The organism is Alteromonas sp. B31-7 (assembly GCF_015767655.1).
Lineage (GTDB): Bacteria > Pseudomonadota > Gammaproteobacteria > Enterobacterales > Alteromonadaceae > Alteromonas > Alteromonas australica.
Window position 1 is genome coordinate 2,537,541 of record NZ_CP065233.1, and the last position, 57,671, is coordinate 2,595,211.

Genomic DNA, 57,671 nt, shown 5'->3' on the forward strand with positions numbered 1-57,671 from the left:
AAGGCGGATAACTACCGGCGGCCTGTTGTCTCGAAATCGCGTTCCAACGCAGCTATTTAACGGCTACAGCGAGGTTGCTCCCTTGTATAAAGATATGAATTTAACTCGTTATTATTGAAGCACTCATTTAATGAAACCTCGCAGTAAAAAGCCTTGGCGCTTTTCCCATTTTCAAAGACGGGCGCTAAAAGCCGTCATACACCTCATCGCAACCGGCTATTTAGTTGCCCTTTTTTACTTAGGCGTAAATGACCGACTTGGGCCCGACCCAGTAGATGCATTGCTCAACGAAACCGGCATTTGGGCTATACACCTATTATTCGTCACCCTATTATTAAGCCCGCTTGCCAAGCGTCTACCCAGTCCAGAACCGATTAAATTCCGGCGAATGCTAGGCATCTATGTTTTTGTTTATGCCTTCGCGCACTTTTTTACGTATGCTTTTTTTGAGCTGCAACTCGATTGGCATTTACTCACCAGTGAATTAGTAAAACGCCCCTATATTGTGGTGGGCATGGTTGCGCTTATCTTGCTTATGGCATTGACGGTAACGTCGTTGTCTGTATTACGAAGAAAGATGGGTAAACAATGGCAACGGCTTCATTACAGTATTTACGCTATTTTACCTTTAGCCTTGCTGCACTTTTCTTGGTCACAAAAAACATTTTGGCAAGCGCCTATTTTCTACTGGCTAATTGGGCTTATTATTATGCGTGGAAGGATAACGCGCACTGCCGCTAAAACAGTGAAACGATTGAAAGCCTATCAGTAAAAATAATACACAATAACGCCATATCTCAGCGTTTTCGTACACGCTACCACACTAAGAAAGAACCAAAACTGTGTTCTGAGTACACCGCCCATCAGGGTTAGGGGATCACCAATAATAGGAACCCAGCAAAGTAACAAACTCCACTTACCCCATTGTTTAAACATCTGCTGCGCACGTAAAAATGTACGGGGCTTAATACCAAGCCATGACAAGACGAATGTCTCTCCATATCGCCAACCTAAAACGTAATTGACGAGCGCCCCCAATACATTGCCTACACTTGCCGCCACCAGCAAGTAGGCCTCATTTGCACCTGTACTGAGTAAAGTCACTAAGACAATTTCTGAACTAAACGGGAGGATGGTAGCGGCCAAAAATGCCGATAAGCACATACCCACATACCCTAAGTTCGCTAAATCAAGCATGCTGTTTGGTCAGTAACCATAAAACGATAATCCTCCAATTTTACTAAAAAACAAAGAGATAGATAGCGTTAACAGCCCAAGAGCGAAAATAAAAACGACAAGGTGTTTGCTGCTGATTGAAAAAAACACAATTTATGCTTGCAATATGATCAAAGCGCAACTACTGTATACACATACACACTGTATATTTAAACATGTTAAATTAAAGCGTCTGACTAACGCAGTAATCTTTATACAGACGTACTTTCTTAACTAGATAGTGAGGCCACAGTATGAATACATCATCAGTAGATAGACTTAACGCCCTTAGAGCTTCCGCTTCTCGTTCCGCCTCTAATGTGGTTCAACTACCCTTGCCTATTGAAGGCTTTCCTGGCGACAATAATAAGAACGAGAATAAAGGTTGGAGTTATCTGCTGTCTCACTCAGTATCTTTTAAGAAAGACGTTGATCATGCTATTCGTATTCAGAAGCCGAAAAAGGAACAAGTTCCAGAATGGATCAGTAAACTGATTACGGGGGGCCAATGTAAAACACTGTATGTGGAAAACCTAGACTTGGATCTACAACCTACTGATAGCGAAATGATACGGAAACTATGTGATTTATATTCTGTATCGCTGATTAATGTAAGAGTAGAAAAAGAAACCACCGCGGTGGCAATGGGGCCATGGTAATTCGTTAAAAATCCCGCTAGCATTGCCATCTCGCCATCTAGTAGGAATATTTTAATATGCGCTGTTACTGTTGTTCATCTCTGGCTTTCGCAGACTGTTGCCACCCCTTTATTACACAAAGCAAGCAACCTGAAACAGCCGAGCAACTTATGCGCAGTCGCTTCACCGCCTATGTATTAGCGAATTTCACCTATGTACTGAATACGTACAGTAGCGAAAAACAAATTGGATTGAGCACTGAAGGGCTAAAAGAAAGTGCTGGAGACGCGGTTTGGTTTGCGTTGAAGGTGGCCAATAGTTCCGCCGATACAGTGGAATTCACCGCCTATTTTTTTGAAAACAAAGGCCTTTACCAACTCCACGAAACCTCAACTTTTGTTAAAGAAGGGTCTTTATGGCGCTATCATGATGGCATTCTGCATGATGATTGCGGCAAATTAAAATACGGAAGAAATTTACCTTGCTTATGTCATAGCGGTAAAAAGTTTAAGCAGTGCTGTGCAAATAAAATGCGTTAACTGATAAAGGGTAACCTAGACAGGCTTTTTAGGCCTCTCTGTGAACTGCTCTTTGCTTTAGGATTAACCCAGCAATAAATCACCTGAAATAGGATGAAAAACACTGGCAGACATTGACAGTGAATCTGCAGTGAGCTGAGGTACGCCATACACTTCCACGACCTTGCCTTTTTCTTTGGCTAACTTATTGACTAATAAATCAAAGTCACCATCTCCAGAGACCAAAACGAACACGTCTGCTTGGTTGATGGCATCCATCATATCGATGGTTATGCCTACGTCCCAGTCGCCTTTTGCTGAGCCATCGGCGCGCTGAATATAAGGTTTGAGTTTAACGGTAAACCCTATTCCCCTGAGTATATTTTGAAAGCTTCGTTGCTTAGCGTCGTTACGGTGAATGGCATACGCGTTTGCAACCACAGGCGTTCGGTTCAGCGTTGCTCTTTGCCAAAACTGATTGTAATCAAAGTGCTTTTGATAGGCTTGACGGGTTGTGTAATAAACATTTTGCACATCAACGAAAATAGCAACTTTTTGCATGCTCACCATAATATACTGTTAAAAACGGCCCGCACTATAGCATGTAACTGATTCAATCACTTGCCCTAAAACCTCGGCACTAGGATTTAATCAACCAGTCTTTCTCTTCAATAATTTCAATAAGCGTAGTGCTAACTTTTACATGCTCAAACGTATCTTGGTTTTGTGTAGCCGTACCTGTCATTTCCAGCCTTTTGTTCATTTGCTGAACCAAGGCATCGCTTAACAACTTTAACTGAGTATGGTTGAGGTCGTGAACAGGCAGGTTTCCGCGCTCGTGAAGCGCCAAAAGTACCTTACTGCAGGTTTCACGTTTTCGTTGGAAGGACGCTTTTTGCCATGCAAGTGCATTAGCGTTATGGAGTAAATCGGCGTCGTCCGCGACAGTGCCCACCGCCACTTGGATAGTATCGGCAACAGTGGCTTGCTTTTGGGAAGAGCCAGTACCGTCGCTGCATGCTGATAACGCGCACACAAAAATCGTCAGCGTTGCCATCGCAATAGGGTTAAGTTTCATTATCTGTCCTTGATAAATGTAAATACAATAAAAGTGTAGATTAAATTTGAATCGAATGCACCTTTAAAACGGCTTAGCCATGCTTATTCATTTAACACGCTGTTACCATTATGCTTTTTAAACATTACCTAACTATGGTGCATTCGAATTTTTCTCAGCGAGCTAATTTCTTCTGCCAAAACACCGCATTACCCGCTTCAGGATCGAGTTCATAACTGGAAAAGCCGAATTTTTCATAGGCCGATTTTGCAGCGGTATTATTGGTTAATACTTCTAGTGTTAACTTACAACAGCCTTTTGCTTGGGCAATCGATTCTACTTTTTCTAATAACCGTTGGCTTAAGCCAAGGCCCCGGTAAGGGGGTAATACACACATATCGTGAATATTCACCAGAGGTTGGCACGCAAAGGTAGAAAACCCTTCAAAGCAATTGGCTAAGCCTGCGGGCTTATCGTCTACATAGGCAATCACACTAAACGCGTGGGGAAGTTCACTTAATCGAGCCACCAGGTTTTCTTTCACGGCCTCGTTGAGCGCTTCTCCCCCACCCATTGGATCGAGCGCATACTCGTTGAGCAAATAGGGAATATGCTGTCGATGCTGTTCATTGAGGTAATCGGCTTGCACTAATTGAATTTTCATCTTTACCTTATTAACGTTGATATGAATGGCTGTCTCCCATTATTCCATAGCTAAAGGCAAGATTACATTAGGCTTTTTTGCTAGCAAGCCCACGCAAACCGCGTTGCATTCGTCCATATATTCTCACCCACTACTTTTGTACGATTTTTGACTAGATGAATTTAGGTTAATGTAGTGCTTCATGCGCCTAGCCGAGCAAATAATGAAGTCGATTATCTCTAGAACATTTCTTATCCTAGCCCTTGTTCTTTTTCCCCATTGTGTATTCTCGCAAGAGATGCCTAGCTCTCTTCCCTTGTTTAAAACCTATGGTTTAAGTGACGGTCTCTCTCAAATTTCAGTTTCAGATGTCACCGAAGACAAACACGGCTATTTGTGGCTAGCCACCCAGGCTGGATTAGACAGATTTGACGGCTATGACTTTAAACACTTCGGTAAGTGGAAAGAAGACCAAAACGATGGGTTGCATGCGATAACGAGTTTTCAAGTTGAGGCCAGCCATGATGGCGAGAACATTTGGGTAGGAACTATCGCGGGAATTAGTCGCTTCCATGTAGATACAGAAACCTTCGAACATTACACACTCCCCAACAACAGCAATATAAAGCCCGGCATCATAAAACGCATTTACATAGACAATAAAGGCGGTGTGTGGGTAGTCAGTGGTAAAAACCTGTACTCGTTTTCTCAGCGCAAAAATGCCCTAGAACCTATAGCTTATCTAACCACCCCAACCAGCACACTCACTGACATTTTTATTGACTCCAATAACACCATATGGCTTGGCGCCACCTCGGGAGTTTACAAGGTAGATGAGGATGCAAACCGTGTTGCCTTGTACAGTCACCGTGGGAAAAACATTTCAGTGCTCTACCCTAGCCCACTGGGTGGTATTTGGGTGGCCAGTGAAGCAAAAGGTGCCTGCTATTATTCTTCCATGACTGACACCAAAAGCGCGCCCCTATATTGTTATAACAAAGCCTCGGGCCTGCCGAGTAATAGTATACTGGCCATTTTGGAGCTTGGTAATGGCGATGTTTGGATTGCCACAGAAGCGCAAACGGCGATAGTTTTTAAGAATAATGCCCAAAACCCAGTACTCTTGTCACCCACCTCCACCCGTATTGCTAACCGAAGAATTAATACCCTATTTCAAAGCGATAGCGGGCTTATTATTGCTGGGTCTAGAGACAACGGCTTCTCAGTGTATAACCCTAAAATCGCCCGTTTTAGTAGCTATGCGATTGCCGACACACCGAATGTGACCGACTTAACCTTGGCCGCTAACAATCAAATGTGGTTTACCAGCGACAGCGGCCTTTGGCGTTATAATCCCCAAACAGGTGACAAACTAGGGCCTATAAAAACGGCATCGCAAAACAACGAATTAGATTCATTAGATATGCTGTTGTCACTTCAATATCATCAATCGACCGGTGATATTTGGCTAGCCACGCGTAAAGGTTTAGGGCATTTCCGGCCGGGTGACTCCCAAGTAGATATTGTCGCTCTTGAAGGTACTTCTGGCTACACAGTAAACGTTGATGACGCGGGGGATGTGTGGTTTGGTGGCTATAGTGATGGTGTATTTGTGTACCGTCCTAGTGAGCAAAATGTAGTGAGACACTGGCCACTTCCCTTGACAACAAAGATACATTTTCAAAATAGTGAAAGTGCGTGGATAGCCACGGTATCGGGGCTATATTTTGCCAACAAACTCACTGGCGATATCACCAACATCGGCGAACTATACGAAGGCTTTCCTTCATCAGCAGTCGTCACATGGATTTCACCTAGCATGCGTGGCGGATTTTGGGTTGCCACCCAAGCCAACGGCATCTATCTGATTTCGATAAACGCGCAAAAGTCGAATGTTGAATTTGTCACTCCGGTAACTCCGCACCCGCATCTAAGTGAAATTTCACTGGGCGCCATTGAAGAAGATGAAAACGGTAGCATTTGGGTATCTCACAGCGAAGGTATTGCTTATATCTCACCAGATTTAGAAAAGGTTTCTTATTTTGGCGTGGAAAATGGCGTGTTTGAAAACGGCTATTACGTAGGAGCCTCTGTGCAATCCGATGATGGCACTATATTCATGGGCGGTCCGAGTGGGATTACCCAGTTTAACCCTAAAAACATTACCCATTCTCCGTGGTTGCCCAACGTTAAGATTACGCAGGTTGAAGTGGTCAACTACAGTGAAGGTAGCGCCAATATCACGCGCATCGATAATGTGGAAAAGTTAACCCTTCAGCCCAACGAAATGTCATTCTCCGTTGAATTTGCTGCGCTAGAGTTTACACGCCCTAACGACGTTAGCTATGCGTACAAGCTGGCTGACTTCGATCCGGCATGGCGATTTACCGACGCTTCACGACGAATTGCCACCTATACGAATTTAGATGCAGGAAGCTACACCCTTATTGTGCATGCCATTAATAAAGAAGGGGTTTGGAGCAATGAGGCAGCCCGAATGGAGGTGATAGTTGTGCCTGCATGGTGGGAAAAAACGCTTTGGCAAAGCATTTTCGTGCTCACTTGCTTTTTACTGGTTGTGCTTATAATGAAGCTACGAATAAGTGCACTGAAAAAACGCTCCGCTCATTTGGCGCGTGTCGTGGAAGAGAAAACCAAGGATTTGGAAGCCGCCGTTACAAAGCTTACCCAGCTGTCTAGCCAAGATCCCCTCACCAATCTTAAAAATAGACGTTACTTTACTCAACGGTCAAAAGAAGCTTGGGATGCGTTCCAACGCTATGGGCAAGCATTTTCTCTCATGCTGATAGACGTTGACCACTTTAAAAACATTAACGATAAATATGGGCATCATGCTGGCGATTTGATTTTAGTCAAAATTGCCGACATTTTACGGGCAAATTTACGCAGTTCTGATGTTATCGCCCGTTGGGGCGGAGAAGAATTTTTAATCTTTCTTCCTGAACTCAATTTACATGAGAGTTACTGGGTGGCTGAAAAAATACGTAAAGCAATTTCTAGCTTTAACTTCTATTGCGAAGGCGTAGATATTTCAGTCACCATTACCGCAGGGATTGCTGATATTAGAGACTGTACCAGCGTTGAGCACTGTATTCACAGTGCAGATAAAAAACTCTATAGAGGGAAAGCGGAAGGACGAAACGCCATAATCAAATAATAACGTCATTATATTTGCACCTCATCCTTATAATACGTGGGTTAAACGAGGGCCGTGATCTTATTTTGTCGGGTAACTTATGAATAGGCACATAGGTAATAAGGAGACAAAATATTATGGCGACAATTCTAGTAATAGGCGCGTCAGGTCAAATAGGAAAACAAGCCACGGGTAAATTGTTGGAAGCTGGGCACAAGGTTATTGCCCCCGTGAGAAGCCCTGAAAAGCTTGAAGACATTCAAAGTGACAACCTCACCGTGAAGAAACAAAACTTAGAAGAGGACTTTTCTGCGCATTTCAATGGCGTAGATTCAGTGGTTTTTACCGCGGGCAGTGGTGGAAACACGGGCGCAGACAAAACGCTGCTTATCGATCTTTGGGCAGCACGTAATGCCGTTAATTATGCAAAAGACGCCAATATAAACCAATTTATTATGGTGAGTTCAATCGGCGCGGGGGACCCAGATGGCGTTGATTCAGCAATTAAGCCTTATCTGGTTGCCAAACACATGGCAGACGAACACCTTAAAAATAGCAACATTCCTCATGTGATATTGCGCCCAGGCACTCTATTAAACGAGCCGGGAACGCATTTAGTAACCACAGACATGCCTGACAATAAAGATGATGCTGTCATTCCAAGAGAAGATGTGGCCACCGCCATCGTTGAGTGCGTTAGCCGCTCAACAAACGATAATCGTGTCACCTACTTGTTTAAAGGTGAAACCCCTATTTCACAACTATTTGCCTAAGAGGCATCAACCCACTTTTAGCAGCCTTTCTCGAAGGCTGCTATTTTCCCCCAGCGCCAAGCACGAAAAGCAAACAAAGACACCCAATAGACACCCATTAAGGGATGATAGATTGGCTTAACCAGTTACCCTGTTCATCGGTGTAATGCAATTCTCGGTATTGAGGAGAGCCTCGTAAGTTGAGGTAATCGACTTTGTGTATAGCCAGTAAAATAACACAAAAGTGTTGGGGAACGGCTGAAAAGTCTCCCGATACGTGAAGCGCACTGCCATCATTTCTAGGCGTACCGGGCTCCCCCCATAAAAACTGCTTTTTACCTGCATCTGACAAGCGCTCCCAATGTGCGCTCACCAAAGGCGTATCCATCTCCAACGACAGCACTTTAGCGGTAACACTGAAACGATATTGCTCTCTTGTTTTGGCGAAATACCAACAACCGTGTGCATGGGGCTGTTGAGCTAACTGATCACACTTATCTGTACGTGTATCAGATATCACTACAAGGCAATTGTCGTCAGTCAACCCTCTATACACAACGGTTCTACAATAAGGTAGCCCCTGCGCATCCGCTGTCGCCAGTTGAAAATATCGACTTTCCGGCACACTACGTGTTTTGTGTAAACTTTTTGTCAGTCCTTGTCGCCACTGAGGCATCGTTTGCTCCTGCTGTTTTAATTAGCTTTACGTGCAGCAAGGGAAAATAGAGTATAAAAGTTTTCAGTAGTAATACGTGCCAACTCAGCAACCGTGATGCCTTTTAATTCAGCGATAAACTCTGCCACTTCCACCACATACCCAGGCTGATTTTGTTTGCCTCTGTGCGGCACAGGGGCTAGCCAAGGTGAATCTGTCTCAATAAGCAATCGCTCTAAAGGAATGGCTTTTACCACTTCGCGCAGCTCTTGCGCTGAATTGAAGGTTACGATGCCAGAGATAGAGATATAGAAATCAAGCTCCATGGCAGCTTCAGCCATTTCTAGCGACTCAGTGAAACAGTGCAAAACACCTTTCGTGTGCGGTGCTTTGTGCGCTTTTAACAGATTTATTGTATCTTCGCGGGCGTCACGGGTATGAATTATTAACGGCTTTTTAGTTTCATTCGCCACTTTGATATGGTCGATAAAAGACTGGAGCTGAACATCTTTGCTCTCGGGGCTATAAAAGTAATCTAAGCCCGTTTCACCAATGGCCACAACTTCATGACGGCTAGCTTTTTCCAGCAATTCATCATAGCTGCAGGCTTCGTCCTGATGCAAAGGGTGCACACCACAAGATACCGATACGTCGTTAAAGTCTTTCACTGTCTCTAACATACTGTCGTAATCATTAACCGATACACAAACACAGAGAAAGTGCTCGACTCCCCGTGTGCGAGCAAAGTTTAAGGTTTCAATTAAGGATTCGGGCGACTGTTTTAGCCTATCTAAGTGACAATGAGAATCTACAAACAAAATGCACCTGTATTCGAGTTAATTTCAATTAAGTTAAGAATTTAGACGTTTCTCTTCACTGCCCGTAGCCCGATTAACAGCCATCGTGCTAGGTTAGTGCTGAAACGCTTGTAATACGCCAACTAAAATCAGCGCTTTGTTCACCCCTGGATGTTGCAAACGTTCTAATGCCTCAATGCAATTTTCGTAACGGGCATAGGCTCTGGGGTCACGATTGGCCAAATAAGCTTGTTGCGCATCGTGTTGACACCACTGGACAACTTGAACCGCGTTGTCTTTCCATTTATTCGCTAAGCTTAATAACTGCTGTTTTTGCCCGCCACCACTGGCACTAGCAAGTAATGCTCCAAACCCTTCTTTGAAGGTGCGGTAAGAAAAGCTATCTTCCTCACTCAACGCTCGCTCTACTCGTAAAGGCGCGTTGCCGTATGCTTGCAGTAAAGCTTCGCTAGCATCCCCAATTCCTTTTTCATGAAGGTAAGCCAAACTTGCTGAAACCGGCGGCAGTGACAGTGTCTGCTTTTCGCAACGGCTTAAAATGGTTGGCATCAGGCGGTTAATGCTATCGCTGATTAATATCAAGTAGGTATTATTTGTGGGCTCTTCGAGTGTTTTCAACAGGGCGTTGGCTGCAGCTTCTGTCATTCCATGTGCATTTGGAATAATCAGCACCTTACTGCCGCCCATTTGCGCGGTTCCACTTAGCTTTGTTATGCCGCCACGAATACTGTCTACCCCTAATTGCTTTTCGCTTTCTAGCACATAGTAATCTGGGTGATTCCCGGCTTCTCTCAAATGACAACTTTGACACTGCCCACAGGCTCCCTTAGAGGAAGGGTGCTTGCACAACATGACGTAGCCTAACTGGGCGGCTAACTCATGCTTACCTATGCCCTGTGGCCCACTTAGCAAAATAGCATGATGCAGCGTTTTATTCACATACCGCTGAATGAGGTGTTCGAATGTATCAAGAAGCCAAGGAAACATTAACCAAGGTACTCCTGTAATATACGGTGTACATCGCGGTGAACCTCTGGCATGTCGTTCATTGCGTTGACCACCACGATAGAGTTGTCGTTTTCAGCCAACGACAAATATCTCGCCCGTGTACGTTCGAAAAACGCAAGACCTGCTTGTTCTATTCTATCAAGCTCCCCCCGACCTTTTGCTCGGGCTAACCCCGTGGCAGGCTCCACATCCAGATAGAGGGTTAAATCAGGCTTAAAGCCACCCAATGCTATCTCGCTAATTGCCTGCATGGTGCTTGCGTCAACACCTCGCCCACCGCCTTGGTATGCTTGAGAAGACAAATCATGTCTATCTCCTACTACCCAACATCCTCGTTCAAGGGCGGGAAGAATGCGGTTTTTAAGGAGTTGAACCCGCGCCGCATACATCAGCAGTAACTCAGTTTCTTCTGCAACGGATTCTTCCCAGTCATGCTTTACACACTCCCTGATAGCTTCGGCCATGGGCGTACCACCGGGTTCTCGGGTTAGCTCTACGCTTATACCTGCATCAATTAAGGTGTTTTTAACAAGCCCAATCACTGAACTTTTACCGGCACCTTCCAGTCCTTCTACAACAATAAATTTTCCGTGCTTCATGTTTTTGGGCTTTTACTTCTGATTAAGTTGGTATTTTCGCACAGCTTGGTTATGCGCTTCCAGCGAAGATGAAAATACGTGACTGCCATCGCCATTGGCCACAAAATACAGTGCGTCGGTTTGCATTGGATTAAGGGCGGCTAAGATGGCCTCTTTCCCTGCCATCGCAATGGGCGTGGGGGGCAAGCCTTTAATTACGTATGTATTGTACGGCGTTGGGGTACGTAAGTGTTTTCTTGTGATATTACCATCGAAGTGTGCACCTATTCCGTAAATAACGGTAGGATCGGTTTGTAACCGCATATTGCGCATTAAGCGATTAACAAACACGCCCGCTATCTTTCCTCTTTCTTCAGGAACGGCCGTTTCTTTTTCTATAATACTGGCAAGAATTAATGCTTCGTAAGGCGATGATAAGGGCAAGTCGGCTTGCCGTTGTTGCCACGCGTTCGACAGAAAATCACGCATTGCATCATGTGCTCGTTGCAATACCACGCTGGCTTTATCGCCGTCATTATAGAAATAGGTGTCCGCCAAAAATAAGCCTTCTCCATGCTGGGGTTCAGGTGCAATTCTGGATGATGCGATAATTTTTGCAACAACACTATCGCTAATATCAAAAACCAGATTTTCTTGCTGTTTGAGGGTTTGAATCCACTGAGAAAGGGTTAGCCCTTCAACGAGACTTACCGGAAAGCTATGTTCCTGACCTAGCGCGAACATGGCGATAAGTGACGCAAAGCTCGCGTCTTTCTCAATAAGATACGTTCCCGATTTTATATGACCAGATGGCGCCAGAAATTTTAACCACAGTTTGGCCACGGTAGGCGATATATCGGTTAGTCCTTCTGCGGTAAGTTTGTAGACAACGCCATAGCCTGACATCCCTTTATCAACAACAAAAAGCCGCTCCTGTTCTATCAATAATGGTGTGTTTGCTTCCTTTTCCACATAAGTAATACCACCGATGACTGCAGAAACCACCACAATAACTAAAACCAATAAACTAACTAAAACGCGCATCTTCTTCTCGGTACTTCGTAAGTAATGCATCTGTTAACACCTGACTGTGACTAATGTCAAAGGTAAGCTTGTTGCCATTTTCCAGGGTAAGCGACTTGACTGGCATAACCCCCATAAGGGCATTCGTCACCACGAGACAATCCGCCCCTATGAGTGCTTCCATGCTGTATCTAGCCTCGGTAATCTCTATGCTGCGGTCATCTCGAAAATGGGACAACAAAAACTGTCGCACCACCCCATTGACGCCACTTCCGTCAAGGATTGGCGTGTGCCACCCTTGGTTATTCTTAAAGAACACATTGCCGGCACTGGCTTCCACAATATGATGTTGAGTGTCTAGCACTAACGCGTCATCAGCATTCGCCGTTTCAATCTCGCGCTTGATCAACACTTGCTCTAAACGATTAAGATGTTTAACCCCAGCCAACAAAGGTTGAATCGACAAAGGGGTCTGCGCACAAATGAGATCTGCGCCTTTCTCCCGTAATGGTTCGTAATGCTGAGGGTAAGGAAAGCACATCAATCGAATTAAAGCTGGGTTAGCCTTGTCGCGCGCATAACCTCGCCCACCTTCTCCGGCCGAAACATGCACCTTAAGTACAAACGATTGACGGGATTCTGCTTTTGCAGTTTTCACCATGGCATCGCTTAACGCTTTCATATCCAGCGCTATATTCAATACGCTAGCGTCATAGGCTAACCGACTTAAGTGAAAATCGAAAAGTTGTATTTTCCCATGTTGAACATGGGTGGTAGTAAAAATCCCATCACCGTAGTTAAACGCGCGATCTTGGGATAAAACTTTACCATCACTAACAAAAATGTTCACAAAGTACTCGCATTGTCTTGTGTAGCGGTAAAGTATACCAAGTTACTGAGGGCAAACAAGAAAGGCAGCCATAGGCTGCCTTTTTTAATCATGCTGAAATTCGTGTTTGAATGAGGCCAAAGATAGGCGCCCCAAAAAAGCGATTTTCTTTTATAACCGTTTGAAAATAAGTGACCCGTTAGTACCACCGAAGCCAAACGAATTACACAGTGCATACTCTGACGTAAACACTTTGGCTTTTTTCGCCACAAAGTCCAGGTCGCACCCTTCTCCTGGTGTGTCCAGATTAATGGTAGGCGGAGCCATTTTGTCTCTAAGTGCTAATAGCGTAAAGATTGCCTCTACAGAACCGGCAGCGCCTAACAAATGCCCTGTCATTGACTTTGTTGAGCTCACCAACAACTCATAAGCGTGATCGTTAAATACGCGCTTAACAGCGGCAACCTCAGCCACATCACCCGCTGGGGTAGACGTGCCGTGTGCATTAATATAACCAATGCTTTCAGGCGTAATACCCGCGTCTCTAATGGCATTTTCCATTGAGGCTGCGGCACCTTCACCGTCTGCAGGCGGAGACGTCATATGATAAGCGTCACCGCTCATGCCAAAGCCTACTAATTCTGCATAAATGGTGGCACCACGTGCCACTGCAGCATCGTACTCTTCCAGCATAACCACGCCCGCGCCTTCGCCCATAACAAAGCCATCTCTGTCTTTGTCCCATGGACGACTTGCCGCTTGCGGATCGTCGTTACGTGCGGAAAGCGCTCTAGCCGCTGCAAAACCGGCAATACCAAGAGGAGTAATAGACGCTTCCGCACCACCAGCTAGCATAGCGTCAGCATCACCATAGGCGATGGTACGCGCAGCAATACCAATGTTGTGCACACCTGTGGTACAGGCTGTCACTACATTGATGTTAGGCCCTTTTAGTCCTTCCATGATAGACAAGAAGCCTGAAATCATGTTGGTGATAGTTGAAGGAACAAAAAACGGAGATACCCGCTTTGGACTGCCGTTAAGTAGCTTAAGGTGATTTTGCTCTATTTGCTCTAGCCCACCGATTCCAGAACCAATTGCAACACCGACTCGATGCGCATTGTCTTCGGTAATCGTTAAGCCTGAATCTGCCATGGCTTGTTTACCCGCTGCAATTCCCAGCTGGATAAACCTGTCCATTTTTTTCGTTTCTTTTTTCTCAATATATTCCAACGGGTCAAAATCATTAATTTGACCAGCGAAACGGGTGGAATAATTACTGCTGTCGAAATGAGTGATTTCACCAATACCGCTTTCGCCTGCAAGCAGACGGCGCCATGTCTCTTCACTGTTGAGACCTAAGGGTGAAAGCATTCCAAGACCAGTAACCACTACGCGACGTTTTGTCACAATAAGTCCTCGCATTGGAACCAAGGGGGGATACAGAAAACGGCTCTAAAAAGAGCCGTTTTGACACTTGTTAAAGACTTATGCGTCTTTATTAGCGTTGATGTAGTCGATTGCTGACTGAACAGTAGTGATTTTTTCTGCTTCTTCGTCAGGAATTTCTGTATCAAATTCTTCTTCTAACGCCATTACCAACTCAACAGTGTCAAGTGAATCAGCGCCTAAGTCGTCAACGAATGAAGCTTCTGGTTTTACTTCTTCTTCTTTTACGCCAAGTTGTTCAACGATGATTTTCTTAACGCGTTCTTCAATGTTACTCATAATTCTAGGTTTCCCTTAAACGTCACTAGATAGTAAAAGTGCCGCTAGTTTATTTTGCAAGGTCCGCCCTTGCAAGTACCAGTTTAAACTAATTTTCTGGTCAAACCAGCGACATCCCAAATTCTTAATACTCTATTTTTACATCCAAGTTCGGGGAAATACTACCCCAAACTTAGCTAAATTCGCAAAAAAGCGAATTATCCCATGTACATGCCACCGTTTACATGGATAGTTTCACCCGTGATATACGCGGCTCCATCGCTCACTAAAAAAGCAACAGTGGCCGCAATTTCCTCAGGTTCACCTAAACGGTTAGCTGGAATATCTTTTGAAATGGCTTCACGCTGATCGTCAGACAGCGCTTTTGTCATGTCTGTATCGATAAATCCAGGCGCAACAACGTTAATTGTTATACCTCGAGAAGCAACTTCTCGCGCCATGGATTTTGAAAAGCCGATAACACCGGCTTTTGCGGCAGCATAATTTGCTTGCCCAGCGTTACCTGAACTCCCTACCACAGAGCCAATATTAACAATTCTGCCAAAACGTTTCTTCATCATACCTCGAAGTACAGCTTTTGACAGCGTAAATATTGCTGTTAGGTTGGTATCCATAATATCTTGCCATTCGCTCTCTTTCATGCGCATGAGCAAGTTATCGCGAGTGATACCCGCATTATTAACCAATATATCAATGCCGCCATAGCTTGCAGCAATTTCTTTTATGGCCGTTTCAACACTGTCTTTATCGGTAACATTCAGCGCAAGTCCTTTCCCGCCTGACGCGGACAAGTAATCAGTAATTGCCGCAGCACCAGTGTCGCTGGTGGCTGTGCCAATAACTGTTGCACCTTGTTCAGCAAGTTGCGTGGCAATAGCTTTACCTATGCCTCTACTTGCGCCCGTAACCAGTGCTATTTTGCCTTCTAAATGACTCATAGCAATTCCCTTATTGTTTCAGCGCTTCTACGCTCTCAGGCGTATTCACTGCTAAAGAGGCAAGCCCCTTGTTAATTCGTTTGTTTAACCCCGTTAATACTTTACCTGGGCCAACTTCAATCACGCGCTCTACACCGGCATCGGCTAAGTATTGCACTGTGCGTGTCCATTGAACAGGGCAATGTAACTGGCGTACCAGCGCATTTTTTATGCTTTGCTCGTCAGTTTCAATGGTCACATCCACATTATTCACAATGTTGATTGCAGGGGTATGAATATTTAGTGATGCTAACGCTTCTTCAAGCTTATCCGCAGCAGGGCGCATTAACTCACAGTGTGAAGGTACACTAACGGCCAGCGGTAACGCACGTTTTGCACCTGCCTCTTTGCACCCTTGTGCTGCTTTTTCAGCGGCACTTTTCTCTCCTGCAATAACTACCTGACCTGGCGAGTTAAAGTTAACAGGAGCCACAACATCGCCAGTAGCGATAGCCGTTTGTTGGCAAATATCCGCAATGGCATTGTCGTCTAGACCGATAATGGCATACATAGCGCCAGCACCCGCAGGTACAGCTTCCTGCATAAACTGGCCTCTCGCTTCTACTAATTTTACCGCGTCAGTAAAGGCGAGCGCGCCACCACACACTAAAGCAGAATATTCACCTAAGCTGTGGCCTGCCAGATAGTCAACATCTAAACCTTGTTCACGTAAAACTCGCCAAGTAGCCACACTGGCGGTGAGTAACGCAGGCTGGGTTATGTGCGTTTCGTTTAGCTTGCCATCGGTATCATTTTGCACAAGATCCCACAAGTCGTAACCAAGCACGTCAGATGCTTCTTTAAAGGTTGCTTCTATTTGTGGGTAGCTATCAGCTAATTCCTTTAGCATGCCCACACTTTGTGAGCCTTGCCCCGGAAAAACACAAGCTGTCTTAGTCATACGTTTTCCTTATTATTTTTCTATTACTAAAACCACTGAAAAAATTCGATAAAGTAGATTAATAGCGTACAAGGGCAGATGCCCAGGCAAAACCACCACCGAAGGCTTCTAGTAATAAATGCTGACCGCGTTGAATACGGCCATCTCTTATAGCAGCATCAAGGGCTGTTGGCACAGTTGCCGCCGAGGTGTTGCCATATTTTTCTAGGGTTAATACCACTTGATCAAGTGACATATCTAATTTTTTCGCCGTTGCTTTTATAATTCTGAAATTAGCTTGATGCGGCACCAACCAATCTAAGTCAGCTTTTTGCATATCGTTTGCAGCTAGCGTTTGCTCCACCACTTCAGATAACTTGTTCACAGCAACTTTAAAGACTTCATTTCCACGCATTACACCCCAATTTTCGTGCACTGACTGTTCGTCACCACGGGTTGGATTGCCTACGTAGAGAAGATCGCCGTATGAACCTGCAGCATGTATATGCGTAGATAAAATACCAGGTTCATCACTGGCTTCGATTATAGTCGCGCCCGCCGCATCACCAAACAAAATCACCATGGTTCTGTCAGAGGGGTCAATAAGGCGGCTTAGACAATCGGTACCAATAACAAGAATGCGCTTGGCCATTCCTGATTTAATATATTGGTCTGCCACACTTAACGCATAACAATAACCCGCACACGCAGCGGCCACATCAAATGCAGGAATGCCATCTAATGATAAAAGTCGCTGAATTTCACATGCGGTACTGGGTAATGCATAGCGGCCACTGGTGGTCGCGCATACAATCATATCGATAGATTTAGGGTCGATACCTGCCATTTCAATGGCTTTTTTACTGGCTTCATACCCCATGGTTGCAGCAGTCTCATCTGCACCAATAATTCTTCTTTCTTTTATTCCTGTGCGGTCGGTGATCCATTCGTCGCTGGTATCTACCATGCCTTCAAGGTCGGCATTGGTACGTACGTCAGTTGGATAATAACTGCCGGTACCAATAAATCGTGAATATTTGCTCAAAGCTGCTCCAACAATACCGTTTCTATCTTGGTTTTTATTTTGTCCGGAACCTGCATTCGCGCCTCTTGCATTGCCTGAACAATGGCGTAATAAAAGGCGTCTTTAGATGCGTTTCCATGACTCTTGATAACAATGCCGCGCAATCCTATCAGACTCGCGCCGTTATACTGGTCGGGGTTCACACTGTTATAGATAGATTTCAGTAACGGAAAAGCAATCTTGGCCATTAAACGTGTATAAATATTCCGCTGAGAGTGTCTTTTAACCTCACTGACCACCAGTTTCGCTAACCCTTCACTAGATTTAAGGGCCACATTACCGGTAAAACCGTCAGTGACTACCACATCGGCATGATCGGTAAAAATATCATCACCTTCCACATAGCCAATATAATTTATCCCCGGCGCATCTTTAAACAACTGATCGGCAGACTTAACCTGGGCATTTCCTTTAATATCTTCTTCGCCCACATTCAATAATGCCACTCTAGGCGACGCAATCCCCGCAACTTGTTGTGCAAGTACCGAACCCATTACCCCATATTGGAATAAGATATCTGGCGTACAGTTAACATTAGCCCCTAAATCGAGAAGAAGGACTTTGTGATGACTGGCGGTCGGCATCATACTGACAAGAGCAGGCCTATCAATACCAGAGAGTGTTTTAAGAAGATAAAAAGACAATGTTAATAAAGCACCCGTATTCCCTGCACTCACGCATGCATGGGCTTCTTTCGCCTGTACCAGCTCAATGGCTTTTCGCATAGACGAACGTTTTTTATGACGCAATGCAGAGGTAGGCGCCTCGCCCATATCAACAACTTGGTCGCAATGAGACACAACAACGCGACGTCGTTCGGCGTCAGAAAGTACTTGAATAGCGGGATTTATAATAGATTCGTCACCGCACAACGTAAAATTAACGTCGGGGTGGTGTTGGATGGCTTTTATAGCCGCAGATAGGATAACAGGGGGACCATGATCGCCCCCCATGATATCTAACGCAATGGTTAGCTTAGACAAAATGTAGTCGCCGACTTAAGCGCCGATTACTTTTTTGCCTTTGTAGTAACCGTCAGCGGTTACGTGGTGACGACGGTGTGTTTCACCCGACGTTGAATCGACAGACAAAGTCGCGCCTGTCAATGCATCGTGTGAACGACGCATACCACGCTTTGAACGCGTTTTACGATTTTGTTGTACTGCCATAACTTACTCCTGGTCTCGCTTAAGTTCTTTCAAAACCGCGAAAGGGTTTTTTCGCTCTTGTTCCGGTTCAATCTTTCCGAACGACATATCATCTCGTTTCACTGCACACGCCGACTCTGCATGAAGGGGCACAATGGGTAAAGATAACAATAGCTCGTCTTCAAAAATCTGAAGCAGACTAACTTCTCCGTGGTCGTTGACCTCTACCGGTTCGTAAGCCTCGGGAATGATGTCTTCACTCTCTTGCTCTCCTCCCTGCACTGGAGTAAAACAAAAGTCCACGTCAAGTGAGTAGTCAAGTTCACCATTACACCTTTGACAGATAAGTGTTACCTGCGTGCCTAAGTGGCCGTGAAATATAGTAAGACCCTGCGCGTCTTTTTCGAACTGTACCTCAACATCCACATCGTCACTGCATCGGACAACTGCCTCGCTCAATCGTTCCATATCTTTAGACGCCATGATGCCCCGATAATCGGAACGTTTCATAGCACTTTTAGTCGGTTCAACCGAATGAGGGAGTTTCACTTTCTGCATAGGGCGCGCATGATATAGTGTGAACCAAGCAGTGTCAAAGCTTTTATCAGCTTTACTGTCGATAAAACGCCCCTTTCGCAAGTGCCATTTCTAATCGTATTCAAACCTTACCCTACTCAACCTGGCACCCAATGTCATAATTATACTTTCGTTGGCGAAAAATGTTCTACAATAAATGTAGGGCTTCGGCTCGAACCTATTTGTTTTCGTACATTTGTGTATCAGTATGACTTGGTTACAGTGAGGCCGTAGTATGACTCAATCAAATATGCCACAACTTGTGCTTGCATCTTCTTCCACCTACCGCAAGCAACTGCTCGCGAATATCGGTATTCACGTAGAAACCTGCGCACCGGATATTGATGAAACCCCCGAAGATGGTGAATCCCCCATAAATCTAGCAAAACGACTTGCTGCGGAAAAAGCGAAAAAAGTGGCGAGGCTAAACCCAAACAAAATCATTATTGGCAGCGACCAGGTTGCCCTCGTTGATACCGGGGACGGTAAAAAAATACTGGGTAAACCGCATACGGTTGAAAATGCCCTTGCACAACTTACCCTCTGCCAAGGAAAAACCGTTTCTTTTTATACAGCGCTAAGTTTGTGCCAACACTTTGGTGATGGGACGGCCAAACAAAGCCCCAAAGATAAAGAAGAAACTTGTGTCACCCGGGTAGAAGAAACATGCGTTTTCTTTCGCCGCCATAGTCAAGCCCAACTACAAGCCTATATTGATGCCGAACAACCCCTCGATTGTGCAGGTAGCTTCAAATGTGAGGGGATGGGTGTTTTACTCTTTGAGCGTATTACCAGTCGCGACCCCAATACGCTCATTGGCCTACCCACCATGTTGCTTCACAATATGCTAGATAGACACTTTAATATTGACTTGCTCGACTTAGCAACTCAACAACGCTGGGCTTGTCAGTAATAGCGGCTGTAGTTCGCTTACAGAATGCACAACAGCTTTAGGCTGCAGTGCTTCTAAATGAACCTGAGCATGGACACCGTAAGACACGCCTATCCTGTCCATGCCAATGGACTTTGCCATTTGCATGTCGTAGGTTGTATCGCCAATCATCACCGCATCGCTGGCTTGAATATCGAGTTCATCAAGAATTTGCAGCAGCATATCGGGTGACGGTTTAGACTCAGCATCATCAGCACACCGTGAAGTGGTAAAATAGTGCCCTGTATTGGTTTGCTGCCAAGCACGAGATAACCCTCTGCGAGCTTTACCTGTGGCTACAGCCAGAATTGCGCCGCTTTCTCTAAGCGATGCTAGTAAAGATTCAACCCCATCAAATAATGGGCAAGGGGTGGTATCTTGCGACACAAATGCCTCTTTATAGGCTAAGACCAGCCTTTCGGCCAAAGCTTCATCATCGGTATTAAACAGTTGTTTGATGGCAGGCTTTAAGCTGATTCCTATGATATGCCCCACCTCTTCAGCACTAGGCACGGTAACACCGCATTGATCGGCAGCCAGTTGCATACAGTTTATAATTTTGGCAGCGGAATCCATTAGCGTGCCATCCCAATCAAAGATAACGAGTTTGTAACGACTTTCTCTCATGAACGACATCAGGCCTTAGGAGTGATTAAGCATGCTTACTAAGCGCATTTAACGTAGCGCTTAATGTGGCATCCAATGGCGCAGTAAACTTCACCCGTTCCTCAGTACCAGGATGGATAAGAGAAATGCTGTGCGCGTGAAGAAATAACCGGCTCAGGCCAATTTTACGCATTTGGTTATCAAATTCAGCATCGCCGTATTTAGGATCGCCGCCAATGGGATGGCCCGCATGTAAACAATGCACGCGGATTTGGTGAGTTCGCCCGGTAATCGGCGACGCCTCAACAAGGGTAGCCCCTTCAAATTGCTGCAAAATGCGGTAGCGGGTTTCAGAAGGCTTACCATCGTCGCCCACACTCACCATGCGCTCACCTGATTGTAGTGTATTTTTACGTAGAGGCGCTTTCACTTTAAACCGTGTTGAAGGCCACTCCCCTGCAACTAAGGCTTGATAGCGCTTATCCATTTTGCCGGTACGTAATTGTTCATGCATGTGTCGCAATGCCGACCGCTTTTTTGCAATCAGAATACAGCCCGAGGTTTCCCTATCCAGGCGGTGCACGAGTTCCATAAATTTCGCATCAGGACGCAATGCCCTTAACCCTTCAATTAAACCAAAGCTTAATCCGCTGCCACCGTGCACCGCAATGCCAGAAGGTTTATTCATAACCAATATACGATCATCTTCAAATAAAATATGGCTCTCAAGGGAGGCGATTTTATCTAATTTTGGCGAAGGCGCAGGTGCACCCTCAGACACCCTCACCGGAGGGATCCGCACCACATCGCCGTCAGCCAATTTGTATTCGGGTTTAATTCTACCTTTATTCACGCGAACTTCGCCTTTACGCAAAATTCGGTAAATCATGCTTTTGGGCACACCCTTAAGTTGAGTGCGCAGAAAATTGTCAATTCGCTGGCCGGCCACATCTGCGTCTACGGTTACAAATTGTACTTTTTGGGGAGTCTGTTCTTTCATGAGGGGGAGTATACCGCATTGCAAAAGGTCTCTGGAACATAAAACACCCATGGCATGAAAAAAATCCGCCATTTGCCTGCAAAAAAATTAGCTTATGGTTGAACATTTAGCGTTGCTTGCAATTAATCATGCTTTATTTCCCTACAAACCTTGCGTAAATACGCCCTTTGGTGCGATAATGAAGGGTGTTTTTTATTCAGTAATTAATTGATAAAAAATAACATCTCGCAGGGTTGGACACACCATACGGTTTAAGAATACCGCTAATACTCCTCTCTGCGAATAAAGGAGTACTGTTCGTTTTCGGTTTGCATTATTCGATGAATAAGCCCCTTGAAGGGCAGTTTTACACCGAAACAACGAATTATAGAGGCAACGACTACACTGCCGTTAGATAATTCAGATAGTACTCGCGAGCACATAATAAGTTCGCCATTTAGCAAACAGAATTGAATTGACGAAATAAGCAGTGCGCATAAAGGCTGCTTATTTACCTGTAAGAAAGAAATAAGGGCGTGTCGCTCCCGACATCCTTTAAAACAGACAATGCGCAATAAGTTGTAATCCAGCCAAATGAATCGGCACAGGCTTATTGCGTTAAGTTTTAAGATCATGTTTTAGGATAATGCGACGTTACAACAAAGTCCCCGTCCAGCCGTGAGGTTGCGCGGTGAGGGTTTGCACATGTCACTTTAATTTTGTGTCTAAATGGCTGTATAAAACAGAGTTAGATACAATGAAAAGAATGTTAATTAATGCAACTCAACAAGAAGAGTTGCGAGTTGCCCTCGTTGATGGGCAACGTTTGTATGATTTAGATATTGAAAGCCCAGGACACGAGCAGAAAAAAGCCAACATTTACAAGGGTAAAATTACTCGCGTAGAACCTAGCTTAGAAGCCGCTTTTGTTGATTATGGTGCTGAGCGCCATGGCTTTCTCCCCCTCAAAGAAATTGCCCGCACTTACTTCCCTAAAGGTTACAGATTCGAAGGTCGTCCTAACATCAAGGACGTTATCAAAGAAGGCCAAGAAGTTATTGTCCAAATTGACAAAGAAGAACGTGGCCAGAAAGGGGCTGCATTAACCACCTTCTTGTCGTTAGCGGGCAGCTACCTAGTATTAATGCCAAATAACCCGAGAGCAGGCGGTATTTCTCGTCGTATCGAAGGTGATGAGCGTACAGAGCTTAAAGAATCATTAAGCAAACTTGATCTTCCTGATGGCATGGGCTTAATCGTTCGTACTGCGGGTGTAGGCAAGTCTTTTGAAGAACTTGAATGGGATCTTAAAGTGCTATTGAAGCACTGGGATGCCATTTCTGGTGTGGCAGCTGAGCGTGAAGCTCCCTTCCTTATTCACCAAGAAAGTAATGTTATTGTCCGTGCTATTCGTGACTACTTACGTCGCGACATTGGCGAAATCCTTATCGACAAAACCAGCATATATGAACAAGCATTACAGCACATTCAATTGGTACGTCCTGACTTCGCAAACCGCGTAAAACTTTACCGTGGCGAAGTTCCATTGTTCAGTCACTACCAAATTGAAAGCCAAATAGAATCGGCATTTCAACGTGAAGTTCGCTTACCGTCAGGTGGCTCAATTGTTATTGATCCTACCGAAGCACTCACCTCAATTGATATCAACTCTGCCCGCGCCACAAAAGGCGGAGATATTGAAGAAACTGCGCTGAATACCAACTTAGAAGCAGCAGACGAAATTGCACGTCAGCTACGCCTACGTGATTTAGGTGGCTTGGTGGTTATCGACTTTATCGATATGACACCGGTAAGACACCAGCGTGAAGTTGAGAACCGGATGAAAGATGCAGTACGAAGTGACCGTGCTCGTGTTCAATTAGGCCGTATCTCTCGCTTTGGCTTATTAGAAATGTCACGCCAACGCTTACGTCCTTCATTGGGCGAGTCGGCACACCATGTGTGTCCTCGTTGCTCAGGTCACGGCACTATTCGTGGTACTGAATCTCTTGCGCTTTCTATCCTACGTATTCTTGAAGAAGAAAGCATCAAAGAAAACACGGGGCAAATTGAAGCGCAGCTTCCGGTCCCTGTTGCCACGTACCTGCTAAACGAAAAGCGTAAGTCTATCCAGTTACTAGAGAAGCGCCACGGTGTAGATTTATTACTTATCCCTAACGCAAATCTAGACACGCCACACTATCAAGTTCAGCGCCGTCGCCCTGATGACGTGGTGTCAGAAGCGAGCTACGAAGTTGATCTTATGCCTGCGGTAGAAGCAGAAACAGAGACCACAACAGCCGCCCCAGTTAAACGAGAAGAGCCTGCCCTTAAAGGTTTAGTTGCCCCCACTGCGGCACCTGTTGTTGCGCCTAAAGAGGCACCATCGAAGCCTGCAGATGTACCTTCTTTGTTCTCTCGTATTGGTAAATGGTTAAGCGACCTCTTTGGTAGCGAAGAAAGCAAAGAGAAAGAAACCAAGGAACAGCAAAAACCGGCAAGCAAAGGGCACCAGTCACGTCAGCGTAATAACGATGACAGACGTCGTAAGCCTCGGAAAAATAACCGTCGTCATGGTCAGCAACCACAAAACAAAGAAGGTGGTGATCAGGAACAACGTAAGCCACGTCAAGATCAAGACGAGAAACGTAACAACCGCAATCGCAAACCGCGTAAGGCGCAGCAGCCCCGTGATGAGCAACAGACCACTAAGCCGGTAAATAAAGCACAAAGCCAAGACAACAGCCAAGAACCGCAAGCGCAGAAAAAGCGTGAAGTTGCTGAACGTCGTAAGCGTCGTGATACACGCCGCAGTGTTCGAGTGAATAAAGACGAAGATACTCAAGTTCAAGCTAAGAACAAGGTGCCCGCTAAAGCGAAGCCTGTGAAAGCAATGGCGGCTGAGGAAGGCAACGAAAAAGCGCCTAAAACAACCAAGCCAAAAGCGAATGAGTCAACCCCTAAGCAAGAACAGACTCAAGCGCCTAAGAAGCCGAAAATAGATGAGACCGACGTTATTGAATCTAAGGCGCAAGAAGAGGTAACGCCTTCTACACCTAGCACACAAGACGAAAATGCTAACCAGACTCAGGATGAAAATGGTCAGAAACGAGAAGGCAGAGGCCGCTCACGTCGTTCACCTCGTCATGTTCGTGCAGCAGGACAACGTCGTAAGAAGGATGCGCAAAACGCATCAGAAGACGGCGCCAATGTAGAGTCTAACGATACCGCGCAAACCCAAGCAGCAATGCCCGGTAAGTTAGAATCAGAGGTTCAGTCTTCAGGAACAGACGCGCCTGTTGAGCCGCAAGTCGCTGTTGAGTCTACGCCAAGCAATGAACAAAGCGAAGCGCAACCTCAAGCCGCTGAAACGCCAGCAGAAGCTACGTCGCCAGCGCCAGAAGCGAAAGACGTAAGCCAAGCGCCAAGTGAAGAAGACTCGACGCAAGCAGATAAGCCCGGTTTGCTAGAGCCTGCAAGCGAAGAAGCCGCTGATGTTGTGCAAGACGAACTTCAGTTCGATCTTACTTCTCCAGATGCTGATGCCAATGCTAAGCCAGCGAAGCCTCGGGTTAAAGTGCCTGTAGAAGCGCAAGCAACGCCACCTAAGCAAGTTGAAATAGATTTGAATCATGATGGCGATAGCGCTGAAGCACCAAGCGCGCAAGAAAGCAGTGCTGATGTGGCCCCAGAGGTGGTTGTGGAAGAAAAAGCTCAAAGCAGTGATGCTGACGTTGCCGACGAAAAGCCGGTAGCCCCTAAGTCGGTGAAGACATCGGTTATCAACACGAGTTTGGCGGCAAGTAGCTTAGGTAAACGTAGGGCATCTCACCCTATGACATTACCGGCTTCGGTTGATGATGCATTTACTGATGTGGCACTAGTGGCAAAAGCTGATGATACACGTCCTGCCATCACGGTATGTGGCAAACAAGCGCTAATGCGTGATGTTGTTGGAAAGGCATCTGCCCCTACCACGTTGCCGGCAAGCGTAGATGTAGCCTCTCAACATGTTGAGTCAGCAGCTGAAAGTGACGAAGAGACTGAGTCTCAAGCCGCTAACAGCTAATTCCGCTGGCCATTCTTTGGCAAAGTGAAATAAAGACAAAAGCCGCTTAATCAGCGGCTTTTTTGTCACTTCTTTCTTAACACCATTGCTAGCCCTCTTGCGGGTATCAGTAAGGCGCTTTAAAGAATAAGGCTGATGATAAAATGGTTGATGAAGTTAACCCTGAATTTATAAAGTGGCTCGCACAGGCTACCCAATGTGAAGTTAAACACGCCACGCTTATACAACCACTTTGGAGTGAGCAAGGAGCTTGTTTTAGAGCCACCTTATCCCCTGTCGGAACAAGTGCGACAAAACGTGTGGTAGCCAAATGTGCACAACCTAGGCTGGGTAGCCATCATCCTAAAGGCTGGAGCGGCAATACCAGCTTTAAACGAAAATGTCGCTCATTCAAGGTAGAAGCCTACTTTTACACTCACCTTCAACCCTTCACAACGCAAGATTGCAAAACCCCAAAGACCATTGCGCTTCTCCCCTCGCCTGCCGGGCAAAACCAAGAGGAACAACACTCAAACGACACGCTTATTGTGATGGAGGATCTTGCAAATCTTTACTATGAGAAAACCACCATGGAATTATCGCCCGATGATGCCGTTGTTGTACTTAAATGGTTGGCGGCATTTCATGGGCAGTTTATGGGGGTTAACGATAAACACCTATGGCAAGAAGGGACTTATTGGCACCTTGGCACACGGCTAGATGAATTTAACGCCATGAAGGCGAGCCCCCTTAAAGATGCAGCTCATGGCCTATCTACCCGCCTGAATAAGGCAAAATACCATACCGTGCTGCATGGTGATGCCAAAGTCGCTAACTTTTGCTTCACCAGTCACTTATCGCACTGCGCCGCTATCGATTTTCAATATACGGGCCATGGCGTTGGGGTAAAGGACGTCGCCTATTTTTTAGGAAGTGCATTAAGTGAATCTGATCAACTTGCCCACAACCAAGACTTACTAGAGGTGTATTTACAAGCCCTGAAACAAGCACTCAATAATAAGGTGACTATAAAGAGGCATTCTGATCGTGAAATTAATGAAATATTGCAAGAATGGCGAAGCCTCTACCCCTTTGCCTGCGCAGATTTCCATCGTTTTTTAGCCGGATGGTCACCAGATCATTGGAAAATAAATGCGGAGTTAACCAAGCAAACACAACTTGCACTGAACGCGCTGGGATAACCACAGCAGTTCGTCGTACCAGTATGTCGATTGAACGAGGGTGAGTTGGCAGGTAAACCAAAGCCACCTAAATTGAACACTCGTTCAAACTACACGATAGGTTTTTTATGAAACGGTTGCTGCTTATACTTTGCTGTTTAGTTTCACTCCCCTCCCTAGCGCATAATCATGAAACCCATGCCGCTTCTGCTGACATGCTCCCTGCCCCCAAAGTGATATTTTTCGACGTCAATGAAACCCTACTAGACTTAACTGCCATGCGCAGTTCTGTGGGCGAAGCGTTAGGCGGACGCAATGATTTACTACCACTATGGTTTTCTACTATGTTGCATCACTCGTTGGTTGACTCTACAACTCAACGGTTTCATACCTTTGGTGAAATTGGCGTAGCGTCTTTACTTATGGTGGCAGAAATAGAAGGTATAACGCTATCAAAAGAAGACGCCAAAAAGGCAATAGTCACGCCACTGAGAAGCCTTCCTCCTCACGGTGATGTGGTTGAAGGGCTTAAAGCACTGAAAGCGAAAGGCTACACTTTGGTAAGTTTAACTAACTCGTCGAACAAAGGGGTTTACACCCAATTCAAGAATGCCGACTTACTGTCCTATTTTGATAAACGTTTAAGTGTAGAGGACATTAATTTATACAAACCTGACTTGCGCGCGTATGCATGGGCAGCTGAACAAATGCAAATTAAACCCGAAGACGCCATGTTAGTCGCCGCTCACGGTTGGGATATTGCGGGCGCAAAGCAAGCGGGTTGGCAAGCTGCATTTATCGCTCGCCCCGGTAAAGTGCTTTACCCTCTTGCGTTAAAGCCAGACACCGTGGTTTCCGGATTAAATGAACTTGTCGCACAATTGCCTGACGTGAAGTAGCAGCTAGAGAAATCAGTCCTCCCCGTTAAACACAAGCACCGCCCCTTACTGGGGCGTTCTTTTCATATCCACATGAGGTATGCCATCTTCCAAATACATGTCTGAGGTAGGCACAAAGCCGAAACTTTCATAAAACGACAACAGATAGGTTTGTGCGCCAATTTCAATTTCGCTGTTTGGCCAGTAAGATTCACAATACTTGATGGCAGTTTCAATGAGCCGCTTACCCCTGCCGTTTCCGCGATAGTCTTGATGTGTGACAACCCTACCTATGCTGGCCGAAGGGTAGCTAACACCGGGGGGTAACAACCTTGCGTAAGCAACCAGTTTGTCCTGCTCAAATCCCATGAGATGGCGCATGTCGCAATGCCTGTCCTTTTCATCTAGATCAGGATATGGGCAATTTTGCTCTACCACGAAGACATCCACACGAAGTTTTAGTAATTCGAATAGTTGATGCGTCGTTAACGCGTCAAATCCAAGGCTTTTCCAATTTATCATTATTATCTGGGGCGTTTTATAGACGTTTAAGATGGTGCTAAGTTTACCCCAATTCTACTGCAATCAGAACCAACCCCTGATAGCCCACCAGGTTAGTTCATTGCCCTTGCCCTATTATGATGCAGCCATGGGACAAAAATTTCGCAAAATGCTCGCTGAGTTCGGGATTGTCCGCTGATTTTCACGCTTTTAACCCAAGTTATCTTAGGCGCAGTTCTTGTATAAATTAAGAGTGAAAGTGAAGCCAAAGACAAAACGTTAAAGGCGAGACCACTAGCAAGGGTTAGCACCGCCGTAACTGTCGTGGCTCAACAAAAACAACTCCAAATAATAAAACCAATGGTGAACAGGCAAATGAAAACATTTATTGAAAACATGCCTAAAGCAGAACTTCATGTTCATATAGAAGGCACACTCGAACCTGAACTAAGCTTTGCTTTGGCACAAAAAAATGGCGTCACCCTTAACGCGAAAACCCCAGAAGAAATGATTGCGGCCTACAACTTTCACGACCTTCCTTCGTTTTTAGACATTTATTACGCAGGTATGAGCGTATTAATAGACGAAGAAGATTTTTACCAGCTTACCATGGCTTATCTCACACGCGCCGCTCAGCAGAATATCGTGTATGTCGAACTTTTCTTCGACCCGCAAGCTCATACCTCAAGGGGCGTAAGTTTCCACACCGTGATAAGTGGAATAGACAGAGCCAGAACTGACGCGGTCACGCAGCTTAACGTAGAATGCCAGCTAATTCTGTGCTTTTTACGTGATATGTCTGCAGAGTCAGCCATGCAGCATTTAATGATGGCTGAGCCTTACATAGATAAACTTGTGGGCGTGGGGTTAGATTCAGATGAGAAAAACAATCCACCAGAGAAATTCAGTGCGGTGTTTGCCAAAGCCAGAGACATGGGGTTAAAACTCACCATGCATTGCGACGTCAATCAAGACAACACTTTAGAACATATACGCCAAGTCATTGAAGAAATTAAGGTTGACCGAATAGACCACGGCGTCAATATACTGGCCTCTACGGAATTATGCGACCTTGCCAAAGCAAAGAAACTGGGGTTAACCGTTTGCCCAGTATCAAATAAGTTTGTGGTTCAATCCCTGACGTCCAAAGAGATAAAAGACATGCTAGCGTTGGGCCTCACCCCTTGCATTAACTCTGATGATCCCTCTTATTTTCGTGCCTATTTGAACGAAAACTTAGTCGCGCTGCAGGAAGAAGGCGGGTTTAGCAAACAAGAATTAGTGACATTGGTAGAAAATAGCTTTAAAGCAAGTTGGTTGTCTGAGGAAGGGAAAGCACATTATTTGGCGCAGTTAGACCATTACGTTGCGGCAAAGTCAGCGGCGTAAGCAGCCACTTCACCGTAAGCAAAAAGGCGGGTATCGGCATTAACATATTGCGATACCCAGCCGCCCTTACTATCCTTTACCACGTTAAATCATCAGGAATTTCATACTCAGCGTACCAATCTTCTTCTTGCTCGTCTTTGCCATCATTGCCACGGGTATCTAAGTCGGCACGATAGACGATATAGCTCTCATCACGCTGGGCGATTTTATCAGCTACCGGGGTGGGTACTAGCTCGTAAGCGTCATCAAGGAGCACCACGGTTAAGCGACCTTTAGTGACTTGCTTGTGAATGTCATTACTGACATACATACGCTTGACCACATTTTCATGGGTGAAATTAAGGACAATATCCCCTTTACGTTCTTGTTTATTTGTGGTGATAAGCTGTTTAACTTGCGCGGCAATTGAACGTTTCTCTCGTTCTTGCTGTTGCTGTTGGTTCAAGGCGCGATCTCGCGCTTTCTTTTCCTCTGCCGCTTTTTGCGCCGCCAGTGCTGTTTCATCAACTGTCGGTTGTTTCTGCTTGTTTTGCTGCTTTTGCTTTTTTCGTTTATCTGCTCGAGCTTGTTTGGCGGAGGCTTTATCCGCTAGCCCAGCTTTTAATAACTGATCTTGTAGTGAAGCCATGATTTCTTCTCTATCTCTTGTCGATATATTCAATCGCAAACAGGCTTAGTTTGAGCCAATTTAGCGTGTAATCGAGTAATGTACATCACATAAATAAGCCCGACAAAATGCGGGCTTATTTGACCTAAACGTTGCGCGCATTAAGCACTATTTTTTCTTAGCTTTCGCTTTAGCAGCTGGCTTTTTCGCAGCCTGCTCTTGCCATTTTCCGTCGTCATACCACGCCGACCAGCCTGTGGCCTTTCCAGCTTCATTTTCCGACATCACATACTGCTGCTTTGTCTTACGGCTGTAACGAACAATGGCCGGATTACCTTCAGGATCCTTTTGTGGCGCATCTGCAAGATAATAGAATTTCGGCGAAATTCTATCCCTAAAGCGAGCCAACTCTTCCACTTTCGGCGCACGTGTCTCTCGCGACTTAGGGAAGTTATGCGCCGCTAAAAAGATACCTGACGCCCCGTCCCGTAACATAAAGTGGGCATCTGATTTCTCGCAAGGAAGCTCAGGTAAATCCACTGGATCTTCCTTCGGTGGCGCAGCTTCGCCATTTCGCAACAGCTTGCGAGTATTTTTACACTCTTCGTTGGTACAGCCAAAATACTTGCCAAACCGGCCGTTTTTAAGCTCCATGTCGCTACCACATTTATCGCACTCGATAATAGGGCCGTCATAGCCTTTAATCTTGAAGGTGCCACTCTCTACCAAGGTGCCATCACAGGTCGGGGTATTGCCGCACACGTGAAGTTTACGAGATTCATCAACGAGGTAGCTGTCCATGGCAGTGCCACATTTTGGACAACGCTTTTTCGAGCGTAGCGCTTCTGTCTCAAGTTCTTCTTCGTCATCAACCTTCACCACTTCATCACCAGCGGTAAGGTTCATGGTGTTTGTACAGCGCTCTTTCGGCGGTAAGTTGTAACCAGAGCATCCAAGGAAAACCCCGGTAGAGGCGGTACGTACGTTCATTTCGCGGCCACATTTATCACATTCAATGCCCGCTGGAACCGCTTGATTAAGGCGCATACCGCCTTCTTCTGGGTCCTTCTCAGCGTTCAGTAACTTGCCGTAAAAACCACTGTAGAAGTCGTTGAGCACGTCTTTCCAGTTTTTATTACCCTCAGCAATATCATCTAATTGCTGCTCCATGTTTGCGGTAAAGTCGTAATTCATTAAATCGTCAAAGTTTTCCATGAGACGATCATTCACAATTTCACCCATTTTCTCGGCATAAAAACGTTTGTTTTCTAAACGCACATAGCCGCGATCTTGAATGGTTGAAATAATACTCGCATAGGTAGATGGGCGACCAATACCACGTTTTTCGAGCTCTTTAACCAGTGATGCTTCATTAAAACGCGCAACAGGCTTGGTAAAGTGCTGCTTAGGATCTAACGCTTTTAACTCGAGTACGTCACCTTTTTGAACGTCTGGCAACATGAGCTCTTCGTCGCCTTTCTTACGCAATTGAGGCTGAACACGGGTCCAACCATCAAACTTAAGTACGCGGCCCTTCGCTGTTAGTTCATAGTCGCCAGCAGACACTCGAATGGTGGTCGCATCGTATTTCGCTGGGGTCATTTGGCAGGCCACAAATTGACGCCAAATTAATTCGTAAAGACGCTGAGCATCACGCTCCATATCGCCTAGGCTGGCAGCTCCTATGCTAACGTTAGAAGGACGGATAGCTTCGTGCGCTTCTTGCGCACCTTCTTTACTGCCATAGCGAATAGGCGAGTCAGGTAAATACTTGTTACCAAAATTATCGGAAATATACGCCCGTGCACTATCAAGGGCTTCTTGGCTCAAATTGGTTGAGTCGGTACGCATATAGGTGATGTAACCCGCTTCATATAAACGCTGGGCCATCATCATGGTTTTCTTCACGCCAAACCCTAAGCGTGTGCTTGCCGCTTGCTGTAATGTAGAAGTTATAAAGGGCGCAGAAGGTCGGCTTTGTGTCGGTTTCGACTCACGGCTTTCAACTTGGTAATTTGCGCCATCTAACTCGGCCAACGCTTTGTCTGTTTCGGCTTTATTTTTGGGCTTAAACGCATTGCCCTGATGTTTTGCCACCAACATGCGCAATGCGGCTTGTTGTTGGCTGGTTAAGTCGGCGTGCACATCCCAAAACTCTTCGGGCACAAAGGCTTTAATTTCACGTTCACGCTCAACAACTAAGCGTACAGCTACCGATTGAACTCGTCCTGCGGACAGGCCACGAGCAATTTTTTTCCATAACAGTGGCGACACCATAAAACCAACAACACGGTCGAGGAATCGACGTGCTTGCTGTGCATTCACCCGGGAAATATTAAGTTCGCCCGGATCAGAAAACGCATCTTGAATCGCGTTTTTAGTAATTTCGTTGAACACGACGCGCTGGTAAGTTTTACCTTTGCTTCCTAGCAACTCTTGCAAGTGCCACGCGATGGCCTCCCCTTCACGGTCCAAATCCGTTGCGAGATAAATCGTATCAGCGTCTTTGGCTAACTTTTTGAGTTCGTTAACCACTTTTTCTTTGCCTTGCAACACTTGATAGTGCGCTTGCCAATCTTTTTCTGGGTCAACACCCATGCGATCGACAAGTTTCAAATATTCGTGACGACGAAGATATTCTAGTCGCTCTTCATCGCTTAAAGTTTTGAGTTCTTTTGCCGGTTTTTTAGGCTCAACTTTGCCTAATGCCTTCGTTGGAAGATCTCGCACGTGGCCAACCGAACTTTTTACGATAAAATCTTTACCGAGATATTTATTTATCGTTTTTGCTTTGGCTGGTGACTCGACTATGACCAGTGATTTTGCCATATAATTGAACTAAACCTATTGATTTTTAATGACTATTTACGTCAAATTCCGAAAATTGGAGTACCTTTGCCTGCTTGATGAGATACCCGCTCTTTTTTAACATATATCTACAAAGTGAATGGAAAACAAGATCTTCTTCATACTTATTCTTTCCACTGCTTTAAACTCACACAAAAACTGTTTAAATAGTAAACAGCACGATTGGCAATGCCCTTAAAAACCGTATAATGCCAGCCATTCGGCATACCCAAGGCGCATTCTTCTTCTAAACGCGCATACCTTGGCGTGCCTATTTGCTGTATTTGAATACCGGCGACTATATAGCCTAGTGTGCAAATGCCTAAACACCAAATAGAGGGAAAGTATGAAGCAGTTTGAAGTTAACTTTGATGGCCTTGTTGGCCCAACCCATAACTATGCCGGTTTGTCTTTCGGAAATGTTGCTTCTCTTAATAACGCTAACGCAATCAGTAGCCCTAAACAAGCAGCCAAACAAGGGTTGGCAAAAGCCAAAGCCCTCTCTGACATGGGCATGGCACAGGGTGTACTCGCCCCACAGGAGCGCCCCGATATTGCAGCCCTGCGTCGTTTAGGCTTTAGCGGTTCAGATGCTCGTGTTCTAGAAAGCGCTGCAAAGCAATCTCGCGAGATTTTCTTAGCATGTTGCTCTGCCAGTAGCATGTGGACGGCAAATGCCGCCACTGTGTCTCCTAGCGCCGATACTGCGGACGGACGGGTACACTTTACCCCAGCAAACCTCACCAACAAGTTCCATCGCTCTCTGGAGCCTCAGGTCACCGGCAATATCCTAAAAGGCACCTTTGCCAACGACAAATACTTCGCCCATCATCAACACCTTCCTGATAACGAACATTTTGGTGACGAGGGTGCTGCCAATCATACTCGGCTTTGCAGCCAGTACGGTGAGTCTGGCGTTGAGCTTTTTGTCTACGGTCGTCATGCATTTGACCCAAGCAAACCAGCACCCACCAAATTCCCTGCACGTCAAACGCTAGAAGCGTGCCAAGCGGTTGCGCGTTTGCATGGCCTCGACGACGACTCGGTGGTGTACATGCAACAAAACCCTGACGTTATTGACCAAGGCGTATTCCACAACGACGTGATTGCCGTAGGTAACCAAAATGTGTTGTTTTTCCACGAGCAAGCGTTTTATAAAAAGGACGCTGGCCTTGCGGAAATTCAAACTAAGTTTGGTGAAAAGCCCCTGCACTTTATTGAAGTACCTACCGATGAAGTATCTGTACAAGATGCCATTAGAACGTACTTATTTAACACGCAAATCATTACCTTACCCAACGGCGAAATGACCATAATTGCGCCTACTGAGTGTCAGGAAAATGAAGCCGTTAGCCGTTATCTAGACAAGCTTGTCACCCTAGGTACACCGATTAAATCTGTCAATTATTTTGATGTTAAACAAAGCATGCGTAATGGCGGCGGCCCAGCATGCTTACGTTTACGGGTGGCCATGAACGACCAAGAGCTAGATGCAGTAAATCAGGCTACCCTGATTAACGATACGCAGTTTACCCGTTTAAACGCGTGGATAGAAAAGCATTACCGTGATGAATTGCGCGAAGATGACCTTCGGGATCCGCAACTATTAATAGAATCTCGTACTGCCCTCGATGAACTCACGCAAATCCTGAAAATTGGCTCAGTTTATCCATTCCAGCAAGTTTAAAGATGGTTTAGGCTCGCCGCAGTGCGCTGCGAGCCTAAGATGACTGTGGGTTAATTGGCAATAGGACAGGCATCAGAACCAAAAGGATTGGGCGGCGGCATCGACTCTTCTGAAGACAGATCGTCTGCCGCAGCTTCCAAGCCAAAACGCATGCTGGCTATCGCTTCACTGCCGGAAGATTTACCGTAAACCGTCACGACCATCTCAACCCAACCACCGTAATTTTGTGGATAGCGGTATGCTAAGGTTGCCTGACCATTTTCATCGGTGATGGCATCAGAAGCAAAATTCACAGTACCGATAATACCTGGTGTTAGCATGCCATCGTCATTGGTATCTTCATCATAGGTACTTGGCTCTGGCGCAATATCTAATATGCCGTTGTCGTTTTGATCTTCGTTTTCACAAAAATAAACCGGTGTATCAATTGCCCACACAGTGCCAGTCCAATACCAAGAGCCTTTGTAATAGCCACCACCATCTACCCATTTTACTGGGCTGATTGACGCGGTTAACTCCACGTCGCTTACTGGCTGCCCTGCACTATCTGAAACAAACACTGCAAACTCTTTTGTGTAACTGGTGTCATCTGACACCAAAATGGTGTTGCCGGTACCAAGAGAAATGTCAAAAGCGCGGTTGCCTACTGTTAGCAACACTTCATCTTGAACTTCAGGCGCTTCTACCGCTTGTGCTGTAATCACTACAGATTCATGACTCGACACGGCACCTGAGGTGTAAACCGTAGTAGCAATACCATTACTGTCAGTGGTAGCCTGAGACGGAGATATTGTCCCCGTGGAAGGGTCATCTACATTAAACGATACCAATGCCCCTTTCACTAAGTTATCGTTCTCATCTCTAATAATGGCGGTAATAGAGCTGGTTTGACCGTCGGGCCCTAAAATTTCTCTGGAGGCATCTACTTGTATGTAATAGGGGGTTGTAGCGATAAACTCCACCTCTAGCGTAGCGACCACCTCTTCGCTTCCATCTGTACCTAACCCTGACGCCGTAATCGTGGAAAAACCCGCATTGTCTGACGCAATATCAAAGGAAAACTCACCGTTGTTGTCTGTTACAAGAGGTTGCGCTGTGGTGACCGTGCCCCTAGAGGCCGTTATTCTTACCTCTCTTCCCTCCAAAGCGCTATTATCGCGCTGCCAACGCCCCACAATAGTGGCACTGGTTGATAGTGCGACTTCCTCGGTCGGCGCCTGCACAAATTCAAATTCGTCTTGTTGAACTTGAATCTTTTGTACAAACAGAGCCGATAACGCAGCGGCGCTAAAACTGTCTTCTCCTGAGGTGGTGGCCGTATAGAAAACACTCGCCTGGCCATCGGCACCGGACACCACTGAAGTGGTAGACAGTGTTCCTGTACCGGGCGTTAGGGTAATCGTTTGATTAGGCAAGGCTTCTCCATCCGAGTCTTGCACTCTTAACGTATATTCCACAGTGTCATTTAAGATAACCGAAGTGGCTCCGTTAATGGTCACTTCTGTGCCTGATACCTCAATATCTACGTACTCCACCAAGGTGCCAGTTTGTGCAGTAATTCTAACGTCTCTGTTAGAAGCATCGTTTTGAGAGGTAATAATAGCGCGAGCGGTGCCGTCTGCCGCTGTAACCGACTGCGTCAGTTGGAGCTCGACACCTGCATCACTAGGGGCTGAGAAGCTCACTTCCACGCCCTCTACTAGCACGCTTTGCTCATTTTTTACCAACGCAATAAGTTCTATTTCATCATTGCCACTGGACGCTAACTGCACCGCACTGGCATACAATAACAAAGACGCAGGTTGTATATTGGCCCCCCCACTACCTTCAGAAGAAAAGGTTGTGGTTCCGCTTTCTCCAGACGATAAGCTTGCGGTAATTTCACCATCACCAGAGGCAGTACCTACCGTTAAGCCTATGCTGGCAATACCGTCTTCGTTAGTGCGCGCAGTCGCAATATCATTACTAAAATTGGCTAACGTAGGTTCGCTTATCGCGAAGGTAAGTAATCTATCTGACTGAGGATTGCCGTTGGTGTCTTTCACCTCTGCAACTAAAGTAAGGGGGTTATTAATGGTGAGAGATTTGTCACTTACCCCTGCGTCGTTTTCAAGACTCAAGGTTACCACTATGGTGGCCGACGACCCGTCAGAACTTCCCGAATCGGTGCTGTCGTCCCGTGACACAGAGCCTCCTCCGCCACAAGCAAACAGAGTAAAAATTGTACTAATAATAAAGAGTGCCTGAGTCAATGATCGCGTATTTAGTGGCATAATTCGTTCCTGAACCTCTATAAATGACAATTGCGTCGTTTTTTATGTTTAAAAATCAAAAGAATCTGGCACACTAACTGTGACTAAAAATATAAAAATGCTCAGGGAATCTAAATGTCTCAATCCGCACATAAATATAGTTTAACCGCCAGGATCTTTTTCGGCATGGCTGCCGGTTTTGTTGTTGGTTTATTGCTCCAGCTCTTGTTCGATGATAGCGGAGATTTTCAGTTTTCGATATTCGGTATGACGCTTTCCACGTATGACATTTTCGTCGAAGGTATATTTTCTACCTTAGGCCAAATATTCATCGACAGCTTAAAAATGCTGGTTGTCCCGTTGGTTTTCGTTTCCTTAGTCTGTGGCACCAGCGCCTTGTCTGACCCCAGTAAATTGGGTCGCTTAGGCATTAAATCGGTTGGTTTGTATATTGTCACAACCGCCATTGCTATCACACTGGCTATGAGTATGGCTTTACTGGTTTCGCCAGGCGAAGGCCTAAGTCTTAGCACCGACACCACCTATCAAGCGAAAGAAGCGCCGAGCTTGGGCGACGTCATTATTAACATGGTGCCTAGCAACCCAGTCAATTCGTTGGCACAAGGCAACATGCTACAAATTATTGTGTTTGCCGTATTATTTGGTGTGGCTATGGCCATGACCGGAGAAGCGGGTAAGCGATTAAGTGCAGTATTTGAAGATTTGAATACCGTGGTTATGCGTTTGGTTACCATTATTATGAACCTCGCGCCTTACGGTGTATTCGTGTTAATGGCCAAACTTTTCGCTACCATAGGGGCGGAAACCATATTGGGCCTAGCCAAATACTTCTTCCTGGTATTTGGGGTGCTTATATTGCACGGCCTAGTGACTTACTCGGTATTGCTTAAAACCCTCAGTGGATTAAGCCCGCTGATGCTGCTTCGCAAAATGCGCGACGCGGCTATCTTCGCGTTTAGTACTTCTAGTAGCAGTGCGACTTTGCCAGTCACCATGGAGACCGCACGCAATAAGTTGGGAATAGGTAACTCTGTTTCGTCATTTACTCTCCCTCTTGGCGCTACCATTAATATGGATGGTACAGCCATTATGCAGGGGGTTGCCACGGTATTTATTGCTCAGGTTTACGGTGTAGACTTATCGATGAGCGATTACCTCATGGTAATTCTTACCGCAACTTTAGCCTCTATTGGCACCGCGGGTGTACCCGGCGTGGGTTTAGTCATGTTGGCGATGGTGTTACAGCAGGTGAACCTGCCAGTGGAAGGTATTGCACTTATTATTGGTGTAGACCGCCTCCTTGATATGACCCGCACGGCGGTGAATATTACCGGCGACTGTATGGTGTCATGCGTAGTGGCGAAGAGTGAAGGTGCGTTAGATGAAGATGTCTTCAACAACCCGAAAGCGGGGCAAAAAGAAGAAGATGTCGACTTTAAACATTTCGATAAAAATGATGCATAAATCTATGCATACTCACATTTAATTAAAAAAGGGGCTGAATCGCCCCTTTTTATTTACCTGCTATTTAATCACTAATGCAAAGACTCAGCAGGCGATATTTTGGCGGCTTTATGCGCTGGGTATAATGTGGCTAGCACTGACAAAGTCAGTGCCACCACTATGGTTACCCCAACGTCTGCCCAATGCAATTGCGAGGGCAAAAAGTCGATAAAATAAATGTCGCCAGACAGCAGGCTAATGCCTAATGCCGTTTCCACACTTTTCACTATTGCCGACAAATTAGGCGCGATGATAACCGCTAAGCCCACCCCGACTGACATACCCACGAGGCCATTCAACGCCCCTTGCAGCATAAATGTTTGTCGAATTAAGCTGTCTGAGGCCCCCATGGTTTTCAAAATTGCAATAGACGCTTGCTTTTCTTTTACCGCCATCACCAACGAAGACACAATATTAAAACAGGCCACCGCTATCACTAAAACCAACGCGATGTACACCACGGTTCTCACTAACTGTATATCTTTGTAAAGGTGCCCTTGAGTGCGGGTCCAGTCAGACATGTACACCGCTTGCGGATAACTATAGCCAATATCACGCATGGTGCTGTAAGCAGAGAAAGGATCGTACAAGCGAAATCTAAGCCCCATGGCTTTCCCTGTCAAACCGGCAGCGGAAGAGGCTTTTGCTAAATGCATAACACCAATGTGATTATCAAGCTCTCCGCCAACACTGATCACACCCGCCACGATTAAGGTTACTGTGGTAGGCGCTGAAAAACGCAAGTCAGCATGGGTAACCGGAATCAATGCTTGCACAGCATCGCCTTTTGAAATGCCCAACTTATTGGCAATGCCCTTGCCCACCAATACCCCGTCTTTATTGCCTTGAAACGCGCGCCAGCTATCTTCGCTGACTTGTTGTTTGAATGCACTAGGGTCATTATTAACGTCTATTCCAGTAAGAGAAACTGCCTTTAGCTCACCTTTAAACTGCAACATACCCGTAAGTTCGGTGTAAGGCACAACACTTTCTACCCGAGGGTCGTCATTGAGCCGATACAATTGAGCGTCTAAATTTTCAATCCCCGTGCTATCCACACTGTAAAGCTCACCGTGAGCTACAACCGAAAGAATTCGATGGGTCAATTCACGCTCGAAGCCGTTCATCACGCTCAATAAAATGATAAGAACGAAGCAGCCTAGTCCAATGCCAAAGGTAGAAGAGAGGGAAATAAAGGAAATAAACCTGTTTTGCGTTTTTGCATGCCGAAAACGGCGCGCCAACTGCCATGCTAGTTTCACGTTAACCTGCCCTAGTTTTGCGTACTTAGAATGCCATCTTTTATGCGAAGGATACGATCCATACGAGAGGCAAGCGCGGTGTCATGAGTCACCACCACAAACGCGGTTTGTTTATCGCGGCTGAGTTTTTCAATTAATTGATAGACCTGTTCGCCGGTAGAGTCATCCAAATTACCTGTTGGCTCGTCTGCTAACACAACCGCAGGGTCGTTCACGAGCGCTCTAGCAATAGCGACTCGTTGACGCTCCCCTCCCGACAAGGCGTGAGGTAAATGCGCCATACGATGCGCCAGCCCCACTTCTTCTAGTAACACTTGGGCTTTCTGACTCGCCCGTGCGGCACTTTCGCCACCGATACGTAACGGCATAGCCACATTTTCTAAGGCGGTGAACTCACCAAGAAGATGGTGAAACTGATAAATAAAGCCCATTTCCTGATTGCGTAAGGCAGCCAGCTGGGCACTATTTAATGCGGTGATTTTTTTATCTTGGAAAAAGACGTCACCTTCACTGGGTTTGTCTAGACCGGCAAGGATATGCAGCAAGGTACTCTTCCCCGAACCAGAGCTACCGAGAATTGCCACTTGCTCCCCCGGTTTTACCGACAACGAGACGTGGTGTAATACAGGGGTAGTGGTTTCACCATCCGCATAAGTTTTACTGACTTTATGGCAATGTAATACGTCTTGCATGCAACTTTCTATGTCCTTTTACTTTATGCATGCATGGTAGCGCGGAAGCCCTTCCGCGCCAATAGCTTAAAGCCGCTATGTCGACGCTTTAATCGCAGCAGCTAAACTTTTCGCAGCTTGTGGTTTACCAAATAACCAGCCTTGGCCATATTTTACCGCCATATCATTCAATTCTTTGCACTGGTCTATGTTTTCTACACCTTCAGCAATAAGCGTTACATTAAGCCCTTCAGCAATATTGACGATATGCGGAATAAGCGAAGAACGAATACTGTTATCTTCCATGTCCATTACAAAGCTACGATCTATCTTTAAGAAGTCACAATTAAGAGATTTAAGTTGGCTTAAATTAGAATACCCCACGCCGAAATCATCAATGGCTACCATGAAACCTTTGCTTTTCAGGGCTTTAATATGCTTCACCGCACTGTGAGTTGCCAGTTGCTCGTCTTCAGTGATCTCAAGCACAATCTTAAAGTTCTTCTCGTTTATCTCTAAGATCCAATCAAGATCTAACGCACTTTCGCGAGTAAAGTCGGAAGGGAATAAATTAAAGGAAACCTTAAATCCTTCGGGAATATCAGGGTTTGCGTTAAGTTCTTCCATCGCTGATTTAATCATCACCATGGTAAATTCCCAGGTTTTTTCCTGCTCTCTTACCTGTGAAATAAACTCATCTGGGTAGATAGGGCCAAATTCGTCTTCAAAACGACTTAATACTTCGCAGCCAATGACCTGTCTAGAGGCTAAATCCACAAAGGGTTGATAGAGGCAAAAAAACTTATTGTGTGCAAGGCCATTTGTAATTCTGTATTCAATCGACCGACGTCGGCGCAGATAATTAAAGGTTACCATGTGCGATAGCGCCGCCGTGGTAAGCATAATAAAAATGAATAAAACTAACTTACTGTTGTGTAAACTAAACAAACGACCTTCGTCTGATTGCACTTTCAGACACGTATTTGAATACCGCTCATCACACATGAAGAAGGTCAGTGAGAAATAGCGGTTTATATACTGTTGTTCATCTTTATTGACAGTGCTTTCGATTAAACGCGGGTTACCGGCAATATGATAAAACTGTTCGCCGTTATATATAAGTTGCCAGTCTTGAGAACTACTAAAGCCTACAACCCCATCCATATTCAGCACGGCGTTGTATTTTCCCCGTTTGACGATGGTACCTGTGGCTTGCGCTTCAAATAATTTAAGGGGCGTATTAATCCAAAAAGCATCATTTAATCCTGCGTAGAAATCCGGTGGTGCTTCTTTGAAGGGTTCGTCTAAAACCCCCAAATACGTACTACACACCAAAAGTCCATCTTCATAGAAGCCAATTTCTTTTACAAAGCGGGAGCGAAATAGGGTTTTGCGCATTTCCGACAAGTTTTCCATGGTACAGGTGTCGTAGGGCAACATATTGAGGTAATCAATCGTGCGTTCTGCGTCTTGGAAAATAGCCCTTACACTGTCTAAAATGTCGCGGGCGCGCGCTTCTTCTTGTCCTCGGATCACTGCAAACATCAATATGCCCAACAAAAGGGTAATCAGCGAAACACTCAACAAAGATACCGCAACGGCTTTTAAATTATCCGCCACAAAAAATTGTTTTTGTTCATTACGAGTCATAAGCAAGACTCACATATAAAAATACGGGAAGGAAAAAATACAACGGCATTTAAGGAAATTACATCAAAACTTAAGCATAGCAATAAGCATTGCATGCAATTATGATAAGTCAATGAACATACGAAAAAAATTGGCAAAAAGCCAACACAAAAACGTGTTTTGGAAAGGGGAAATACGCAGAACTGCGCATCTTTAAACGTGCTTGAAATGGCGGAGCGGACGGGACTCGAACCCGCGACCCCCGGCGTGACAGGCCGGTATTCTAACCAACTGAACTACCGCTCCGCAATATGGGAAGCGCGCTTATACTCGATTAATGGCGGAGCGGACGGGACTCGAACCCGCGACCCCCGGCGTGACAGGCCGGTATTCTAACCAACTGAACTACCGCTCCACATAATCGAGATTGCGCTGTATAACTAAATGGCGGAGCGGACGGGACTCGAACCCGCGACCCCCGGCGTGACAGGCCGGTATTCTAACCAACTGAACTACCGCTCCGAAGACCTTTTAGTTATACCATTGAAAGTGGCGGAGCGGACGGGACTCGAACCCGCGACCCCCGGCGTGACAGGCCGGTATTCTAACCAACTGAACTACCGCTCCACATTTTCAATGTTATCAGTGAGTTGATTGGGTTGCTTTAACCCCGTGCCCTCACTGCGGCGCAGATAATACGTATTCCCCTAAGTGGAGTCAACGCTTTTTAGCAATAAAATTGTCATCTGAGCACTGTTTGGCTGTAAATTAGTCACAATGTCGAAATATAATTCAATGAAGGGCAATTAATCGACAATGCCACGTGAAGGGGTTACGATTTTTTCTTGCTAAAAATGCCCAACCACTTTTTCAAACCTTTCGGTTCCGCCTCAAGAGACAATCCTTCTTCAGTCACCGGCTTTTTGTCGGATGCCGCTTGTTTAGCCGATAAAGTAGGTCTTTGTTTGGCTTTACGACGCCTAAATACAATAAACACGGCGGCAAGCACGCCTATAAACAAAATAGAGCCATTCACGGCAGCTAATAAAATGATGAGTGTTGACGAGTCCATGTTGTCTTCAACTGGCGCGCTGGGCACCTCTTCGTCCGACTCAAACGACGTCCCTATTAAAGGTATTTCTTCACTTCCGTCAACAATTGGGTCTTCGCCATCAATCAAAGGGTCGATAATTTCAGGCTCAGGGGCGTCCGCCAAAAAACTGTACTCCGGCACATCGAGAATAAAATCGCGCCCGTCGGTGGTGGTTCCATAGGCAGTAAGTTTAATGCGAAAGATACCTTCTTCATAAGCCACAATAAGGTGTTCTCGCACTTCATCGCCACCTTCTGTTAATGAAAAATTCTGTACATCGGTATTGGGGTAGCGCACCTTGCCATCAATCAATAGTGATTGAATGTCCACCAACGCTCTATTCACATCAATAATAAGTTTATGGTAACCCTCACCGCCTCCATCAGTTTCCACGGTAATAAATACAGGGTTTGGATGCAGCACTATCGGAGGGTCAATGTGTTCACGGGTAAACATTGGCGTTTTAACGGTAAACTTTGGCTTCCATTCGCCTGGCGCGATGTTTAAGTTGAATTGCCCTGTAAATACCCCATCGGCCGGCCTTTCATCCATGCCTCTACCGTTATCTTCGAAACGGGCTATTTCTTGGTCGTTGGTGGCAAAGTTGTCAAAGTTAGGGTTGTTAGTGCTCAGAAAATCGATACTGAGTTCTACCACATCTCTGAACAAACTATTTTCTATGGGTTTTCCCCCATTGGTGAGGTAGGCCGTAGATTTTAAAATTTCACCTGAAAACAATATTGGGGGTAAAGGCTGCGCATTAAGCTCAATATCCGAAATAACCATTACGCGGCTATTCGGCAACACCTGCCCGACGGCTTGCCACGGACCAGGTACAGGGTCTTTAATGGTAATCATGTCGAAAGTATCAGCGTCATACCACGCCACTTTTTCTTCATCAAAACGCCCCTGAAATATCTTTGAGCCATCAGGGCGCACGAGTACAACCGGCGCTGAGCCGTACTCGCGAAAGAAAATCATCGTCACTTCTTTGACGTTGTGATCCACGCGGAAGCGATTTTGCAGTAATTTAATTGAGTTTTCGTACTCATCACCTAGCGAAGACAATGGCGATGATGCATCAGCAGCGTTACCTGTCTCATCAGATTGCTGAGCCAAGGACGGAAGGGATATCAGTAATGTCAGATATACTATTCGCCATAATTTACCCATCCCCTTCACTCGCTGCTCTCCTATTACCTAATTGCTGTGGCCGATATTTTTAGCTGTACTAAGTACGTTCGATTACGAAGGCTCCACGCTGTCTGGACGCCATAAGCATTTGCCACCGGCATCTTTTACGATATCTAGGCGCGCTTCATGCTGTAGTAACTCATCGGCGCTGGCTTTAATAACCTTTAATTTATTTGCAGTACGTTGGATAGGACGTACTTCATTACTATCACCTTCACTACTGCCACTTGACGCTAATTTAAGCTTAGTTTGCCCACCGGTCATAAGCAGGTAAACGTCAGCCAATATTTCAGCATCCAATAACGCGCCGTGCAGTGTTCGGTGGCTGTTGTCTATACCGTACCGGCGACACAATGCATCAAGGTTGTTTTTTTGCCCTGGGTGCATCTTGCGCGCTAACATCAGAGTATCTAAAACGTCGCATATATCCCGAGTCACGACACCTTTCGTGGACGGCTCCATGGCAAATTCGTGATCCATAAAGCCCACGTCAAAGGGCGCATTATGAATAACCAGTTGCGCGCCTCGGATAAAATTCACGAAATCTTGAGCGACATCTGCAAAGACAGGCTTGTCTTGCAAAAACTCATTAGTGATCCCGTGCACCTCTATGGCTTCTTGTTCTATTTGACGCCCAGGGTTGATGTAAACATGAAAGTGATTCCCCGTTAGCTTACGGTTCACCACTTCTACACACCCGATTTCAATGATGCGGTGACCTTCTTTAGGCTCAATACCGGTGGTTTCTGTATCTAAAACAATCTGACGCATGATACCTCTGCTGCAACGAATATTTTTTGTTAGTATATCAACCCCTTTGCGCTAGGCTAAGGGAAAAGCGCAATTCCGATAAAAAATTTAAGAGGTGGCTGTGTCAAACAAAACAATTCACATATTTACTGATGGCTCATGTCTTGGCAACCCTGGGCCGGGCGGTTATGGCGCAGTATTGATTTACAAAGGGCATCGAAAGGAATTGAGCCATGGCTTTGCGCACACTACCAATAACCGGATGGAGCTACTCGCGCCCATTGAAGCACTCAATAGCTTAACCGAAGCCTGCAACGTAGAACTCACTACAGATAGCCAGTATGTGAAAAATGGCATTAACCAATGGATCCACAACTGGCGAAAAAATGGCTGGCGAACCGCAGATAAAAAAGCCGTAAAGAATGCTGATTTGTGGAAACGCTTAGATGAAGCAGTCAAAGCTCATAATGTTAACTGGCATTGGGTTAAAGGCCATTCTGGCCACCCTGAAAACGAGCGATGCGATACCTTAGCCCGCACCGCCGCAGAATCGAAACCCACCACACCTGATGAAGGCTTCGTGGGCGCTTAAGACCAACACACCACAAGTTTACCTTGGGTGTTATTGTGCTCTAAACGTTGGTGCGTCTTTGCAATATCGTCAATACGGTATTGGGTGTCTATGTTGACCTTCAGTGCACCGCTGTTGAACGCCGGTAAACAAGTGGCGCTAAAATCCGCCACCAACTGACTTTTGTACTCATCGCTTCTGTTTCTCAATGTTGTGCCCTGTATTCGGGCACGTTTACCCAGCAATAACGCCATATCAAGATTATCGGCATAGCGCCCGGCAAGCATAGCAAGGTACACCACTATACCGTCTTGACGTAACACTGACAGGTTGCGATTAAGATAGTCGCCCGCCACCATATCTAATACCATGCTGACACCTTCCGGCCAGGCTTGGTTAATCACTTTCGCAAAATCATCTTGAGTGTAGTTTATGCAAAGTGCGGCACCATTTTGTTCACAGTATGCTAGTTTTTCAGGCGATGACGCGGTAACGGCAGCCTCAATTCCCCAAAGCCGACATAACTGAGTGGCCGCCAAACCTACCCCGCTCGCACCACCATGTATTAACACCTTGTCTGCGGGTTTGACATGGGCAATCGTCCGTAAACATTGAAAGGCGGTTAAAAACACTTCGGCTAAACCAGCAGCCTCGGCAAAACTAAGCGCTTCAGGCATTGGCATTAAATGAGAACTTAGCACCACCACTTCTTCCGCATAGCCACCACCGGCCACTAAACCAAATACATTGTCGCCCACTTTCCAATGATTGACATCATCAGCCACCTCTATCACTGTGCCAGCAACCTCAAGGCCCAAAATTTCACTTTCCCCCGGCGGTGGAGGATAGCGACCTTGCCGCTGTAACGTATCTGCACGGTTAATCCCAAACCCACGCACCCTTACCCTTACCTTACCCGCTGTGAGTGCAGGCGCTTCGGCTTGGGCAATAAAAAGTGAATCAGGCTCTCCGCCTTTTTGGTAGTCGACAAATCGCATGTTTTTCCTTTTTACCTAATGAATAACGCTAATACGTAAGCATGGCGAAAATCGCACACAGATTTTTGACACACTAGGCCATCCCGCGTCTAACTCAGGCGTAAATGGTCGCACAGGATTGCAATAATCGCTATACTTCGCCGCTAAACACAGGCGGGTGCGAGACTTTGCACTTCGGAGGGTGTCGCAACGTTTGCCCCCTTGCCTTAGCGATATACGAAAACAGAGAGTCACATGTCAGCACACATCGTTTTGAACACGAATAGAGATAAATCCCTTAGACGCCGTCACCCTTGGGTATTTGAAAGCGCCATTGCCGAAGTCAAAGGGCGCGCCAAAAGTGGCGATACCGTAGAGGTGTTTGATGCTAATGGTGATTGGTTGGGCCGCGGTGCTTTTTCGCCTGATTCGCAAATTCGTGTTCGCATGTGGACGTTTAAAAAAGAGGAAAGTATCGATAACGGCTTTTTCTTAAGAAAAATGGACGCTGCTCTGTCACTAAGACGGCGGCTTTTCGACCCCACTCAAACCAACGCTTTTCGCTGGATTGCGTCGGAAAGCGATGGCTTACCCGGTGTCACTATTGATGTGTACGACAATGTTGCCGTGGTTCAACTGTTAAGCGCGGGCGCAGAAAAGCACCGAAATAAAATTGTGTGGGCCATCACCAAGCTTTTACCTGACACCCATGTGTATGAGCGAAGTGATGTAGACGTAAGGAAAAAGGAAGGTCTCGCCCCTGTCACTGGTGTATTGGCTGGTAATCCGCCCGAGCAAGTTACCGTAAAAGAAAATGGCTTATCCATCGTGGTGGATATTGTTAATGGTCATAAAACAGGGTTTTATTTAGACCAAAGAGACAGCCGCGCCGCGGCCGGTCATTTTGCGAAAGATGCTCACGTTTTAAACTGCTTCAGCTACACGGGCACATTTTCATGCTATGCATTGGCCGGTGGTGCAGCCTCGGTGACTAATGTGGATGTGTCGCAACCCGCGCTAGATTTGGCCAAACATCATGTGGACATCAATAATCTCGATGCCAGTAAAAGTCACTATGTGAACAAAGACGTATTTAAAGCACTGCGAGCCTATCACGAAGAGGGGACACAATTTGACATGGTCATTCTTGACCCACCAAAATTTGTCGACAGTAAAGCTACGTTAAATAGAGCCTCGCGAGGGTACAAAGATATCAATATGTATGGCATTCATGCCGTTAAAGCTGGAGGCTTGTTACTTACGTTTAGTTGTTCAGGGTTAATGCCTGCCGATTTATTTCAGAAAATTGTGGCAGATGCTGCCCTTGACGCGGGGCGAACCATTAAAATTGTGGGGCGTTTAAGCCAAGCCTCCGACCACCCTATTATTGGCAGCTACCCTGAAGGATATTATCTCAAAGGCTTGGTGTGCGAAGTCACTGATTAACACAATTGGGCTCTCTTATCACCACAGTAATGAAAGGCAAAGCAAAGTCATCTACGGCATAGCTTGCCACTAAACGGTGAAATTAAGACGCCAATGTCATCGCTTGGCCGAACCCTTCTTCTTGCTGGTTATCGGCCTTAGTGCTTTCAATTTTTTTCCATACCAGTTCGTGGAAATAAAATGCCACCGTGTTAATCGCCGGTTCAACAAGCGCCACTGCGCCACCGACGACAAGGCTGCCTGTTAACAAGTACGCCACGGTAAATGCCACGGAAAAGTGCATAACGGCAAAAGTGATTGTCTTTTTCATAATGATGGTTCCTGAATAAGCTCTCAAAAGATGTTAATGAGAATTATTATCGAATAGGAAAGAAAAAGACAAACGATTTAATTGAATGCGTTAATTGTATTTTTAGAATCAACAAAAAGGCGAGACAGGTAAGCCCTATTCTCGCCCTTTTAGCACAGCCTCATCAATACTGTGCCCCTGCCCTGAAATAACCCAAAAGGGTGTTATTTCATCTCAGAAATTTCAACGCCAACAATACAACTAGAGTCGCCTTCTGGCACACAGCGCACCACAGTGGCAATGGCAGCAAGAGAAGGAACTTGAGAGCTGGGTGAGTCAATAGCAACACTCACTTGGGTGCCAATTTCGATGGATGGCTCATCAACTTCTAGTGACATACCCGTCGCACTAATGTCCTTACACATGGCTTGCATTGTACGACTTGATTCATCGTCGGTAACCTGCAACTGACAAGGCGAATTTACCATCATCCTGAAAAAATTGCGCTTATCGTCATATCCCAACATCTCTACTTCTCCTGATACCTTATCCGTAAACCTCAAACGCTCTTCTTGTTATAGGGCGATGCGCTGCCGTTGTCAATCTGGCCAAGCAAATATCCCTTCGCGCGGCATTGGCTAGCATCACAAAGTGTTGAAAAAAACACTTAGTATTCATGTTGCTAGCGCGATTAAAAGTCAGCCAAAAAAAGTGAAATTCGTTTTGCCGAAATGGGGTATGCCGTTCCTAATTGCTGCGCAAATAACGACACACGCAATTCCTCTATCATCCAGCGCACGTCCAGCAGCCTTTGAGGAACCTTCCCTTTTGGATATTTAGCGCACGCTTTTTCCCATTCAGCCGTGGCTTTTTCAATGGTCATTTGGTGCATGCGATCTTTATTCGGATCGATAGGCAGCTTTTCCAAACGACGGGAAAGCCCTGTTATGTATCGATTCCAATCATCAAGCCTTGCTTCACCAATGGATGAGACGAAACCAGGGAAAACCAAAGACGCGAGGTGCGCCTTACAATCACCCAATGCATTAATCATAGTAAGCGGCACATTCCCTTTCATTTGCTTTTGGCATTGATGAGCAAGGGTTAACCCTTTTTCAACCTGAGTGGCAATATGCAGTACCCTGTCGTTTATATTTGCTCTGACTTCATCCACACATGCGTCAAAGTCGGCTTTGCTTCGCACGTCAGTTTGATGCTGCTGCGTATAGTCGCCTACCAACGCATCAATACCGGCAAAGATGCAGTCATCAACTAACGCTTTTATTTGCCCAAAAGGATTGAAATACAAACCCAGCTTCGCTTTATTTGGCAGTTTGCTTTGCAAATAATTTAACGGCGAAGGCATGGCGTTTTTAATCAGAACATTGACCCCCTTTCGATGCAATGCCTGCGCTTTTTCTTGTTCATCAATCAGCGCAATATCAACTTTGTCCCCGCGCTCAACTAATGCTGGGAATGCCTGAACCTCAAAGCCGCCTACCTTTTGCACAAAAGTGGTGGGTAAGCGATCAAAATCCCATTCCACCAAGTCATTTCGCTCTAACTCTGGGGTGGCTGCTTTTTCAAAGGTTTGCTTAACTTGCCCCGCACAAGCTTGTTTCAACTCATGCAAAGTGTCGTTTTTAGCAATCACATTGCCATCATCATCCACCACCGCAAAATGCATGATTAAATGCTTATCTAGCGCAGCAAAATTCCACTCTTCTTCATCAATGGTTATACCGGTCATTTTACGAAGCTTATGCGTTACTGCTTCCACTAGCGATATAGGACGCCCGTTTTTATCGGTTTCACTCATATCGGCCATGCAAGCATCGGCAAAATTCGGGGCAGGCACAAAATTACGACGTAAACGCTTTGGCAGTGAACGAATCATGGCCACAATGCGGTCATGGCGTAACCCAGGAACCTGCCAATCGAAGCCTACCTCTTCTACTTGATTCAACACGGGCAAAGGTATAAGCACCGTCACCCCATCATCCTCAGCGTTCGGTTCGAAGTGATAGCGCAAAGGTAAGGTAATATTGCCCTGACGCCAAACATCAGGAAACGCGTTTTCAATCGCCTGGCCTGGCTGCTGCTTGTAAACGTCGTCTTCACTAAAGGTCAGCGCATCATTGCTTCCTTTCAGCTTAAACCACTTTTTGAACCCGGCCTCGTTATTGGCATCGGTAGGAATTCGTGAGGCGTAGAAGCTAACTAGCTCCTCATCATCAACGATTAAATCCCTGCGACGGGTCTTTTGCTCAAATTCATCCGCTTGTGCTAGAAGCGCTTGGTTGTCCTTAAGAAAGGCAAAATTTAATTTGGTATTACCTTCTACCAAGGCTTCGCGAATAAATAAGTCGTGACACACTGGTGGGTCAATTTGGCTATACACTTTGGCCCGTTTCATGACAATGGGTAAACCAAACAGGGTAACCTTCTCAAACGCGATTACCGCCCCGCGTTTTTTCGACCAATGGGGCTCAGAGAAGCTAGATTGCGTCACATGTTCCGCCAAGGGCTCTATCCACGTAGGATCAATTTTCGCGACCATACGGGCGAACAATTTTGACGTTTCGACTAACTCCGCAGCCATGACCCACTTGGGTTGTGACTTTGCTAACCCTGAACCGGGGAAAATCATAAAGCGGGTATTGCGAGAACCTAAGTACTCTCTGTCTTTATCTTTAAAGCCTAAGTGAGACAATAAACCGCTGGCAATGGCCTGATGAATAGACTGGTAGTCGGCCTCTTGTTTAACAATGCCAAAGCCTAACTCAGCAATGGATTTCTTTAATTGGCTTACAATGTCTTGCCATTCGCGCATACGCAAATAATTGATAAACTGCTGTTTACACCATTTTCGTAATTGATTTTGGCTAAGGGCATTTTGTTGTTCTCTAAAGCCGTTCCATACGTTAAGGAGACTGATAAAGTCTGAGTCTTTGTCGGCGTATTCGGCATGCTTTTCGTCGGCTTGCTGGCGTTTATCTTGTGGACGCTCTCGTGGGTCTTGAATGGACAAGCCTGCCGCAATAACCATAACCTCTTGCAGTGCATTGGTACGCTCTGCTTCTACCACCATACGCGCATAACGGGGGTCAATAGGAAGGCGGGCAATCTGACGCCCCAACTTAGTAAGCTGCATGCGGCCTTTGCTTTTTCCAATGGCTTGAATTTCTTCAAGCAACCTAAAGCCATCGTTAATGTTTCTATTGTCAGGTGGCTGTACAAAAGGAAACGCGGCAATATCACCTAACCCCAACGCCAACATTTGCAGAATAACCGACGCCAAATTAGTACGCAGAATTTCTGGGTCAGTAAAAGCTGGACGCCCTAAATAATCCTGTTCACTGTATAAACGAATACAAATACCATCAGACACACGACCGCATCGCCCTGCCCTTTGGTTGGCTGAAGCTTGTGAAATGGGTTCAATTGGCAAGCGCTGTACTTTACTTCTCGCGCTATAACGAGAAATACGAGCAGTCCCTGGGTCGATGACATATTTAATACCCGGTACTGTCAGCGAGGTTTCCGCAACGTTGGTTGCTAGAACAATGCGCCTGCCCGTATGGGATTGAAAAATTCGGTTTTGTTCCGCCGCTGACAATCTTGCGTACAGGGGCACTATTTCGGTATTTCGATATTGTTGGCGGCTTAAGGCATCTTGGGTATCGCGAATGTCGCGCTCTCCACTCAGAAACACCAGAATATCCCCAGGCGCTTCGCCCATAAGCTCATCAACCGCTTTAACGATGGCATCACTTTGATCGCCATCATTATTCGCTTCGTCGGGGTCATGATAGCGAATTTCAACGGGGTAAGTTCGGCCACTAACTTCAATTACAGGGGCACGATTAAAGTGCCGAGAAAAGCGCTGCGGATCGATAGTCGCTGAGGTAATAATAAGCTTTAAATCGGGGCGCTTCGCCAATAGTTGTTTCAAGTAACCAAGCAAGAAATCAATGTTTAGGCTGCGCTCGTGGGCTTCATCAATAATAATGGTGTCATATTGATTTAAAAACCTGTCTTGTTGCATTTCAGCGAGCAACATTCCATCCGTCATGAGTTTCACGTAGCTACGTTCACTCACCTGATCGCTAAATCGGATTTTAAACCCTACTTTTTCACCTAACGGTGTGTTCAACTCTTCAGCAATACGTGTGGCTACGCTGCGCGCAGCCAGTCGCCGTGGTTGTGTATGGGCAATCATGCCCTTCACGCCCCGCCCTAACTCAAGGCATATTTTAGGCAACTGGGTGGTTTTACCCGAGCCGGTTTCACCCGCCACAATCACCACCTGGTGCGCGGCAATGGCGGCCTTAATATCGTCTTTTTTGTCACTCACCGGCAGCGGCGGATAGCTTACTTCTGGTAAATTTTGTTGGCGAAGTTCACACGCTGACAACGACTTTTGAAGGTCTGCGAGCAATTTTTCATGCTCTGCGGCAAGCCGCTCATCCCCCGCGCTATTTGCCGATTTATCACCCTTGTCTTTTATCTGCTTCGCTAATTGCTGAATTCGACGCTTAAGCCTGAATTTATCGTTAATTAAGCAGTTATCCAGTTGTTCGTAGAGCGGTTTAATCGCAATGGGTGCAGACAAAATAACATCCTAATGACTAATGTAAGGCTTGCCCTGAAAGGCAGTGATAAAAAGGATGACGATCCTAGAAGAAGCCGACCGAAATTTCCAGCGTAATTCTGATAACGGCCTAAGCTTGGCTTAGCCCGTCATCATTTTTTTGGCTGAATTGGGGAAAGTTAAACCAAATAGCCAGTAAGCCGAACACGAAAATAAGCATGGGATACCAACAATAAGGTGTTATCGCTAGTGGCGAAATACCGACAACGGCAGCAGCGCTCAATAATTGTGCGCCATAGGGGACTAAGCCTTGAAAGCTGCATGAGAAAATATCAAGCAGTGAGGCGGTGCGTCTAGGATCAACGCCATACTTTTCATTAAGATCACGGGCAATGGGGCCGGCGGTCACGATGGCAATCGTATTGTTTGCCGTTGTCACATCTAAGAAACTGACCAAACCAGCAATACTGAACTCTGCCCCTTTTTTGCTGCTTACTCGACGGGTAAGCCTGTCTATAAGCCAAGCTATCCCACCATTAGCATGCATAAGTGCCACTATGCCTCCAATGGTAATAGCAATCATGGCCAAATCTTGCATCCAGCCCATGCCTTTTTGAATACTGTGCATCATGGTAAGCACGGTGAAACTGTCTTGAACTAAGCCCACCACACAAGCGGTAATAATGCCTACCGCCAATACAGTAATCACATTAAAGCCGGTAAGTGCAAATACAATAATAAGTACGTAAGGTAAAATGCGCCATAGGTCATATGCGCCGGCCTCAACCAACTCAGACGTATCAACATCAATGAATAACAATAAGGCCAGCGTCACTAAACACGCCGGTAACGCCACCATTAAATTTGCCCTGAATTTGTCTTTAAGCATCACCCCTTGTGTTCGGGTTGCAGCAATAGTGGTATCTGATACAAAAGACAGGTTGTCACCAAACATTGCGCCACCCACCACAATACCAAGGGCTAGCTCAATGGGTAATCCCAAACTGGTAGCCAAGCCAGCGCCGATGGGTGAAAGGGCAGTAATGGTGCCCATGGAGGTGCCCATTGCAAAAGAAATAAAACAGCAAATGAGGAAAAGCCCCGGTAAAATCATGGCGCTAGGCACAAACTGAAGTGCCATATTAACCGTGGCATCACGGGCACCAATGTCGATGGTGACCGCGTAAAATGCGCCAGCAAGTAAGAATATCAGCACTAACAAAATGATATTTTTATCACCGCCGCCTTTGCAAAACGTTTGAACTTTATCAGCAAATGTCTCTTTTTTTCCCTTCGGGTTTAAACACAATCCATACCCCGCACTAATAAAAAACGCCACCAAGATGGGCATAGCCGTTATATCGTTGGTAAGTAGGCCTGTTGCTACCACCAGCACTACAAACAACAAAATGGGGGTTAAGCCCAGTAAGTTAGGGGCTAAAGGCATAGCCTTTGGGGAGGACAAATCGTTAGGTGACGTAGAAGATTGCACAGCGCTCACTTAGGTAATTTATGGTTTGCAAAATAAGCCTAAGAGGATAAAAGGTTTTTTGGCTAAAGCAAAGTAATTATAGCGCCCTTAGTTCACTTGGCGTATGGCCCGTCAGTCGCTTAACCGCCCGCCTAAAATTAGGCAAATCGGAAAATGCCATTTCAGAGGCACTTTGTTCATTGTTAAGCTTTTTCATTGCCAACAATACGATTGCCTGCTCTCGCCTTACTTCTTCTGTAAGCGCACGATAACTGTATTCGTGCTCTTTTAGTTTACGCTTAAAGGTGGCTGCACTCATTGAAAACTCAGCGGCCGCATCGGGCAAGCTGGCGTGCAAATTATGCTCAGTAAGTAATCTCACCTTATCGAGTATACTCAGTGTAGCGTCACTGCTGGTATGGGTGCCAATTTCAGGCTCAACGAAAGAGCCATGCTGGGCTTCCCCACCCACATTCCCGCGTTCAAAGGGGGCCAGCACACTTCCTTTAGGCAGCATCAACGACATAAAAGGAGCATTAAAATTTAATCGCAAACCTAAATAGGTTTCAAAATCTTCAATATTACGTGGCCGAGATGCCGTCATACCAAAATGAAACGGCAGGCGGGTTTTACTGCTCGCTTTCGCAAATGCCACTAACATGGATAGGCTAATTTGCATTACAAATGGCCAAATTTTGCTGCACCCCATGGCATCCCTTGCTACCCACAGACTATTCTCATTCACTTCATAGCGTGCAAAAGACACTAACGGTAAACACAGCCAACGCTGTGTGGTGACCAGTCGTATCACCTGAGTGAGGCTGCCCGCGTCTTTGATGGACGAAAATTCATGGTTTAGCAAGGCATTGGCCAAATGCTTACCAATAAGAAAACTGGCGTCTTTCGCTTTACAATAGCTTTGTACATTGCCTATTAAGGCGATAAGTTGTTTACCACTTACCCGCAAATTAGGGGTTATCGCATCGTCAAATATCCCTGTGCCTCTCAATAACTTATGCACAGACACGCCCCGAGGTTCAGCAATAGCTAACACGGCGCACACAAAGTGATAACCGGGGATCACCTTATCGTGTTTGCTAACTGGCAACGGTGGCGACGTCAGTGCCATTAGGCAGCAGTCCTCTGGCCTTTCTCTAACTTACCCAACATACCTCTAAGAATGTTGGGTAAATGGGATACTGGCGTAAGCTGAGCCACTTCGGCGCGGGCACTGGTATAAATCGCCTCTGCACTTGCTTGATGTCTAAAAGCGACATGCTCAATACTGATGCAAATTTGTTTCACAATATTATAGGCTTGGGTTTCACATACGTCGGGCAATAAAAGCGCGAATCTGTCCCCGGCATACCGACAGGCCAAATCTTGCTGCCGTAAATTCATAATAAGTAATTGCGCCACTTCATGCAGATATCGGTCACCTTCAGCTTGCCCGTAGCGCTCGTTAAAGTAGGAAAAGTCATTGATATCTATAATGGCAACATAACCGTTCCCCCCACTTTCCTGAAACGCTGCCGCGCGGGCTTGCCAATACTCCCCGCGATAAAGCTGCGTAATGGGGTCTATTTCACCATGATCGCGATAATCCCACTCTCTTCGTCGCAACTGAATATTAATCGCCCGCTGTTCGTGGTGCCATAAATACAAGGCCCCGGTCATCACCAACATTCCAACTACAGCAGGAAAAGATTCAATCATACTGAGCCAATGGGACGCAGGGGGATAACGCAGAAATTCATCGAGTAAATCGAGGCTGGCCGAAAATAAAATACACCCCAGGCCAATCACAATATAGCGCGTCACTTTGCCTGGTGGCCGGCTCGCCAATGCAGATAAGATCCACGCCAAGGTCAGTAAAACAATGCTGCCTTCCCCGAGTATGTCTAGCCATGAAATTTCAGCAAATAGCTTCGGGCTACCCGCATTAAGACTTAACACCAGTGCCAGAGATAACACGGCGACGGTGAACACTAACCACCCTTTATGGTGGCCAAACTGGGTGTGATTACGTAATTTGAACATGCAAAACTCAAGGTTAAATTTTCTGTGAAATATCCCACTTTCACAGGTATTGTCGAGGGTCACTTTGGCTCACGAATATGACAAGCGGATGTCAGCGAAAGGAAAAGCCACGATAAAATCCAATTATTTCATTTAAATTCATAAACTTAATAACGGGTCATTTTAGCTCACTGTTTTTTATCTAAGGCTAAAATCCATCATTCCTTGGTTTTTTATCTCCCCTACGTCACAGAAATGTCACATGCGCTTTCTACTTTAGCCATGCATCGCACTCTTCATACTTAGAAAATGGATAAATAATGAAAATGAATAATCGTCTTAAACCGTTAACGATTGCTTGTATCGCTGCGTTAGGCATGTCTATTTCTCAGCAAGCCCTTGCTGGGGATGGCGCTATTGCCGGGCAAATTAATGACAGCGCCGAAGCGCGGGTTTACGTGGGCGCAAAAATTAAAATCAAAGAATTAAATTTGGTGACAGAATCTCGCCGCGACGGTTCATTCCGTTTTCCTTCTGTCCCTGCGGGCAAATATACCCTTGAAGTGAGTTACCTTGGTGAGCAAACCAAGCGTATTCCTATTACGGTTTCTGATGACCAAACCATTACGCCGGTTGTCGTATTAGGTGAAGACGATACGTTAGAAGAGTTACTGGTGCTGGGCCAACGTAGTAGTCAAGCCAGCGCAATCAACCAGCAACGTGTGTCGAATAGAATTTCAAATGTGGTTTCTGCTGACGCCATTGGTCAATTCCCCGATCAAAATGCTGCAGAGTCCCTCCAACGTTTGCCTGGCCTCACCATAGAACGAGATCAAGGTGAAGGACGCTTTGTTGGCATTCGCGGTATCGACCCTAACCTGAATAATGTGGTAATTAACGGGTTAAACATTCCATCACCAGAATCTGGCGTGCGTTCTGTGGCGCTAGACGTTATTCCTTCAGAACTCATTCAAACGCTAGAAGTATCTAA

General features: G+C 45.9%; 52 protein-coding genes and 4 tRNA genes (2 of these 56 cut by a window edge). 16 read left to right on the forward strand and 40 right to left on the reverse strand.

Annotated elements, in window-relative coordinates; translation table 11 throughout:
• Both msrP and IUA53_RS10855 read left to right on the forward strand, forming a co-directional pair.
• On the forward strand, nt 1–118 hold the 3' end of the coding sequence (gene msrP / locus IUA53_RS10850; protein ID WP_044057292.1) for a protein-methionine-sulfoxide reductase catalytic subunit MsrP. The gene continues 890 nt to the left of window position 1, outside the view; only the last 118 of its 1,008 coding nucleotides appear in the window; the start codon falls outside the window, past its left edge; its stop codon occupies nt 116–118.
• Between the two features lie 12 nt (nt 119–130).
• Nucleotides 131–772 (forward strand): sulfite oxidase heme-binding subunit YedZ, encoded by a 642-nt coding sequence (locus IUA53_RS10855; protein WP_196897082.1) that lies wholly within the window; start codon nt 131–133, stop codon nt 770–772.
• Here the strand turns inward: IUA53_RS10855 and IUA53_RS10860 are convergent.
• Entirely contained in the window at nt 766–1,197 is a 432-nt protein-coding gene (locus IUA53_RS10860; protein WP_231401133.1) for a YqaA family protein, read from the reverse strand. The two genes, IUA53_RS10855 and IUA53_RS10860, sit on opposite strands and share 7 nt — an antisense overlap.
• Before the next feature lie 272 nt (nt 1,198–1,469).
• Between IUA53_RS10860 and IUA53_RS10865 the strand changes: the two genes are divergently transcribed.
• Both IUA53_RS10865 and IUA53_RS10870 read left to right on the forward strand, forming a co-directional pair.
• The gene (locus IUA53_RS10865; protein WP_044447720.1) at nt 1,470–1,874 is read left to right on the forward strand and encodes a hypothetical protein; all 405 of its coding nucleotides are present in this window, start codon (nt 1,470–1,472) and stop codon (nt 1,872–1,874) included.
• Between the two features lie 56 nt (nt 1,875–1,930).
• On the forward strand, nt 1,931–2,392 hold the full coding sequence (locus IUA53_RS10870; protein ID WP_196897083.1) for a YchJ family protein: 462 nt from the start codon (nt 1,931–1,933) through the stop codon (nt 2,390–2,392).
• 63 nt (nt 2,393–2,455) lie between these two features.
• Here IUA53_RS10870 and IUA53_RS10875 read toward each other — a convergent pair whose 3' ends face one another.
• The 3 genes from IUA53_RS10875 to IUA53_RS10885 form a co-directional block, all read right to left on the reverse strand.
• Nucleotides 2,456–2,932 carry a LabA-like NYN domain-containing protein gene (locus tag IUA53_RS10875; RefSeq protein WP_196899499.1) on the reverse strand — a complete coding sequence of 159 codons (477 nt, stop codon included), beginning with the start codon at nt 2,930–2,932 and terminating at the stop codon, nt 2,456–2,458.
• Between the two features lie 79 nt (nt 2,933–3,011).
• Complete coding sequence (locus tag IUA53_RS10880; RefSeq protein ID WP_196897084.1) at nt 3,012–3,449, reverse strand: hypothetical protein; 438 nt, start codon at nt 3,447–3,449, stop codon at nt 3,012–3,014.
• A gap of 154 nt (nt 3,450–3,603) precedes the next feature.
• On the reverse strand, nt 3,604–4,092 hold the full coding sequence (locus IUA53_RS10885) for a GNAT family N-acetyltransferase (RefSeq protein ID WP_044057298.1): 489 nt from the start codon (nt 4,090–4,092) through the stop codon (nt 3,604–3,606).
• A gap of 202 nt (nt 4,093–4,294) precedes the next feature.
• Between IUA53_RS10885 and IUA53_RS10890 the strand changes: the two genes are divergently transcribed.
• Both IUA53_RS10890 and IUA53_RS10895 read left to right on the forward strand, forming a co-directional pair.
• A complete protein-coding gene (locus IUA53_RS10890) occupies nt 4,295–7,249 on the forward strand; it encodes a ligand-binding sensor domain-containing diguanylate cyclase (protein WP_196897085.1) in 2,955 nt (984 codons plus the stop codon).
• Nucleotides 7,250–7,365: 116 nt separating this feature from the next.
• A complete protein-coding gene (locus tag IUA53_RS10895; protein ID WP_196897086.1) occupies nt 7,366–8,001 on the forward strand; it encodes an SDR family oxidoreductase in 636 nt (211 codons plus the stop codon).
• Nucleotides 8,002–8,098: 97 nt separating this feature from the next.
• Here IUA53_RS10895 and IUA53_RS10900 read toward each other — a convergent pair whose 3' ends face one another.
• The 14 genes from IUA53_RS10900 to yceD form a co-directional block, all read right to left on the reverse strand.
• Complete coding sequence (locus IUA53_RS10900; protein ID WP_044057300.1) at nt 8,099–8,656, reverse strand: pyridoxamine 5'-phosphate oxidase family protein; 558 nt, start codon at nt 8,654–8,656, stop codon at nt 8,099–8,101.
• Between the two features lie 17 nt (nt 8,657–8,673).
• On the reverse strand, nt 8,674–9,453 hold the full coding sequence (locus IUA53_RS10905) for a TatD family hydrolase (RefSeq protein WP_196897087.1): 780 nt from the start codon (nt 9,451–9,453) through the stop codon (nt 8,674–8,676).
• A 93-nt stretch (nt 9,454–9,546) separates the two neighbouring features.
• On the reverse strand, nt 9,547–10,440 hold the full coding sequence (locus IUA53_RS10910; protein ID WP_196897088.1) for a DNA polymerase III subunit delta': 894 nt from the start codon (nt 10,438–10,440) through the stop codon (nt 9,547–9,549).
• Nucleotides 10,440–11,060: a dTMP kinase gene (gene tmk, locus IUA53_RS10915; protein ID WP_196897089.1), complete on the reverse strand. Its 621-nt coding sequence runs from the start codon at nt 11,058–11,060 to the stop codon at nt 10,440–10,442. The genes IUA53_RS10910 and tmk overlap by 1 nt, the downstream gene beginning before the upstream one ends.
• A 12-nt stretch (nt 11,061–11,072) precedes the next feature.
• Complete coding sequence (gene mltG / locus IUA53_RS10920; protein ID WP_231401135.1) at nt 11,073–12,113, reverse strand: endolytic transglycosylase MltG; 1,041 nt, start codon at nt 12,111–12,113, stop codon at nt 11,073–11,075.
• Nucleotides 12,067–12,912, reverse strand: a complete 846-nt coding sequence (gene pabC / locus IUA53_RS10925; RefSeq protein WP_196897090.1) for an aminodeoxychorismate lyase — start codon at nt 12,910–12,912, stop codon at nt 12,067–12,069. The genes mltG and pabC overlap by 47 nt, the downstream gene beginning before the upstream one ends.
• A 150-nt stretch (nt 12,913–13,062) precedes the next feature.
• Complete coding sequence (gene fabF / locus IUA53_RS10930) at nt 13,063–14,301, reverse strand: beta-ketoacyl-ACP synthase II (protein WP_044058849.1); 1,239 nt, start codon at nt 14,299–14,301, stop codon at nt 13,063–13,065.
• Between the two features lie 78 nt (nt 14,302–14,379).
• The gene (gene acpP, locus IUA53_RS10935; RefSeq protein WP_044056889.1) at nt 14,380–14,619 is read right to left on the reverse strand and encodes an acyl carrier protein; all 240 of its coding nucleotides are present in this window, start codon (nt 14,617–14,619) and stop codon (nt 14,380–14,382) included.
• Nucleotides 14,620–14,816: 197 nt separating this feature from the next.
• Nucleotides 14,817–15,557 carry a 3-oxoacyl-ACP reductase FabG gene (gene fabG, locus IUA53_RS10940; RefSeq protein ID WP_044056888.1) on the reverse strand — a complete coding sequence of 247 codons (741 nt, stop codon included), beginning with the start codon at nt 15,555–15,557 and terminating at the stop codon, nt 14,817–14,819.
• A 10-nt stretch (nt 15,558–15,567) separates the two neighbouring features.
• Nucleotides 15,568–16,497, reverse strand: a complete 930-nt coding sequence (gene fabD / locus IUA53_RS10945; protein ID WP_044056887.1) for an ACP S-malonyltransferase — start codon at nt 16,495–16,497, stop codon at nt 15,568–15,570.
• 58 nt (nt 16,498–16,555) lie between these two features.
• Nucleotides 16,556–17,521, reverse strand: a complete 966-nt coding sequence (locus tag IUA53_RS10950; RefSeq protein ID WP_196897091.1) for a beta-ketoacyl-ACP synthase III — start codon at nt 17,519–17,521, stop codon at nt 16,556–16,558.
• Nucleotides 17,518–18,543 (reverse strand): phosphate acyltransferase PlsX, encoded by a 1,026-nt coding sequence (gene plsX / locus IUA53_RS10955; protein ID WP_044056885.1) that lies wholly within the window; start codon nt 18,541–18,543, stop codon nt 17,518–17,520. The genes IUA53_RS10950 and plsX overlap by 4 nt, the downstream gene beginning before the upstream one ends.
• Before the next feature lie 15 nt (nt 18,544–18,558).
• The gene (gene rpmF / locus IUA53_RS10960) at nt 18,559–18,729 is read right to left on the reverse strand and encodes a 50S ribosomal protein L32 (RefSeq protein WP_012518206.1); all 171 of its coding nucleotides are present in this window, start codon (nt 18,727–18,729) and stop codon (nt 18,559–18,561) included.
• Nucleotides 18,730–18,732: 3 nt separating this feature from the next.
• On the reverse strand, nt 18,733–19,266 hold the full coding sequence (gene yceD, locus IUA53_RS10965; RefSeq protein WP_044058848.1) for a 23S rRNA accumulation protein YceD: 534 nt from the start codon (nt 19,264–19,266) through the stop codon (nt 18,733–18,735).
• Between the two features lie 268 nt (nt 19,267–19,534).
• Here yceD and IUA53_RS10970 point away from each other — a divergent pair, with 268 nt between their 5' ends.
• Nucleotides 19,535–20,197: a Maf family protein gene (locus IUA53_RS10970; protein ID WP_044449451.1), complete on the forward strand. Its 663-nt coding sequence runs from the start codon at nt 19,535–19,537 to the stop codon at nt 20,195–20,197.
• Here the strand turns inward: IUA53_RS10970 and IUA53_RS10975 are convergent.
• Nucleotides 20,165–20,842 carry an HAD-IA family hydrolase gene (locus IUA53_RS10975; protein WP_196897092.1) on the reverse strand — a complete coding sequence of 226 codons (678 nt, stop codon included), beginning with the start codon at nt 20,840–20,842 and terminating at the stop codon, nt 20,165–20,167. The genes IUA53_RS10970 and IUA53_RS10975 overlap by 33 nt on opposite strands.
• Before the next feature lie 25 nt (nt 20,843–20,867).
• The gene (gene rluC / locus IUA53_RS10980; protein WP_044058846.1) at nt 20,868–21,821 is read right to left on the reverse strand and encodes a 23S rRNA pseudouridine(955/2504/2580) synthase RluC; all 954 of its coding nucleotides are present in this window, start codon (nt 21,819–21,821) and stop codon (nt 20,868–20,870) included.
• 736 nt (nt 21,822–22,557) lie between these two features.
• Between rluC and rne the strand changes: the two genes are divergently transcribed.
• From rne to IUA53_RS10995, 3 genes are all read left to right on the forward strand, one after another.
• Nucleotides 22,558–25,869, forward strand: coding sequence for a ribonuclease E (rne, locus tag IUA53_RS10985; RefSeq protein ID WP_196897093.1), 3,312 nt, complete (start codon nt 22,558–22,560; stop codon nt 25,867–25,869).
• Between the two features lie 143 nt (nt 25,870–26,012).
• On the forward strand, nt 26,013–27,050 hold the full coding sequence (locus tag IUA53_RS10990; RefSeq protein WP_196897094.1) for an oxidoreductase family protein: 1,038 nt from the start codon (nt 26,013–26,015) through the stop codon (nt 27,048–27,050).
• Nucleotides 27,051–27,244: 194 nt separating this feature from the next.
• Entirely contained in the window at nt 27,245–27,928 is a 684-nt protein-coding gene (locus IUA53_RS10995) for a haloacid dehalogenase type II (protein WP_044058845.1), read from the forward strand.
• 45 nt (nt 27,929–27,973) lie between these two features.
• Here the strand turns inward: IUA53_RS10995 and IUA53_RS11000 are convergent, their stop codons facing one another.
• Nucleotides 27,974–28,429 carry a GNAT family N-acetyltransferase gene (locus tag IUA53_RS11000; RefSeq protein WP_044447106.1) on the reverse strand — a complete coding sequence of 152 codons (456 nt, stop codon included), beginning with the start codon at nt 28,427–28,429 and terminating at the stop codon, nt 27,974–27,976.
• A 354-nt stretch (nt 28,430–28,783) separates the two neighbouring features.
• Between IUA53_RS11000 and add the strand changes: the two genes are divergently transcribed.
• Nucleotides 28,784–29,797 carry an adenosine deaminase gene (add, locus tag IUA53_RS11005; protein ID WP_196897095.1) on the forward strand — a complete coding sequence of 338 codons (1,014 nt, stop codon included), beginning with the start codon at nt 28,784–28,786 and terminating at the stop codon, nt 29,795–29,797.
• A gap of 76 nt (nt 29,798–29,873) precedes the next feature.
• On the opposite strand, the gene IUA53_RS11010 is transcribed toward add, so the two are convergent.
• Together IUA53_RS11010 and topA are read right to left on the reverse strand one after the other, a co-directional pair.
• On the reverse strand, nt 29,874–30,425 hold the full coding sequence (locus IUA53_RS11010; RefSeq protein ID WP_044056879.1) for a DUF2058 domain-containing protein: 552 nt from the start codon (nt 30,423–30,425) through the stop codon (nt 29,874–29,876).
• A gap of 147 nt (nt 30,426–30,572) precedes the next feature.
• Nucleotides 30,573–33,233 carry a type I DNA topoisomerase gene (topA, locus tag IUA53_RS11015; RefSeq protein WP_196897096.1) on the reverse strand — a complete coding sequence of 887 codons (2,661 nt, stop codon included), beginning with the start codon at nt 33,231–33,233 and terminating at the stop codon, nt 30,573–30,575.
• A 364-nt stretch (nt 33,234–33,597) separates the two neighbouring features.
• On the opposite strand from topA, the gene astB reads away from it, so the two are divergent.
• Nucleotides 33,598–34,938 carry an N-succinylarginine dihydrolase gene (gene astB / locus IUA53_RS11020; RefSeq protein ID WP_044056877.1) on the forward strand — a complete coding sequence of 447 codons (1,341 nt, stop codon included), beginning with the start codon at nt 33,598–33,600 and terminating at the stop codon, nt 34,936–34,938.
• Nucleotides 34,939–34,988: 50 nt separating this feature from the next.
• Here the strand turns inward: astB and IUA53_RS11025 are convergent, their stop codons facing one another.
• Nucleotides 34,989–37,211 (reverse strand): Ig-like domain-containing protein, encoded by a 2,223-nt coding sequence (locus tag IUA53_RS11025; protein WP_196897097.1) that lies wholly within the window; start codon nt 37,209–37,211, stop codon nt 34,989–34,991.
• A gap of 114 nt (nt 37,212–37,325) precedes the next feature.
• Between IUA53_RS11025 and IUA53_RS11030 the strand changes: the two genes are divergently transcribed.
• On the forward strand, nt 37,326–38,675 hold the full coding sequence (locus tag IUA53_RS11030) for a dicarboxylate/amino acid:cation symporter (protein ID WP_196897098.1): 1,350 nt from the start codon (nt 37,326–37,328) through the stop codon (nt 38,673–38,675).
• A gap of 71 nt (nt 38,676–38,746) precedes the next feature.
• On the opposite strand, the gene IUA53_RS11035 is transcribed toward IUA53_RS11030, so the two are convergent.
• The 9 genes from IUA53_RS11035 to dnaQ form a co-directional block, all read right to left on the reverse strand.
• Nucleotides 38,747–39,976, reverse strand: coding sequence for a lipoprotein-releasing ABC transporter permease subunit (locus IUA53_RS11035; RefSeq protein WP_044056874.1), 1,230 nt, complete (start codon nt 39,974–39,976; stop codon nt 38,747–38,749).
• 11 nt (nt 39,977–39,987) lie between these two features.
• Nucleotides 39,988–40,668, reverse strand: coding sequence for a lipoprotein-releasing ABC transporter ATP-binding protein LolD (lolD, locus tag IUA53_RS11040; RefSeq protein WP_044056873.1), 681 nt, complete (start codon nt 40,666–40,668; stop codon nt 39,988–39,990).
• A gap of 75 nt (nt 40,669–40,743) precedes the next feature.
• Entirely contained in the window at nt 40,744–42,297 is a 1,554-nt protein-coding gene (locus tag IUA53_RS11045) for an EAL domain-containing protein (protein ID WP_196897099.1), read from the reverse strand.
• A gap of 208 nt (nt 42,298–42,505) precedes the next feature.
• Nucleotides 42,506–42,582, reverse strand: a tRNA-Asp gene (locus IUA53_RS11050).
• A gap of 32 nt (nt 42,583–42,614) precedes the next feature.
• Nucleotides 42,615–42,691: transfer RNA gene (locus IUA53_RS11055), tRNA-Asp, on the reverse strand.
• 30 nt (nt 42,692–42,721) lie between these two features.
• Nucleotides 42,722–42,798 (reverse strand) — tRNA-Asp (locus IUA53_RS11060).
• Nucleotides 42,799–42,826: 28 nt separating this feature from the next.
• Nucleotides 42,827–42,903: transfer RNA gene (locus IUA53_RS11065), tRNA-Asp, on the reverse strand.
• A 205-nt stretch (nt 42,904–43,108) separates the two neighbouring features.
• Nucleotides 43,109–44,542: a TIGR03503 family protein gene (locus tag IUA53_RS11070; protein WP_196899504.1), complete on the reverse strand. Its 1,434-nt coding sequence runs from the start codon at nt 44,540–44,542 to the stop codon at nt 43,109–43,111.
• A gap of 72 nt (nt 44,543–44,614) precedes the next feature.
• The gene (gene dnaQ, locus IUA53_RS11075; RefSeq protein WP_044056870.1) at nt 44,615–45,334 is read right to left on the reverse strand and encodes a DNA polymerase III subunit epsilon; all 720 of its coding nucleotides are present in this window, start codon (nt 45,332–45,334) and stop codon (nt 44,615–44,617) included.
• A gap of 100 nt (nt 45,335–45,434) precedes the next feature.
• Between dnaQ and rnhA the strand changes: the two genes are divergently transcribed.
• Nucleotides 45,435–45,905, forward strand: coding sequence for a ribonuclease HI (rnhA, locus tag IUA53_RS11080; RefSeq protein WP_044056869.1), 471 nt, complete (start codon nt 45,435–45,437; stop codon nt 45,903–45,905).
• Here rnhA and IUA53_RS11085 read toward each other — a convergent pair.
• Nucleotides 45,902–46,882, reverse strand: a complete 981-nt coding sequence (locus IUA53_RS11085) for an NAD(P)H-quinone oxidoreductase (RefSeq protein ID WP_044447102.1) — start codon at nt 46,880–46,882, stop codon at nt 45,902–45,904. The genes rnhA and IUA53_RS11085 overlap by 4 nt on opposite strands.
• A 234-nt stretch (nt 46,883–47,116) precedes the next feature.
• Here IUA53_RS11085 and IUA53_RS11090 point away from each other — a divergent pair, with 234 nt between their 5' ends.
• Nucleotides 47,117–48,307: a class I SAM-dependent rRNA methyltransferase gene (locus IUA53_RS11090; RefSeq protein ID WP_196897100.1), complete on the forward strand. Its 1,191-nt coding sequence runs from the start codon at nt 47,117–47,119 to the stop codon at nt 48,305–48,307.
• Nucleotides 48,308–48,389: 82 nt separating this feature from the next.
• On the opposite strand, the gene IUA53_RS11095 is transcribed toward IUA53_RS11090, so the two are convergent.
• The 6 genes from IUA53_RS11095 to IUA53_RS11120 form a co-directional block, all read right to left on the reverse strand.
• Entirely contained in the window at nt 48,390–48,617 is a 228-nt protein-coding gene (locus tag IUA53_RS11095) for a DUF2061 domain-containing protein (protein ID WP_044056866.1), read from the reverse strand.
• Between the two features lie 203 nt (nt 48,618–48,820).
• Entirely contained in the window at nt 48,821–49,123 is a 303-nt protein-coding gene (locus IUA53_RS11100; protein WP_044056865.1) for a PilZ domain-containing protein, read from the reverse strand.
• A gap of 164 nt (nt 49,124–49,287) precedes the next feature.
• A complete protein-coding gene (hrpA, locus tag IUA53_RS11105) occupies nt 49,288–53,211 on the reverse strand; it encodes an ATP-dependent RNA helicase HrpA (RefSeq protein ID WP_196897101.1) in 3,924 nt (1,307 codons plus the stop codon).
• Between the two features lie 109 nt (nt 53,212–53,320).
• Complete coding sequence (locus IUA53_RS11110) at nt 53,321–54,637, reverse strand: Na+/H+ antiporter NhaC family protein (RefSeq protein WP_196899505.1); 1,317 nt, start codon at nt 54,635–54,637, stop codon at nt 53,321–53,323.
• A gap of 121 nt (nt 54,638–54,758) precedes the next feature.
• Entirely contained in the window at nt 54,759–55,790 is a 1,032-nt protein-coding gene (locus tag IUA53_RS11115; RefSeq protein WP_196897102.1) for a helix-turn-helix domain-containing protein, read from the reverse strand.
• Entirely contained in the window at nt 55,790–56,701 is a 912-nt protein-coding gene (locus tag IUA53_RS11120; RefSeq protein WP_044056863.1) for a GGDEF domain-containing protein, read from the reverse strand. Before IUA53_RS11120 ends, IUA53_RS11115 begins: the two co-directional genes overlap by 1 nt.
• 305 nt (nt 56,702–57,006) lie before the next feature.
• On the opposite strand from IUA53_RS11120, the gene IUA53_RS11125 reads away from it, so the two are divergent.
• A protein-coding gene (locus tag IUA53_RS11125; protein ID WP_196899507.1) for a TonB-dependent receptor crosses the window boundary here: on the forward strand, nt 57,007–57,671 show its beginning. 2,035 nt of this gene lie beyond the right edge of the window; the window shows 665 of its 2,700 coding nt (coding positions 1–665); the start codon lies at nt 57,007–57,009; its stop codon lies beyond the right edge, outside the window.

What these genes read in the sequence shown, in the direction of transcription:
- IUA53_RS10855 (WP_196897082.1), top strand. Translation starts at nt 131, where the DNA reads ATGAAACCTCGCAGTAAAAAGCCTTGGCGCTTTTCCCATTTTCAAAGA.
- IUA53_RS10860 (WP_231401133.1), bottom strand. Translation starts at nt 1,197, where the DNA reads ATGCTTGATTTAGCGAACTTAGGGTATGTGGGTATGTGCTTATCGGCA.
- IUA53_RS10865 (WP_044447720.1), top strand. Translation starts at nt 1,470, where the DNA reads ATGAATACATCATCAGTAGATAGACTTAACGCCCTTAGAGCTTCCGCT.
- IUA53_RS10870 (WP_196897083.1), top strand. Translation starts at nt 1,931, where the DNA reads ATGCGCTGTTACTGTTGTTCATCTCTGGCTTTCGCAGACTGTTGCCAC.
- IUA53_RS10875 (WP_196899499.1), bottom strand. Translation starts at nt 2,932, where the DNA reads ATGCAAAAAGTTGCTATTTTCGTTGATGTGCAAAATGTTTATTACACA.
- IUA53_RS10880 (WP_196897084.1), bottom strand. Translation starts at nt 3,449, where the DNA reads ATGAAACTTAACCCTATTGCGATGGCAACGCTGACGATTTTTGTGTGC.
- IUA53_RS10885 (WP_044057298.1), bottom strand. Translation starts at nt 4,092, where the DNA reads ATGAAAATTCAATTAGTGCAAGCCGATTACCTCAATGAACAGCATCGA.
- IUA53_RS10890 (WP_196897085.1), top strand. Translation starts at nt 4,295, where the DNA reads ATGAAGTCGATTATCTCTAGAACATTTCTTATCCTAGCCCTTGTTCTT.
- IUA53_RS10895 (WP_196897086.1), top strand. Translation starts at nt 7,366, where the DNA reads ATGGCGACAATTCTAGTAATAGGCGCGTCAGGTCAAATAGGAAAACAA.
- IUA53_RS10900 (WP_044057300.1), bottom strand. Translation starts at nt 8,656, where the DNA reads ATGCCTCAGTGGCGACAAGGACTGACAAAAAGTTTACACAAAACACGT.
- IUA53_RS10910 (WP_196897088.1), bottom strand. Translation starts at nt 10,440, where the DNA reads ATGTTTCCTTGGCTTCTTGATACATTCGAACACCTCATTCAGCGGTAT.
- tmk (WP_196897089.1), bottom strand. Translation starts at nt 11,060, where the DNA reads ATGAAGCACGGAAAATTTATTGTTGTAGAAGGACTGGAAGGTGCCGGT.
- mltG (WP_231401135.1), bottom strand. Translation starts at nt 12,113, where the DNA reads ATGCATTACTTACGAAGTACCGAGAAGAAGATGCGCGTTTTAGTTAGT.
- acpP (WP_044056889.1), bottom strand. Translation starts at nt 14,619, where the DNA reads ATGAGTAACATTGAAGAACGCGTTAAGAAAATCATCGTTGAACAACTT.
- fabG (WP_044056888.1), bottom strand. Translation starts at nt 15,557, where the DNA reads ATGAGTCATTTAGAAGGCAAAATAGCACTGGTTACGGGCGCAAGTAGA.
- fabD (WP_044056887.1), bottom strand. Translation starts at nt 16,497, where the DNA reads ATGACTAAGACAGCTTGTGTTTTTCCGGGGCAAGGCTCACAAAGTGTG.
- rpmF (WP_012518206.1), bottom strand. Translation starts at nt 18,729, where the DNA reads ATGGCAGTACAACAAAATCGTAAAACGCGTTCAAAGCGTGGTATGCGT.
- yceD (WP_044058848.1), bottom strand. Translation starts at nt 19,266, where the DNA reads ATGCAGAAAGTGAAACTCCCTCATTCGGTTGAACCGACTAAAAGTGCT.
- IUA53_RS10970 (WP_044449451.1), top strand. Translation starts at nt 19,535, where the DNA reads ATGCCACAACTTGTGCTTGCATCTTCTTCCACCTACCGCAAGCAACTG.
- IUA53_RS10975 (WP_196897092.1), bottom strand. Translation starts at nt 20,842, where the DNA reads ATGAGAGAAAGTCGTTACAAACTCGTTATCTTTGATTGGGATGGCACG.
- rluC (WP_044058846.1), bottom strand. Translation starts at nt 21,821, where the DNA reads ATGAAAGAACAGACTCCCCAAAAAGTACAATTTGTAACCGTAGACGCA.
- rne (WP_196897093.1), top strand. Translation starts at nt 22,558, where the DNA reads ATGAAAAGAATGTTAATTAATGCAACTCAACAAGAAGAGTTGCGAGTT.
- IUA53_RS10990 (WP_196897094.1), top strand. Translation starts at nt 26,013, where the DNA reads ATGGTTGATGAAGTTAACCCTGAATTTATAAAGTGGCTCGCACAGGCT.
- IUA53_RS10995 (WP_044058845.1), top strand. Translation starts at nt 27,245, where the DNA reads ATGCTCCCTGCCCCCAAAGTGATATTTTTCGACGTCAATGAAACCCTA.
- IUA53_RS11000 (WP_044447106.1), bottom strand. Translation starts at nt 28,429, where the DNA reads ATGATAAATTGGAAAAGCCTTGGATTTGACGCGTTAACGACGCATCAA.
- add (WP_196897095.1), top strand. Translation starts at nt 28,784, where the DNA reads ATGAAAACATTTATTGAAAACATGCCTAAAGCAGAACTTCATGTTCAT.
- IUA53_RS11010 (WP_044056879.1), bottom strand. Translation starts at nt 30,425, where the DNA reads ATGGCTTCACTACAAGATCAGTTATTAAAAGCTGGGCTAGCGGATAAA.
- topA (WP_196897096.1), bottom strand. Translation starts at nt 33,233, where the DNA reads ATGGCAAAATCACTGGTCATAGTCGAGTCACCAGCCAAAGCAAAAACG.
- astB (WP_044056877.1), top strand. Translation starts at nt 33,598, where the DNA reads ATGAAGCAGTTTGAAGTTAACTTTGATGGCCTTGTTGGCCCAACCCAT.
- IUA53_RS11025 (WP_196897097.1), bottom strand. Translation starts at nt 37,211, where the DNA reads ATGCCACTAAATACGCGATCATTGACTCAGGCACTCTTTATTATTAGT.
- IUA53_RS11030 (WP_196897098.1), top strand. Translation starts at nt 37,326, where the DNA reads ATGTCTCAATCCGCACATAAATATAGTTTAACCGCCAGGATCTTTTTC.
- lolD (WP_044056873.1), bottom strand. Translation starts at nt 40,668, where the DNA reads ATGCAAGACGTATTACATTGCCATAAAGTCAGTAAAACTTATGCGGAT.
- IUA53_RS11045 (WP_196897099.1), bottom strand. Translation starts at nt 42,297, where the DNA reads ATGACTCGTAATGAACAAAAACAATTTTTTGTGGCGGATAATTTAAAA.
- IUA53_RS11070 (WP_196899504.1), bottom strand. Translation starts at nt 44,542, where the DNA reads ATGGGTAAATTATGGCGAATAGTATATCTGACATTACTGATATCCCTT.
- dnaQ (WP_044056870.1), bottom strand. Translation starts at nt 45,334, where the DNA reads ATGCGTCAGATTGTTTTAGATACAGAAACCACCGGTATTGAGCCTAAA.
- IUA53_RS11085 (WP_044447102.1), bottom strand. Translation starts at nt 46,882, where the DNA reads ATGCGATTTGTCGACTACCAAAAAGGCGGAGAGCCTGATTCACTTTTT.
- IUA53_RS11090 (WP_196897100.1), top strand. Translation starts at nt 47,117, where the DNA reads ATGTCAGCACACATCGTTTTGAACACGAATAGAGATAAATCCCTTAGA.
- IUA53_RS11095 (WP_044056866.1), bottom strand. Translation starts at nt 48,617, where the DNA reads ATGAAAAAGACAATCACTTTTGCCGTTATGCACTTTTCCGTGGCATTT.
- IUA53_RS11100 (WP_044056865.1), bottom strand. Translation starts at nt 49,123, where the DNA reads ATGTTGGGATATGACGATAAGCGCAATTTTTTCAGGATGATGGTAAAT.
- IUA53_RS11110 (WP_196899505.1), bottom strand. Translation starts at nt 54,637, where the DNA reads ATGCCTTTAGCCCCTAACTTACTGGGCTTAACCCCCATTTTGTTGTTT.
- IUA53_RS11115 (WP_196897102.1), bottom strand. Translation starts at nt 55,790, where the DNA reads ATGGCACTGACGTCGCCACCGTTGCCAGTTAGCAAACACGATAAGGTG.
- IUA53_RS11120 (WP_044056863.1), bottom strand. Translation starts at nt 56,701, where the DNA reads ATGTTCAAATTACGTAATCACACCCAGTTTGGCCACCATAAAGGGTGG.